51 protein-coding genes and 1 riboswitch (2 of these 52 cut by a window edge) are annotated in these 57,671 nt (G+C 43.0%); of the genes, 20 read left to right on the top strand and 31 right to left on the bottom strand.

Features of this window, described 5'->3' with window-relative positions:
- On the top strand, positions 1-1,009 hold the 3' portion of the coding sequence (gene nagA, locus AB5062_RS05510; RefSeq protein WP_005840408.1) for an N-acetylglucosamine-6-phosphate deacetylase. Its footprint begins 155 nt before the window's first position; 1,009 of the gene's 1,164 nt are visible here — the last part of the coding sequence; its start codon lies beyond the left edge, outside the window; its stop codon occupies positions 1,007-1,009.
- Between the two features lie 223 nt (positions 1,010-1,232).
- Here nagA and AB5062_RS05505 read toward each other — a convergent pair whose 3' ends face one another.
- From AB5062_RS05505 to AB5062_RS05485, 5 genes are all read right to left on the bottom strand, one after another.
- Positions 1,233-1,886, bottom strand: a complete 654-nt coding sequence (locus tag AB5062_RS05505) for an ATP-binding cassette domain-containing protein (protein ID WP_005840406.1) — start codon at positions 1,884-1,886, stop codon at positions 1,233-1,235.
- Positions 1,883-2,812, bottom strand: coding sequence for a hypothetical protein (locus AB5062_RS05500; protein WP_118292392.1), 930 nt, complete (start codon positions 2,810-2,812; stop codon positions 1,883-1,885). The genes AB5062_RS05505 and AB5062_RS05500 overlap by 4 nt, the downstream gene beginning before the upstream one ends.
- A gap of 76 nt (positions 2,813-2,888) precedes the next feature.
- The gene (locus AB5062_RS05495; protein WP_005839691.1) at positions 2,889-3,467 is read right to left on the bottom strand and encodes a hypothetical protein; all 579 of its coding nucleotides are present in this window, start codon (positions 3,465-3,467) and stop codon (positions 2,889-2,891) included.
- A gap of 12 nt (positions 3,468-3,479) precedes the next feature.
- Complete coding sequence (locus AB5062_RS05490) at positions 3,480-3,953, bottom strand: RNA polymerase sigma factor (RefSeq protein ID WP_005839693.1); 474 nt, start codon at positions 3,951-3,953, stop codon at positions 3,480-3,482.
- 152 nt (positions 3,954-4,105) lie between these two features.
- The gene (locus AB5062_RS05485; protein ID WP_005851301.1) at positions 4,106-4,777 is read right to left on the bottom strand and encodes a hypothetical protein; all 672 of its coding nucleotides are present in this window, start codon (positions 4,775-4,777) and stop codon (positions 4,106-4,108) included.
- Between the two features lie 482 nt (positions 4,778-5,259).
- On the opposite strand from AB5062_RS05485, the gene AB5062_RS05480 reads away from it, so the two are divergent.
- On the top strand, positions 5,260-5,886 hold the full coding sequence (locus AB5062_RS05480) for an HU family DNA-binding protein (RefSeq protein ID WP_005839697.1): 627 nt from the start codon (positions 5,260-5,262) through the stop codon (positions 5,884-5,886).
- A gap of 214 nt (positions 5,887-6,100) precedes the next feature.
- On the opposite strand, the gene AB5062_RS05475 is transcribed toward AB5062_RS05480, so the two are convergent.
- Genes AB5062_RS05475 through AB5062_RS05465 form a run of 3 tightly spaced genes read right to left on the bottom strand, consistent with a single transcriptional unit; the run spans position 6,101 to position 11,705 of the window.
- Entirely contained in the window at positions 6,101-7,480 is a 1,380-nt protein-coding gene (locus tag AB5062_RS05475; RefSeq protein ID WP_117596742.1) for a TolC family protein, read from the bottom strand.
- A gap of 32 nt (positions 7,481-7,512) precedes the next feature.
- Complete coding sequence (locus AB5062_RS05470) at positions 7,513-10,638, bottom strand: efflux RND transporter permease subunit (RefSeq protein ID WP_118292393.1); 3,126 nt, start codon at positions 10,636-10,638, stop codon at positions 7,513-7,515.
- A complete protein-coding gene (locus AB5062_RS05465) occupies positions 10,638-11,705 on the bottom strand; it encodes an efflux RND transporter periplasmic adaptor subunit (protein WP_368326848.1) in 1,068 nt (355 codons plus the stop codon). Before AB5062_RS05465 ends, AB5062_RS05470 begins: the two co-directional genes overlap by 1 nt.
- Before the next feature lie 176 nt (positions 11,706-11,881).
- On the opposite strand from AB5062_RS05465, the gene AB5062_RS05460 reads away from it, so the two are divergent.
- Complete coding sequence (locus AB5062_RS05460) at positions 11,882-12,760, top strand: helix-turn-helix domain-containing protein (protein WP_005851311.1); 879 nt, start codon at positions 11,882-11,884, stop codon at positions 12,758-12,760.
- A 65-nt stretch (positions 12,761-12,825) separates the two neighbouring features.
- Positions 12,826-13,590 (top strand): TIGR02757 family protein, encoded by a 765-nt coding sequence (locus AB5062_RS05455; protein ID WP_032952345.1) that lies wholly within the window; start codon positions 12,826-12,828, stop codon positions 13,588-13,590.
- Positions 13,591-13,765: 175 nt separating this feature from the next.
- Here AB5062_RS05455 and AB5062_RS05450 read toward each other — a convergent pair whose 3' ends face one another.
- The 5 genes from AB5062_RS05450 to AB5062_RS05430 are packed head-to-tail and all read right to left on the bottom strand — an operon-like array spanning position 13,766 to position 19,972.
- Entirely contained in the window at positions 13,766-15,754 is a 1,989-nt protein-coding gene (locus tag AB5062_RS05450) for a glucosamine-6-phosphate deaminase (RefSeq protein WP_005839709.1), read from the bottom strand.
- Between the two features lie 3 nt (positions 15,755-15,757).
- Complete coding sequence (gene nagB, locus AB5062_RS05445) at positions 15,758-16,549, bottom strand: glucosamine-6-phosphate deaminase (protein WP_005839711.1); 792 nt, start codon at positions 16,547-16,549, stop codon at positions 15,758-15,760.
- A 45-nt stretch (positions 16,550-16,594) separates the two neighbouring features.
- Entirely contained in the window at positions 16,595-17,830 is a 1,236-nt protein-coding gene (locus tag AB5062_RS05440) for an MFS transporter (protein ID WP_005839713.1), read from the bottom strand.
- A gap of 18 nt (positions 17,831-17,848) precedes the next feature.
- The gene (locus AB5062_RS05435) at positions 17,849-19,045 is read right to left on the bottom strand and encodes an AGE family epimerase/isomerase (RefSeq protein ID WP_008671464.1); all 1,197 of its coding nucleotides are present in this window, start codon (positions 19,043-19,045) and stop codon (positions 17,849-17,851) included.
- Between the two features lie 12 nt (positions 19,046-19,057).
- The gene (locus AB5062_RS05430) at positions 19,058-19,972 is read right to left on the bottom strand and encodes a dihydrodipicolinate synthase family protein (protein WP_005851319.1); all 915 of its coding nucleotides are present in this window, start codon (positions 19,970-19,972) and stop codon (positions 19,058-19,060) included.
- 305 nt (positions 19,973-20,277) lie between these two features.
- Between AB5062_RS05430 and AB5062_RS05425 the strand changes: the two genes are divergently transcribed.
- The 6 genes from AB5062_RS05425 to AB5062_RS05400 all read left to right on the top strand — a co-directional run bounded on the left by AB5062_RS05425 (position 20,278) and on the right by AB5062_RS05400 (position 30,275).
- Entirely contained in the window at positions 20,278-21,483 is a 1,206-nt protein-coding gene (locus tag AB5062_RS05425; protein ID WP_005851321.1) for an ROK family transcriptional regulator, read from the top strand.
- A gap of 114 nt (positions 21,484-21,597) precedes the next feature.
- The gene (locus tag AB5062_RS05420; protein ID WP_005839721.1) at positions 21,598-22,233 is read left to right on the top strand and encodes an RNA polymerase sigma factor; all 636 of its coding nucleotides are present in this window, start codon (positions 21,598-21,600) and stop codon (positions 22,231-22,233) included.
- Between the two features lie 212 nt (positions 22,234-22,445).
- The gene (locus AB5062_RS05415) at positions 22,446-23,528 is read left to right on the top strand and encodes a FecR family protein (RefSeq protein WP_032952346.1); all 1,083 of its coding nucleotides are present in this window, start codon (positions 22,446-22,448) and stop codon (positions 23,526-23,528) included.
- A 147-nt stretch (positions 23,529-23,675) separates the two neighbouring features.
- A complete protein-coding gene (locus AB5062_RS05410) occupies positions 23,676-27,413 on the top strand; it encodes a TonB-dependent receptor (RefSeq protein ID WP_032952347.1) in 3,738 nt (1,245 codons plus the stop codon).
- Positions 27,414-27,428: 15 nt separating this feature from the next.
- Positions 27,429-29,018: a RagB/SusD family nutrient uptake outer membrane protein gene (locus tag AB5062_RS05405; RefSeq protein WP_032952348.1), complete on the top strand. Its 1,590-nt coding sequence runs from the start codon at positions 27,429-27,431 to the stop codon at positions 29,016-29,018.
- A gap of 12 nt (positions 29,019-29,030) precedes the next feature.
- Positions 29,031-30,275 (top strand): alpha/beta hydrolase family protein, encoded by a 1,245-nt coding sequence (locus AB5062_RS05400; RefSeq protein WP_032952349.1) that lies wholly within the window; start codon positions 29,031-29,033, stop codon positions 30,273-30,275.
- A gap of 112 nt (positions 30,276-30,387) precedes the next feature.
- Here the strand turns inward: AB5062_RS05400 and AB5062_RS05395 are convergent, their stop codons facing one another.
- From AB5062_RS05395 to AB5062_RS05375, 5 genes are all read right to left on the bottom strand, one after another.
- Entirely contained in the window at positions 30,388-31,122 is a 735-nt protein-coding gene (locus AB5062_RS05395; RefSeq protein WP_032952350.1) for an HAD-IA family hydrolase, read from the bottom strand.
- A gap of 149 nt (positions 31,123-31,271) precedes the next feature.
- Complete coding sequence (locus AB5062_RS05390) at positions 31,272-32,615, bottom strand: glucose-6-phosphate isomerase (RefSeq protein ID WP_005839734.1); 1,344 nt, start codon at positions 32,613-32,615, stop codon at positions 31,272-31,274.
- Between the two features lie 13 nt (positions 32,616-32,628).
- Positions 32,629-33,624 (bottom strand): NAD(P)H-dependent glycerol-3-phosphate dehydrogenase, encoded by a 996-nt coding sequence (locus AB5062_RS05385; protein ID WP_005839736.1) that lies wholly within the window; start codon positions 33,622-33,624, stop codon positions 32,629-32,631.
- A gap of 56 nt (positions 33,625-33,680) precedes the next feature.
- Positions 33,681-35,411, bottom strand: coding sequence for a lysine--tRNA ligase (gene lysS / locus AB5062_RS05380; RefSeq protein WP_016270725.1), 1,731 nt, complete (start codon positions 35,409-35,411; stop codon positions 33,681-33,683).
- 74 nt (positions 35,412-35,485) lie between these two features.
- A complete protein-coding gene (locus AB5062_RS05375; protein ID WP_032952352.1) occupies positions 35,486-36,226 on the bottom strand; it encodes a DUF6064 family protein in 741 nt (246 codons plus the stop codon).
- A 99-nt stretch (positions 36,227-36,325) separates the two neighbouring features.
- Here AB5062_RS05375 and AB5062_RS05370 point away from each other — a divergent pair, with 99 nt between their 5' ends.
- Positions 36,326-36,868, top strand: coding sequence for a TlpA disulfide reductase family protein (locus AB5062_RS05370; protein ID WP_012056013.1), 543 nt, complete (start codon positions 36,326-36,328; stop codon positions 36,866-36,868).
- 6 nt (positions 36,869-36,874) lie between these two features.
- Entirely contained in the window at positions 36,875-37,681 is an 807-nt protein-coding gene (locus AB5062_RS05365; RefSeq protein ID WP_005839744.1) for an N-acetylmuramoyl-L-alanine amidase, read from the top strand.
- A gap of 172 nt (positions 37,682-37,853) precedes the next feature.
- Here AB5062_RS05365 and AB5062_RS05360 read toward each other — a convergent pair whose 3' ends face one another.
- Together AB5062_RS05360 and AB5062_RS05355 are read right to left on the bottom strand one after the other, a co-directional pair.
- A complete protein-coding gene (locus AB5062_RS05360; protein ID WP_032952378.1) occupies positions 37,854-39,428 on the bottom strand; it encodes an Rne/Rng family ribonuclease in 1,575 nt (524 codons plus the stop codon).
- A gap of 238 nt (positions 39,429-39,666) precedes the next feature.
- Positions 39,667-39,942: an HU family DNA-binding protein gene (locus AB5062_RS05355; protein WP_005839749.1), complete on the bottom strand. Its 276-nt coding sequence runs from the start codon at positions 39,940-39,942 to the stop codon at positions 39,667-39,669.
- A gap of 179 nt (positions 39,943-40,121) precedes the next feature.
- Between AB5062_RS05355 and mutY the strand changes: the two genes are divergently transcribed.
- From mutY to AB5062_RS05335, 4 genes are read left to right on the top strand one after another with little or no spacing between them, the layout of a single operon-like run.
- A complete protein-coding gene (mutY, locus tag AB5062_RS05350) occupies positions 40,122-41,180 on the top strand; it encodes an A/G-specific adenine glycosylase (protein ID WP_032952354.1) in 1,059 nt (352 codons plus the stop codon).
- 14 nt (positions 41,181-41,194) lie between these two features.
- The gene (locus AB5062_RS05345; RefSeq protein ID WP_032952356.1) at positions 41,195-41,662 is read left to right on the top strand and encodes a single-stranded DNA-binding protein; all 468 of its coding nucleotides are present in this window, start codon (positions 41,195-41,197) and stop codon (positions 41,660-41,662) included.
- 36 nt (positions 41,663-41,698) lie between these two features.
- Positions 41,699-43,051 carry a gliding motility-associated protein GldE gene (gene gldE / locus AB5062_RS05340; protein ID WP_032952357.1) on the top strand — a complete coding sequence of 451 codons (1,353 nt, stop codon included), beginning with the start codon at positions 41,699-41,701 and terminating at the stop codon, positions 43,049-43,051.
- 8 nt (positions 43,052-43,059) lie between these two features.
- Complete coding sequence (locus tag AB5062_RS05335) at positions 43,060-43,686, top strand: 4'-phosphopantetheinyl transferase superfamily protein (protein ID WP_032952358.1); 627 nt, start codon at positions 43,060-43,062, stop codon at positions 43,684-43,686.
- Positions 43,687-43,861: 175 nt separating this feature from the next.
- Positions 43,862-44,065: riboswitch (cobalamin riboswitch) on the bottom strand.
- A gap of 92 nt (positions 44,066-44,157) precedes the next feature.
- On the opposite strand, the gene AB5062_RS05330 is transcribed toward AB5062_RS05335, so the two are convergent.
- The 11 genes from AB5062_RS05330 to AB5062_RS05280 all read right to left on the bottom strand — a co-directional run bounded on the left by AB5062_RS05330 (position 44,158) and on the right by AB5062_RS05280 (position 55,186).
- Complete coding sequence (locus AB5062_RS05330; RefSeq protein ID WP_032952359.1) at positions 44,158-45,939, bottom strand: cell wall metabolism sensor histidine kinase WalK; 1,782 nt, start codon at positions 45,937-45,939, stop codon at positions 44,158-44,160.
- Between the two features lie 18 nt (positions 45,940-45,957).
- Positions 45,958-46,647, bottom strand: a complete 690-nt coding sequence (locus AB5062_RS05325; protein WP_032952360.1) for a response regulator transcription factor — start codon at positions 46,645-46,647, stop codon at positions 45,958-45,960.
- Between the two features lie 196 nt (positions 46,648-46,843).
- Positions 46,844-47,887 carry an asparaginase gene (locus AB5062_RS05320; RefSeq protein WP_032945282.1) on the bottom strand — a complete coding sequence of 348 codons (1,044 nt, stop codon included), beginning with the start codon at positions 47,885-47,887 and terminating at the stop codon, positions 46,844-46,846.
- Positions 47,888-48,164: 277 nt separating this feature from the next.
- Positions 48,165-48,941, bottom strand: coding sequence for a tryptophan synthase subunit alpha (trpA, locus tag AB5062_RS05315; RefSeq protein WP_012056009.1), 777 nt, complete (start codon positions 48,939-48,941; stop codon positions 48,165-48,167).
- Positions 48,938-49,555 (bottom strand): phosphoribosylanthranilate isomerase, encoded by a 618-nt coding sequence (locus AB5062_RS05310; protein ID WP_032945284.1) that lies wholly within the window; start codon positions 49,553-49,555, stop codon positions 48,938-48,940. The genes trpA and AB5062_RS05310 overlap by 4 nt, the downstream gene beginning before the upstream one ends.
- Positions 49,556-49,567: 12 nt before the next feature.
- On the bottom strand, positions 49,568-50,356 hold the full coding sequence (gene trpC, locus AB5062_RS05305) for an indole-3-glycerol phosphate synthase TrpC (RefSeq protein WP_005851346.1): 789 nt from the start codon (positions 50,354-50,356) through the stop codon (positions 49,568-49,570).
- Positions 50,357-50,394: 38 nt separating this feature from the next.
- Positions 50,395-51,390 (bottom strand): anthranilate phosphoribosyltransferase, encoded by a 996-nt coding sequence (gene trpD, locus AB5062_RS05300; protein WP_032952361.1) that lies wholly within the window; start codon positions 51,388-51,390, stop codon positions 50,395-50,397.
- Positions 51,391-51,411: 21 nt separating this feature from the next.
- Entirely contained in the window at positions 51,412-52,002 is a 591-nt protein-coding gene (locus AB5062_RS05295; protein ID WP_005839785.1) for an aminodeoxychorismate/anthranilate synthase component II, read from the bottom strand.
- Between the two features lie 12 nt (positions 52,003-52,014).
- Positions 52,015-53,415, bottom strand: coding sequence for an anthranilate synthase component I family protein (locus AB5062_RS05290; protein WP_032945288.1), 1,401 nt, complete (start codon positions 53,413-53,415; stop codon positions 52,015-52,017).
- A gap of 60 nt (positions 53,416-53,475) precedes the next feature.
- On the bottom strand, positions 53,476-54,675 hold the full coding sequence (gene trpB, locus AB5062_RS05285; protein ID WP_032945290.1) for a tryptophan synthase subunit beta: 1,200 nt from the start codon (positions 54,673-54,675) through the stop codon (positions 53,476-53,478).
- A 250-nt stretch (positions 54,676-54,925) separates the two neighbouring features.
- Complete coding sequence (locus AB5062_RS05280; RefSeq protein WP_005839794.1) at positions 54,926-55,186, bottom strand: YtxH domain-containing protein; 261 nt, start codon at positions 55,184-55,186, stop codon at positions 54,926-54,928.
- 93 nt (positions 55,187-55,279) lie between these two features.
- On the opposite strand from AB5062_RS05280, the gene AB5062_RS05275 reads away from it, so the two are divergent.
- From AB5062_RS05275 to AB5062_RS05260, 4 genes are all read left to right on the top strand, one after another.
- Positions 55,280-55,414 carry a hypothetical protein gene (locus AB5062_RS05275; RefSeq protein ID WP_255323745.1) on the top strand — a complete coding sequence of 45 codons (135 nt, stop codon included), beginning with the start codon at positions 55,280-55,282 and terminating at the stop codon, positions 55,412-55,414.
- A gap of 253 nt (positions 55,415-55,667) precedes the next feature.
- Positions 55,668-56,234, top strand: a complete 567-nt coding sequence (locus AB5062_RS05270) for an HdeD family acid-resistance protein (protein WP_005839797.1) — start codon at positions 55,668-55,670, stop codon at positions 56,232-56,234.
- A gap of 10 nt (positions 56,235-56,244) precedes the next feature.
- Positions 56,245-56,643 (top strand): DUF4891 domain-containing protein, encoded by a 399-nt coding sequence (locus tag AB5062_RS05265; protein WP_005851356.1) that lies wholly within the window; start codon positions 56,245-56,247, stop codon positions 56,641-56,643.
- Positions 56,644-56,731: 88 nt separating this feature from the next.
- Positions 56,732-57,671 carry the 5' end (the start) of a prolyl oligopeptidase family serine peptidase gene (locus AB5062_RS05260; protein ID WP_032952381.1) on the top strand. Its footprint extends 1,511 nt past the window's final position, so only the first 940 of its 2,451 coding nucleotides appear in the window; it begins with the start codon at positions 56,732-56,734; its stop codon lies beyond the right edge, outside the window.

Genomic DNA, 57,671 nt, shown 5'->3' with positions numbered 1-57,671 from the left:
TGTTCCCGGTGGTGTGGAAATCCATTGTCATGGTGGTGGTGGCGGTGATTTTATGGAAGGTACGGAAGAGGCTTTCCGTACAGCCATTAATGCTCACATGAAACATGGTACTACCAGTATTTTTCCAACGTTGTCTTCTTCTACCGTACCGATGATTGAGGCAGCTGCCGAAACTTGTACCAGGTTGATGGCGGAACCGGACAGTCCGGTACTTGGTCTTCATCTTGAAGGGCATTACCTTAATATGAAGATGGCAGGCGGTCAGATGCCTGAAAACATAAAAGACCCGGATCCAAAGGAATATATCCCTATTGTAGAGAAGTGGGGCTGTATCAAGCGTTGGGATGCTGCACCCGAATTGCCGGGTGCTATGCAGTTTGGTAAGTATATCACAGGAAAAGGCATCTTGGCTTCTGTGGCACATACACAGGCCGAATATGAAGATATCCGTGCAGCCTGGGAGTCCGGTTATTCTCATGCTACACATTTCTATAATGCGATGCCGGGCTTCCATAAGCGTCGGGAGTATAAATATGAAGGTACAGTAGAAAGTATCTATCTGATAGACGATATGACAGTGGAAGTGGTAGCCGATGGTATTCATGTTCCTCCTACTATCTTGCGCCTGATATATAAGATTAAGGGTGTGGAACGTGCTTGTGTTATTACCGATGCTTTGGCATGTGCCGCCAGTGAAAGCAATGTAGCTTTCGATCCTCGTGTCATTATCGAGGATGGTGTGTGCAAACTGGCCGACCGTTCTGCTTTGGCAGGCAGTGTGGCTACCATGGACCGTTTGATCCGTACCTTGGTGCAAAAGGCAGAAATCCCATTGGAAGATGCTGTCCGTATGGCTTCGGAAACTCCGTCCAGGATTATGGGAGTATATGACCGCAAGGGCTCACTTCAGAAAGGCAAAGATGCCGATATCTTGATTCTTGACCAGGACTTGAATATCCGTGCCGTATGGGCAATGGGCAAGCTGGTCGAAGGAACTTGTACTTTGTAAGAACCGGCTGAATAAGAACGGAAACAGGACTTTATAAAATCTCCTTTCACACCAAACGGATTATAATTCTATTGATTTACAATTTGTTATGGTGAAAGGAGATTTTCTTTAATTATAAAAACAATGCATTATGAACAAATATTTCTTTAGGTTTTCATTCTATTTTTTCATGGTAGTTCAGTGGTAAAACCACTGTTATATTTGTTTCATCATGATAGATGAATCAGCTTTTAGTATTGCATAATATATCCTCTTCTATCTCTTCTGTTGTTTCTTCATGGTATTCTTTGTAAATACCCCCTTCGTTCAGATAGTGGATAATATCACATATTTCCCTTAGCGAGGCAATGAGATGTGAGGAAATTATCACCGTCTTTTCTTTTGCTTTCAGTTGCCGGATGAGTCTTTTCATCAGGATACATCCCTTCAAGTCCACCCCATTGAACGGCTCGTCAAGAATAAATACGTCATTGTCTTGCAACAATAATGCCATAAATCCCAGTTTCTTTTTCATTCCGGTAGAATATTCGGCAGCATACCTGTCAAGGGGCAGTTGGAAAATTTCATTTAAATGTTGAATGGTGGGTGTATTGACCGGCAGACCTTTGGCCTTCATACAGAATTCCAAGTGTTCAAGACCCGTGATTTGGGAATAAAAGAAGTTGGATGCAGACAGATAACCTGTTTTTAAAGTTTTGCTTTTGGTTATGCTTCCGGTATAATCATAGATTCCCATTATACAATTGAATAAAGTAGTCTTTCCGGCTCCATTCTCGCCCACCAAGCCATATATTTTTCCAGGGTGATACTCCAAATGAATGCCGTTTAATACTTTGACCTTACCGAAACTTTTATGTAAATCATTCACTTCTATCATAATAATCTTTTTAAGCGTTTGTGCGCATGGCAGGTCAGCAATGCTGTAAGTGCTATGCCGGGTATTAAAATAATTGGAACAAAAAGAGAGCCTAAATAAAAAGGCATTAATATACTTAATTGCACAATAAACAACAATAGGGGGGATGGGATGATATGGCGCAACATACCGATACCAATGGCATAAATTAAGGTGGCAGTATAATAAGATAAGAAAAAGAGGATTTCATCTTGGTCATAGGTAGACGCTATAAGCGCTAAGCTGAAAGGAATGGAGGTGATGAAAACATTCCATGCTATGCTTTTTAGTTGGAAAAGGCATAAAGTCTTGAAATTTTTGAAATGAAGAAGATATCTGTTGTCCATTGTTTGCAGATAGCCTGATGCCTGTACCAATCCCCATAGTATGAGACATACTTTGTTTATTTTTATATTTCCGTGTACGGTTCCTGCGGTTGCAAAAAGAAAGAGTAGGATATAGACCCAGAAAGATTGGCGGAATATTCGTATATATTCATAACTTCCTTTGTAAAGAAAAGGAAGACGGACAGGCTTGTGTTCCAGTTTTATTTCTTTCAGGAAAGGTAATAAGGCGGCGAACAGCCATAAGCCGATAGCGTCGGTAAATTGTCCTTTTATTATTTCTATTCCGGCAAAAGGTAATGCGATCAAGGTGTATTCTTTTATCAGGAACACAGAAAGATGAGGCGTTAAAGTGCGTAAAAACTCTTTGTCTTCCCGGACATTATGATAACCGGCTAATAAGAGAACGCATACCACAGGAATAGCGAAACGGTTTTCTGCTAAGAATAATATCATGATGGCAGCCACCGTTAAGATGGTAAGGAAGACTATTCTGAAGATACCCAATTCTATAACTATTCTTCCAAAATTTTTCAGACGAAGCAGCAGATACAGTTGAAACATAAAGTGCTTTTTATTCTGATTGAGGGTACAAAGGAATAAAATATCCGGCTAAGTACCCTCACTGTAGAGTGAAAATTTATTCTTTATGCTTCTTTTTCAGTTCCATCAACTCTTTATTGACGTGTGTCAATTCTTTAATTCTGTCCGATACATGATGGAAGAGGAAGTAGTCTGTCAGTACACCTGCTAAGATTAAACCAAACATTGTTATCATGAGCCACCACAGGTGGCGGTAGGTGTAAAGGAATATGCATATAAAAGGAGTTACCAGCAAATATCCGATGATATAACTCCAATTGATAAGCATTTTATATCGGAGTATATTCTTTATTTGCATTTCAAGGTTTGTTTCTTTTTTTATTTTAGTCAATAAAATAACTCCTGCAAAGTTGACTGTAAGAGCATATAGCAGAAGTCCGAATATTGCCGGCCAAAACACTAATTTACCGTTCAAATGAATAAAATCAACGAACATTAGAATCGTTACTCCTAACATAAATATAGAAGCTATTTTGTCCATCCTCAGCATTCTTTGCAGGCAACTTTCTTTTTGTCGTGACAACATTTCTATAATCTGTTGCTGATGAACCAGTTCATTCTGGCTGACCCGTTCATTCAACTCTTTCCATGCTTTTTGCAATTCTTCAAGTTCCATATAATTGTATGATTACAAGTTCGACATATTTTTTAATTTCTCTTTTATACGGTGCAGTTTTATCGCGACATTATTGCGGTTCGTTCCGGTGATTTCGGCTATCTCATCGTATGATTTCTCGTCCAGCCAGAGCAGGATAAACATACGGTCCACCTTGTTCAGTCGTTTGATGAGTGAATACATTTCTTTCAGCAGTTCGTTGTGTTCACAATCTTCCAGAATATCTACCTGCTGTTCCAAAGGTACATAGTCATACTTCTTTTTCTTTCGGAAGTCCGAGATACACGTGTTCAGGGATATGCGGTAAACCCATGTGACAAACGAACTTTCCCCCCGGAAGTTTTTGTATGACTTCCATATATTGAATACAGACTCTTGAAAAAGGTCGTTCACATCGTCCTTGTTGTCTGCATACATGAAGCATACCTTGTAAATGATGTGCTTGTATTGCACTAGCTTGTCGGCAAATTCCTGTTCTATACTCATCAGCTTTCAAAGGTGTTTTTATTAGGTTAGTCGGTGAAAAGAAGAGAAAGTTACACCTTTATGCTATAAAAGTCTTTGTATTGAAAGTAGGTATTACAGGTCTGTTCTTTCAAATGCAATGATTTGTAATTTTCTTGATGTAGCAGGCTGGATTACTTTTTGCGGACATTAAAGCATTTGTCGAAAAAGTCTTTTTTATTTTTCCCGTAAAAACTACTGTCCAGTCCTTTCCATGTCTTGGGAAATATTTTTTTAGTGAGTTCCACCTCTTCTTCAAGAATCGCAATATTATCAGTCATCAATGCCATGTTCAGTGCGCGGTTGATGCGGGAACCGGCATACCTGAGACTGTCTGTAGCATATTCTTTTATGAGGATGGCATAGGCGGAATCGGCAGACCGATAATTTTTTTGGGCGGTAAGGCTGTCTCCGAAATAATCTTCAAACATCGCTTTCATTGACCATAAGTCGGCATTGAGGGTGGATTGTTTTTCAGCTTGCCGGAGTACAGACAGAATCTCATGGTACTTTTTGCAGGCTGATAAATAACTGATTCTTCCCACATATACTTTTATATTGGTAGGGTCAATGGCTAATGCGCTGTCAAGTTTGGCCCATATTTCCTTGTCGTTTATAGATATATGTTCACTGTCATTAAAGAAGAAAGTGCTGTCTAAAGGAGGCAACCATAGGTTCCTCGCTTCTGCTACCAGACGGTTGGCTTCTTGGGTGTGGAAGTTTTCTTCGGTAGTTACGGGGTTGGAATGGTGTTTGCATGAAACCGTAAGGGTCAATAATAAGCCAAGTAAAATAGTGGTTTTCATCAGTCTGTGTATTATGGTATTAGTTTGTTGCCAACACAAAAATAGGATAAAAAAATGATATTCTTTCTTTTGCATCAAATATATTTCCTTTGATGTTTGGTTATAAACCGTTCTGTCTGTCCGCAGAATACAATGAAACCGTTGTTCTCCGCAGATACCCAATCTTTTTATCAGGGTATCTTCCTGTATATCGCGTATCCTTTTGTTTATTCATTTAGTTTTTTAAGAATGAGTCGACTACCTGATTATTTTTCTCCTTAATCCATCTTTTCCTTTATATTAAGCCTTTTTCCCCTAAAGATTAAGTATCTTTGTCCAGATGTGTTCTATCTCCATAGGTTGCGGAGTTGACTCCATAACCTTTGGAGATAACTCCATAGCCTTTGGAGTCAAGTCCAAAGCTTATGGAGATAGAATACAAAAGGAAGAGAACCCTTAACCATAGAGCAGAAAGGGCTTGCGGATACAGATCAAATCTTTTAATGATGGATATAAAATATGATTTCAAGGCCAACCCTTTCAAGGAAAAGGACGGCAAACCGGTGCTTTATCCGGCGGTAGTGGTGAAGGAAACGATTACTACCGATCACATAGTGAAGGAGTTGTCCAAGCATAGCGCATATTCGGCGGGCTGTGTGGTGGGAGTGCTACAGGAGGTGGCCGATATGGTTGTATCCCATTTGCGGCAAGGAAAAAATGTGAGGCTGGACGGCCTGGGTACGTTTTCTCTTGCCTTGTCCTCGCGTGAGGTGACAGACCGGAAGGAGATACGTGCGGCATCCGTGAGGATAAAGAAGGTGAACTTCCGTCCGGTGCCGGAACTGGTGAAGCGGGTGCGGCAGGAAACAGACATCCTCCGTGCCGAGTTCGGCTTCTTGCCTACGGTGAAAAAGCGTAGCAAGGAGGAGCGTTGGACGTTGCTGGAGGCTTATCTGAAAGAACACGGTTCCATTACACGTCTGGCCTATTCGGAATGGCTGGGGGTGGCGCGCACTACGGCGGCCTACGAACTGAAGGCTTGGTATGAGGAGAAGAGATTGGACAAAGAAGGAAAGCATTCTCATGCGGTGTATGTGCTGCGCAAGCAGGAAGGTATAGCCGAAGTATAGCCCCTTTTTTATCCGTTTGGGAATAAAAAGAGAGGGAAAGTGGTGGTGGCAGCACTTTTTACCCATAAAAAAATGTGCTGCCACCACCCGTTGAAACGCCTTGTTCATGGTGGTTCCAGTAGAGTGGGTGGTAGCAGTGGCAGCACATTTATAAAACTCCGGAGAAGGAGGGATTGCTTGTATTTGTACTCAATCTGAACTCGGAACAAGAGACTTACAGCTTGTCATGCAAGACCCCCGCCGCTTTCAGATAGGCCACGTAGTTCAGATAAAGTTGGAAACGGGCGTCAACTTTCGTTTCGTAAGCCTGTTGCCATAACGCTTGGGCTTCCAAATGGTCGGAGAGTGTTTCCAGACCTACTTCGTACTGGCTTTTGCTGACACGCCTGTTCTCTTCCGCCTGTTGCAGGGAACGGTCGGCAAGTTCGCTTTCCAGCTTTGCTTCGTCCAGATTGTTGGCGGCTTGGGTCAGTTCCAGTAACATTTGCTCGTTCAGGTTTTGCTGTTGAAGGCGGGTCTGTTCCAGTTTGGCTTTGGCTGCACGTACTTTGTTGCTGCGTTCTCCGAAATGGAACAAGGGGATGCTTACATTCAGAAGGACAGAGAAACTGGCGTCGTCCAGGAAATTCTTGTTGTTCAGTTCCAAACCATGTACATAGTCATATGAGCCTTTGATCCCTACTTTGGGAAGCAGTTCACTGCGGTTCAGTTTCACCTGCTGGCGGGCTATCGCCACTTGTTTGTCCAGTATTCCGTATTCCGGACGGCGGGTGATATCCAGTACCTGTACTTCCAGGTCTTTCTCTATCTCCGGGAAATCTCCGGAAACATGAACTTGTGTGGTCAGTGGTTTCCCTATCAGGTGGCAGAGGTTCATGGTAGCCAGGCGGAGAGCATTCTCGGCTTTTCGGATACCTAGCTCGCTTTCATTCAGCTTTACTTGTACTTTCAATACATCATTCTGAGGTTTAAGCCCATGTTTGTAAGCACTCTCTACGTTATTTTTTAGTTCCGTCAATACAGCGTGGTATGCATCGGCTACTGTTTTCATCTCCTTTGCTTTTACTACCAGAGCGTATGCCTGATCTGTTTTCTGAATGACTTCTGTTGCGGTCAGATTTTCATTCATTTGTGCCATTTCTTTGCCCAGCAAGGACATTTTGTAGGCGGCACGGATTTTACCGCCCATGTAGAGGGGCTGTTCCATTTGCACACCGCCCATATAGACCCATCCTATTTTATAGTCCAGGTTAATGCCGGGGAAGTAGGCAAAGCCTGCGGGTTGTCCCGGATTGAACTGTCCTGTTCCATCGGGCAGAAAGACGGGCAGGTTGCCTCCGGCTATGCCGTAACTACCGTCGGCATTACTGTAAAGTCCTGTTCCGCTGACGGTGAAGTTGGGGAAGAAGTTCCCTTTGTAACTCTTGGCTGTATAACGGGCACTTTCCGTCTGTTTCACGGAAGCCGCCATTTCCTTGTTGTATTTTAATGCCATTTCGCGGCACTCTTTCAGACTCAGTGTTTCCTGTGCCCATGCGGGGGTGGCAAGATGCCACAGCAGACAGCAGAGGGGGAGTATCATTGTCTTTTTCATTTATTCTCGGTTTTGTATGTCAGTGAAATGAATCAATCGTTTTTTATCTTGAAGAACAAGGCATATAATATAGGGATAAAGAGCAGCGTGATCAGTGTGCTGCATAGCAATCCGCCCATGATAGCTGCCGCCAAGGAACCGAACATGGCATCGGACAGCAAGGGAATCATACCCAGAATCGTTGTCAGCGAGGCCATCATGACCGGGCGGAGACGGCTTTGGGAACTGTCTATCAGTGCGGTGATTGGTTCTACTCCTTCATTGATCTGAAGGGTGATTTCATCCATCAGCACAATACCGTTTTTAATCAGCATGCCGATCAATCCCAATGTGCCTACAATAGCCACGAAATTGAAGACTTTTCCTGTGAGCAGCATGACCGCTACCACCCCTACAAATATCATCGGAATACAGCAGAAGATGATGATGGGTTTGCGATAATCTTTGAACAGCATGATGAGGATGGCAATCATCAGAATGATGGCTAACGGGAAATTTTGGAACAGGTACTTCATGGACTGGTCGCTGGCTATCTTTTCTCCTTGCCATACCAGTGAATAACCTTCGGGTAATGGTATGTTTTCTATCTGTTCCGCGATGGCAAGACGTGCTTTTTCCGTTTCAATGCCGGGTGCGGGCGAACATTGTGCCCGCTGGCTTCTCTGCCCGTTGTAACGGGGAACTACCGGATCTTCCCACCGGATATCAATCTCTTTGCTGATTTGTTTCAGCGGTGTACTTCCCATGATGCTTTCCACCAAATCTTCTTTCGAAAGTGTGCCGGCTTTCAGCTTCACCATGGTTTCCTCGTTCAACAGTCCGTTCAGGGAAGGCAGAGACGAGAAGACTTGTGCGTTGCCCAGGTCCTCTATCGGTTCTCCTTTCTCGTCGAGGCATTTCAGGTAGATGTTGTTTTTGTGGATACCTTCGTAGAAAGAGCCGATAGGAATGCCTCCGGTGGCTGTGAGCAGGGAAAGGCTGACATCATTACGGCTCAGGCCGAGGGCACGGGCGGACGGCTGGTCGTATTCGATGGTCAGTACGGGTACTTGAGGTTCCCAGTCGGTGGTGATGAGGCAGACTTCCGGAGTCCTTTCCATGATGGCGCGGGCGCTGTCGGCCAGTTGGTGCAGGATGGCAGGATCGGGACCCAGAAATTGCGCCTCTATGGGATATTTCTTGAACATCAGATTATATCTTTTCAATTTGATGTATGCGTCCGGATAGGCTTGGGAGAGGTAAGCTTGGATTTCGTCTATATGTTCTACCAAGGTTTCCGGTGAGGTGAAGTCGATAATCAGTTCGCCGTACGAAAGTGAGGGGTTGGCAATGCTCCGTACCAGATTATAGCGTCCGGGCGTACCGCCTATGGAGGTGGTGACGTGGGTTATTTCCTCCCGTCCTTTCAGATAGGTTTCTATTTCTTCCAAATCTCGAACCACACGTGTATAGTTATTCCCTTCCGGAAGTTTGTATTCCATATAAAGCTGGTCGTAAACCATGTCGGGGAAAAAGCCCTGACGCATATATTGGTAGCCGAAAACGGAAAGCAGCAACAGACCGGTCATGGCAAATACAAAACTCCACCGGTGGGCCAGACCGAACCGCAGTGCCGAACGGAGGGTGGCATAGATTTTACCTTTGTATACTCGCTTTCCGGTACTGTCAGTATCTATGGCAGGATGCAGCCGGCGGTCGGCCATCAGTGGTACATGGATCAGTGCCAATATCCAGCTCAGTAACAGGGAAACGGCAAGTACGATGAAAAGGTCGCGCGTGTAGACGCCTGCGGTGTCGGGGGACATGTAGATGGGTAGAAAGGCGATGATGGCTATCAGTGTCGCGCCCAGAAGAGGCATGGCTGTCTGTCTTCCGATGGCGGTCATGGCTTCCATCCGGTTTTTGCCGGCCTTCAAGTCTACCAGTATGCCGTCTATGATGACGATGGCGTTGTCTACCAACATGCCCATTGCCAGTACAAAAGCAGCCAATGATACGCGCTGCATGGTTCCGCCTGCCGAATAAAGGAACAGAAAAGAACCGAATACGGTGATGACCAGGCTGATACCTATGATAAGGCCGCTCTTGAACCCCATTGCTATCATCAGTATCAGTACTACGATGATGACGGATTCTATCAGGTTGATGACAAAGGTTCCCAAAGAGCTGCCTACCCGTTCGGGCTGATAGAAGATTTTGTGGCATTCCACTCCTGCGGGCAGACGTTCGGCTTTGAGTTCTTCCAACTTGCTTTCTACGGCATGGCCTACTTTTATAATGTCCGAACCACTGGAGGCAGCGATGAGTATACCGAGAGCGCGTTCATGGTCATAGAACATTTCATTGCGTGTGGGGTCCTCGTAGGCTTTCTCTATACGGGCGATATCACTCAGGCGAAGCTGGTCGTCATCGTGTCCTTGAATCAGCATTTTTCCGATATCTTCTACGGTTTTGAATTTGTCGTTTACTGTGACGCGGATACGGTTTTCACCATTTTCATAATATCCTGTATAGGTGGTTTTGTTCTGGCCGTTCAAGGTTGCCAGTACTTCTGCAGGTTTAACACCGAGGTTTGCCATACGGTCTTGCAACAGGGAGATATTGATGCATTCGGAACGTTTGCCGTAGAGTTCCACACGGTCTACCCCTTCCAGTTCGTTCACTTCCCGTTTTACCAGTTCGGCATAGTCGGACAGTTTACGGTCGGACAGTCCGTCACCTGTCAGGGCATAGAACATGCCATATACATTTCCGAAGTCATCTTTGACTATCGGGGTGGTGGCTCCTTCGGGCAACAGGGCGCGGGCGTCGCTTACTTTGCGGCGCAGCATGTCCCAGCATTGTTCCACGTCATCGTCCGGCACGGTGCTCAGCAGTTCTATCTGTATCAGGGACAGGTCGTTGTATGAATAACTTTCTATATTGTCAATGTTGCCCATGGTGCGGATGTTCTTTTCAAGCACATCCGTTACTTCCAGTTCTACCTGGTGCGCGGAAGCACCCGGATAGGTGGTGACCACCATGGCAAGTTTCACTTTTATTTCGGGGTCTTCCAATTTGCTCATCTGATAGCAGGAGTAGGCTCCGCCGAGCAGCAGAACCGCTATCAGGAAATAAATCAGATTCCTGTTCCGGAATGCCCATTTACTGATGTCCATTATAATAATCCTCCTATATTTGTGTTAGTGACCGGTGACAAAGGTTTTACAATTTCTCCATCCTCAATGTGGTGTACGCCCGAGGATACAATCTGCTCTCCCGGGTGCAGTTGTCTGGAAGTGATGAGACTGTGTCCGTTGTTCAACAAACGCAGTATGGATACTTCCTGTCTGTGTACGGTATTGCTGGATGGATGAAAGACGAACACATACGCTTTGCCTTCTTTTTGCAGGATGGCGCCGGTAGGGACAGAAAGAGTATTCTCCTGCTCTGTACGGCAAAGGATGGTTACCATGGTGTTCATGCCGGGAGAAGGGATAGCCCGTGTGCCGGGTACTACTTGCAGGCGCATGGTGTATAGTTGGTTTGCGTTGGCTTTCGGGGTGACACTGATTAGTTTCAGCGGGTAGGTTTCGCCCGGATAGATATCAAATGTGCAGTGATAATTGTCGAACTGCTCCCGGCGGATATATTCGGCCGCAGGCAGATTTATTTCCACTTCGGGGGTTCGGCCGCTGATCATGGCAATGACGGGCATTCCGGCTCCGATGGTTTCGTGAGCTTCGAACAGGCGTTTCTGGACATACCCGTTGAAAGGAGCATAGAGCCGGGTGTAAGCCAACTGATCTTTATGGTGTTTGTACTTGGCGGTGATTTGCTTGAGCCCGTATACGGCTTTGTCATTGGCGTTGGGGGTGGTTCCGTTGTCTTTGTAAAGAGCCATGACCCTTTCTGCTTCCGCTTTTATTTGCTGGTATTCTGCTTCAGTAGCATCCAGTTGTACTTGATAGTCGGTGGGGTCCAGTTCGGCCAGTAATTGTCCCTCTTGTACACGGGCGCCGTCTTTTACATGTATTTTGCTGATGGTTCCGCTTACCCGGAAGGCAAGGCTGATATCTTGTGCGGCTTTTACCTTTCCCGGAAATTGCAGGAACGTTTGTTTGTCGGCAGAAACAACTGTGTCTATTTTTACTGTCTGATGACCTTTGGCTTCCCGGGCACGTTGTGCGCAGGAACTTAGTAAGATCAAGGAAATACCTGTTAGAATAAGATAAATTCGTTTCATACTACTATGATTTTCGTGCAATTAGTTTTCTGATACAAAGTTATTCCGAAGCAAGAGGATAGAAAAGGTTGATATGAATGATAAATTGTCCGATTTGTATATTTTTGGGTTGTTATGTAGCTGGAAAGTTTACGATTTGTATTTATTTTGCAGTAAATTAAAGAATGTATAGATTGATGGACAGACAACAGATGCCTTTTCTCTTTAGATTTCTTTCGGATAGTGAACTGTATGCCTTTAAAGACGGACAGATTATTTCGACATTTAATAAATGTGGCCTTTTCTTTTGCCGGAAAGGGAATGTGGAGGTTTCACTGGAAGATAAGCATTTTCAGATAAATCCCGGTGATGTGTATATTTACATGGCTTCTACCTTGGTGCATCTGCTTCATAAGAGTGAGGATGCGGAAGGGGTTATGGTTGAAGTGGATTTAGATTATATCATTCCTATCGTCAATAGGGTAATCAATGTGGAAAACCAGCTTTTTATGCGGAAGCATCCTTGTATATCACTTTCGGATAAGCAACGTGCTCATTTGGAGTATCTGTTGGATAATTTGCGGGAGAGGATAGAGGCGGAGGATGTGCAAGAGGTGAATTTGCAGCAACAACGCCTGACTTTGGAACTGATCAAGTCAATGGGGCAGACTTTCTGCTATGAGATATTGAATATGTATTTTGCCAACCAACCCATGCAGCCCTTGCCGCAGAACAAGAAGGATGTGATTTTTCAGAATTTCATGCTGGCTCTTTTCCGTTTGTATAGAAAGGAGCGTGATGTTGCTTATTATGCGAGGATGCAGCATATTACTCCACGTTATTTTTCCACCATCATTAAAGAGAAGTCGGGAAATAGTGCTTTGCAATGGATTGTGCAAATGGTGATTACCGAGGCAAAACAGTTGCTTGAAGGATCGGATCTGAGTATCAAGGAGATTGCAGACCAATTGAATTTCCCTACGCAGTCTTTCTTTGGAAAGTATTTTAAGCAATATGTGGGGATTTCACCTAAAGAATATAGAAAAGGCAAGTTGAGGATTAAGGATGGAATTTGATTTCTGAAAATGCAATCTATTTTATTTTAATATACCTTTGTGTACAAATCATAAACGTTTTATTTATGACCCGAAAGAACGAACAAGAGCGATTCATGTCTTATATTACAGAACGGCAAACTCATGAGAGCCGGATGGCGGTGGCTGATTTTTTGCGGAAATATGCTGACCGGTATCATAACTCTGATTTTATTTCTTCTGATCCGGTACAGTTCCCGCATCGCTATCATTTCAAAGCGGATATTGAAATCAGTGCTTTTCTGACTGCTTTTCTTAGTTTCGGAGCCCGCCCTCAAATACTGAAGGCGGCAGAACGGCTGGATTCCATAATGGACCGGCAGCCTTTGCAGTATGTGTTGTCCGGGAACTGGAAAACTGATTTCTGTGGTGAGGAGTCGTTCTATCGGACGGTTTCAAAAAATAGAATGGCACAATTGTTTCATTGGCTGTATACTATATATGATAGGTATGAGAGTATGGAGGATGCTCTTCTTTGCGAAACGGATGGAACTCCGATGCAACGTCTTTGCCGTTTGTTTGGAGTGTCGGATAAGGCGCCGCAAAAGAAATTGAATATGTTTCTGCGCTGGATGATCCGTCGCGATTCGGAAGTGGATTTTGGAATCTGGAGGAATTTCTCTCCATGTGAGTTGATTATCCCTTTGGATACACATGTCAGTGAGATGGCTTTCAGATTGGGGCTGACCCGAAGTAAATCTTATACGCTGAATAACGCAAGAACTATTACTGCGGCTTTGGCTGAGGTTTTTCCCGAAGATCCTTGTCTGGGGGATTTTGCTTTGTTTGGCTATGGGATTAATGAATTATGAGATGTAGTTTGGGGTGTGTTGCTCGAAGCAGGTAGCTGTGGTGAGGATGACTATGGGATATCATTTGCAATAAATGGAAATCTAAAAATAATCCCCGAGGGATATCACATCCGTCGGGGATTTTCGGTTTTTTGGTTAAAGGTTAGTATAAAATTAGGTTAGGTTGTTTCTTAAATTATAGGGGTACGTATTCCACGAAGGCCTCCATTGCTTCATAACATGCCAAACCAAGTTGGTCATACAAAGCAGCGGTACCCCGGTTGCGGTCTTCACTTCTTTGCCAGAACAGACGTTCGTCGTTGCCCAGGAACGGTGCGCTTTCCATCTGAGACTGATGCTTTAAGATGGAGTTACGTTTAGCACGCAATTCTTCCGGACTGAACGGTACGGCCATTTCAATGTTTTCAATTTCCCATTCCGCCCATGCGCCACGATACATCCAGATGCGGCAATCTTTCAACCATTCGGCACCGGCTTCTTTTTCGATGTCGATAGCGGCAAGCACTGCGTCTGTGCAGACACGATGGGTTCCGTGCGGGTCGGCAAGGTCACCGGCCACATAAATTTGGTGGGGTTTTACGTCACGTAGTAACTGTAAAACGATTTCCACATCGGCTTCACTGATAGGGTTCTTCTCGATTTTTCCTGTTTCATAGAACGGCAAGTCGAGGAAGTGGACACGGTTCAATGGAATTTGATTGTAAGTACTTGCAGTACGGGCTTCGCCACGACGGATCAGTCCTTTAATGGTCAGGATATCGCGGCTGTCCATATCGCCTTCTTTCTTGGCGGCAAGGAATTTCTTGATTTCAGCGTATTTGTTTTTGATGGTTTCGTTGGAGTTTTCATCAAAAAGTTGGTTGAAACCGTTGATGAAGTGCATGAAACGTACTACTTCTTCATCGCCTACGGCAATGTTTCCGGAAGTTTCGTATGCTACGTGTACTTCGTGACCTTGCTGAACCAAACGCCGTAAAGTTCCACCCATTGAGATTACGTCATCATCCGGGTGCGGAGAGAAGACTACCACGCGTTTCGGGAATGGTTTTGCCCGTTCGGGGCGATAGGTGTCATCTGCATTGGGCTTGCCGCCGGGCCATCCGGTGATGGTGTGCTGCAAGTCATTGAATATTTTGATATTTACGTTGTAAGCAGAACCGTAGAGTGCCAGCAGTTCGCTCAGTCCGTTTTCATTGTAATCTTTGTTGGTCAGTTTCAGAATCGGTTTTTTGACACGCATACACAACCATACAATAGCGCTGCGAATCAATTTGTCGTTCCATTCGCAATTGGTTACCAGCCACGGACGTTGGATACGGGTAAGGTGAGAAGCCGCTGCCAGATCTATGCAGACATTTGCATTGTTATGCATTTGCAGATAAGAAGCGGGCAGAGTGTCGCTCACTTTGTCTTCCACCGCTTTCTTGATGATATCGGCTTTGTCATCTCCCCATGCCAGCAAATAGATTTTGCGGGCAGCCATAATAGTTGCCACACCCATCGTGATAGAACAGGGAGGGAGATTGTCCACTCCCAAGTTGTGTGCAGCTTCAGCACGCGAGGTTGAGTCAATCAAAATCAGTCGGGTAGGGGAGCTCAAGCTTGATCCCGGCTCGTTCATGGCAATATTGCCTTCACGACCAATGCCCATTAATACGATGTCTATACCGCCAAAAGTCTGGATACGTTGTTCGTACAGGCGGCAGTATTCGATGACAGCTTCCTGCGGAATCGTTCCGTCGATGGTGAATACATTTTGTTTATCGATGTCGATTTGGCTTAGGAATAAGTCGTTCAGCTGTGAGAAACTGCTTCCAGCCCCTTCGGAAGCCAAAGGGTAATATTCATATAAATTGAAAATTACTACGTTACGGAAACTTAGTCCTTCATCTTTATGTTTACGGACCAGTTCGGCATAAAGCGGCCGTAATGAAGCACCGGTTCCAGCCCCAATCACGCAGAACTTTCCTTCGCGCTGACGTTCCTGAATTTTTGCCGTAATTTCGTTGGCAATGTGCTGCACGCCTTCCTCCATCGTTTCATAGATGTCGGTAGGCACTTTTTCGCAGCGGGTCAAGACAGAACGTTCCACCGCATTTTCGGGTTTATAATATTTCGGAGATACTCTGTTCAGAGAAATCTGCGAACTTAAGTTTGTTCTCATAAATTACAAATTAGCTTTTTCGATGTCTTTGAAATATTTGTAGGTACCGACTTTCAGTTCGTCTGTAGCGGCTTCGTCACAAACAATAATGCCATGCTGGTGCATTTGTAATGCACTGATAGTCCACATTTGTGTAATACCACCTTCAACGGCATGTTGCAAAGCACGTGCTTTGTTGTGCCCGTTGCAGATAATCAGAACTTCTTTGGCTGAAAGGACAGTCCCTACACCTACTGTTAACGCAGTTTTAGGTACTTTGTTCACGTCATTGTCAAAGAAACGTGAGTTTGCAATGATTGTGTCTGTAGTCAGTGTTTTGATACGTGTGCGTGAAGACAAAGATGAGCCCGGCTCGTTGAATGCGATATGTCCGTCGGGACCGATACCTCCCATAAACAGGTCGATGCCTCCGATTTCGGCTATTTGTTTTTCGTAGTTGGCGCATTCTGCTTCCAGGTCTTCGGCATTTCCGTTCAGGATATGTACATTTTCTTTCTTTATATCAATATGGTTAAAAAAGTTTTTCCACATAAATGTATGGTAGCTTTCTGGATGATCTTCAGGCAAGCCTACATATTCGTCCATATTGAAAGTAACGACATTCTGGAAAGATACTTTTCCCTGCTTGTTCAGTTCTATCAGCGCTTTGTACATGCCTAGCGGTGAAGATCCTGTGGGACAACCTAAAACAAAAGGTTTTTCAGGAGTCGGATTTGCCGCATTGATTTTACTAGCTACATAGTTTGCCGCCCATTGTGACAGCGCTTGGTAATCAGATTCAATAATTACTCTCATGGTTCTTTCTTTTTTAAGTTTTAAGTGTTAAGTTAACTATACGGGTTATTCCATATTATCCGTTTTGGGACGGAGGAATGTCAATTGTACTACCAGTGCGATAAGCACAATAATAGCCAACATGGCAAATCCCAGTCCCAACTTACCTCCGTCTGTCCACTTTCCCAAGACTTCGGTAATGGCTGCTCCCGCAAACACGCCTGTCATATTCATGATACCATAGGCGGTAGCACGGTGTTTGGATGATACGAACTGGCATAGAATCGGCATATTGTTGGCATCGAAGATACCATAACCGATTCCGAATAATAATCCAGCTCCCACAACAGCTACGAAACTGTGTCCGAACCCTAGTAAAAGCAGGGATGGAATAGTAAGTCCCAAGCCGATGGCACCCGTGTACACACGTCCTTTTATATTTCTTTGCACCCACTTATCGGATAAGGTTCCACCAATAATTACGCCAATGAACGAGGATAGCGCGATGGTGATAGTCGACATGGGGCCGGCTTGTGACATCGGTATATTCAGGTTCTCGGCGAACAAGGTAGGTAACCAGTTTTTGGTTGCCCATCCCGGTAAACTGGGGGCTGCGAAATATAGCAGAATCACCCAGAATGCAATATTACTGAAAAGTAATGATAATCCCTTCAATAAATTGCTTTTTTCTTTACCGGAAGGTGAATTTATTTGTTCAATTTGTATTCTATCCTTCTTTTCATGTAGAAAAAGCATCAAAATTACGGCGTATGCGATGCCGGCGATGCCGAACCAATGAAAGGTTGTATGCCAGGAAAAAGCAGCGGCTACTGTAGCGCCGAAACCTCCGATGGCCTGCCCGGTGTAGAGCCCGGTCATGTGAATACCGATGGCTAATGAACGTGACTTATCGGAGTGATAGTCGGCGATCAGTGACAATCCGGCAGGAATATAGAGCGCTTCGCTGATTCCCATCAAGGCGCGAAGGAAAAAAACTTCATTATAGGTGTCGGCGATTCCCATCAGATAAGTGACGGCCGACCATACAAACAAACTGCCAACAATAAGCCATTTGCGGTTCATGCGGTCGCCCACCATTCCGGCTATAGGGCTCATACAGCCATATATCCAAAGAAAGACTCCCATCAGTCGCCCAAAATTGGCAGCTGACTGAAGCTCGGTGATATCCACCGCCATGGCATCTCTCATTGTGGACAACATTTGCCGGTCCATGTAATTCAACAGGGCGACACCCCATAATAATCCTACTACAACCCAAGGATAAATTTTACTGTTTTTCATGCTAATAGATAAAGGGCTTTATAAATGTGATTTTTTGCTGTCGAGTATTTCCTCGCATAATGTATAGCCCTTGATCATCATTCTTGGAATGTGGAACGGGCCTTTGAACAGGTTACCCTTGGCCATTTGTGCAGGCGTGCCGTCACGATGGAGATATCCAAACCATTCTCCACACTCTTTATCAGGGAAATGGGTGTATGTCCAATCGCTGATTTGCTTGTGCATGTCAAGGTATTTTTCATTTCCGGTTGCTAAATATGCATACAAAGTAGCGATGATAGCCTCTGTCTGAGGCCACCAGAATTTCATGTCTTGGGAATAATCCTGTGGCGGAAGGTTCTTGCAGTCTTTGAAGTTGATGATACCTCCGAATTCTTTGTCCCATCCCCACTCCCAAGACCAATCAAGGATAGTGAGGGCCAACTCCGTAATATCTTTGTCCCAATTACGGTATTTGGCTTCTTCCAGCAGAAACCAGGCTGTCTCGATACAATGTCCCGGATTGATGGTGCGGCCCATGTTGCTGTCGATGAATTCTCCATGGGGACCTACCGTTTCAAGCAACGCCTTGAATTCGGGATGCATGAAATCTTTGCGCAGTTGGGCGATGGAAGCGTCAATCTGTCCGTTGAAGCTTTCATCTTGAATGGCCTGGCGGATACGTGATGCTACATTAATCAGGATCATTGTGATGGAATGTCCTTTCATAGGAAGAGTATCCAGATATTTAGGAGGGAGTATGCCCGGTGTTTCCATAAAATACTGCATCCGTTTGAACAAGTCTAATGCTTTTACGGCATACGTCTGGTCACCGGATGCGATGGCATATTCCGACATGGCGATGGCTGCGAATGACTCCGAGAAAATATAACGGCGTTTGCGCAAGGGAGTGCCTTCGGCAGTCACCTCGAAATACATACGTCCGTCAGAGTCAAAACAATGCGCTTCTATAAAGTCTATTGTACTTTTAGCTGCTGCCAGCCATGCTTCGTTCTTTTCTATATTATTATACGCATAGGAACAGATAAAAGCAAATCTTCCTTGGAACCACACCGATTTGGTGGTGTCCATCAAGCTGCCGTCCCGGTCAACACAGGTATAAATACCTCCATTGACCTTGTCCAGCCCGTATTTCAGCCAAAACGGCATGATATTAGTGGTCAGATCTGTTTTGTATGATTCTGACCATTCTTTTATATAATCTATTGAAAACATCGTGGTTCTGGTTTATTTGTTACATCTTTCGAAGAAATTGATTGCTTCCAGTTCGGCTTTCATGGCAGCTTCTTCCTCATCTGTCATATTTTGGAATGGAGTCCGGTTCTTTCCTAAATCCAGCCCTATCAGTTTCATGATGCGTTTGCCGCCAACGATGTTTCCACGATAGTGACAGATGACATTGATAACTTCCTGCGCGAAATTCTGGCGTTCGCGTGCCAATTCCAGATCACCGGCTTTCCATGCTTCGATGATGCCTGTGAGTTCTTTGCCGTTATAGTTGGTTGTTCCACCGATACCGCCCTGTGCACCGCCCATAGCCAGACATGGAAGGATCGTTTCATCCTGGCCGTGCAACATGTCGAATTTGCCATTTTTATATAAACGGCATTGGTTGTATTCATACAGGCTTTCGAAAGTATATTTGATGCCGGCGAAATTAGGAATGCGACCGTCTACGGCTTCCAAGAATGCTACCATTGAGAGGTATGCTCCGTTGAAAGCTGGGATATGATAAAAATAGAAAGGAAGTGCAGGAGCGCCGCATGCTATTTCTTCGCAGTATTTCACCAATTCCTCAATGCGTCCTACCTTCGGGAAAGGAGGTGCCATTGCTCCGATACCCCATGCTCCGATTTTCTGAGCGTGTTCCGCCAGACGTTTGCTTGATTTTACACAAGTGCTTCCTACATGGACAATGACTTTGAATCCTTCGGGTGCTACTTCCATCCAACGTTCAGCCAGTTTCATGCGTTCGTCTTCTGTCAGCATATAGCCCTCTCCGGAAGAACCATTGATAAATACGCCTTGAAGTCCGTTTCTAACCAATAGTTGGCAATAGGCTTCAATCGGTTCATAATTTACTTCTCCGTTCTCATAAAAGGGAGTAAAAGGTGCGTCAATTAATCCGTGAATCTTTTCCATAGCCTTTAATTTATTTGAAATGAATATTTTATATTACTTAATCATGTTGCGTGCAAATATATAAATGATTTATGAAAACAACAAGTGAAAACTAAATTTATTTATTAATAATCACTCTTTTAATAAATAGAAAGATAAATAAGCGACTTAGAAACGTTCTTTAAATGTATATGGAAAATGGAATTGTTACAAAAAATGATAATTAGCTTACATCTTCTAAAATAATTTTTGAAAATTCTCTTTAAATGTGATTTGATTTCATAAAAAAATAACTATATTTGTGGACATTAACGGAATATTTTATTATGGGTGAGAATTTGTTGAAAGAAATTGAAAAGGGCTCAAAGATGGCTGTGATGAAGAAGAAAATCATTACCCATTATATTTATAATGGAAGCTCTACGATTACTGATTTAGCAAGAGAGATGGATTTAAGTGTGCCTACAGTTACAAAATTCATTGATGAAATGTGTGAGGAAGGTTACATTAACGACTATGGAAAGCTGGAAACCAGTGGGGGAAGACATCCCAGTTTGTATGGTTTGAATGCAGATTCCGGATATTTTGTAGGTGTTGAAGTGCGTCAGTTTTCCATTAACTTAGGGTTGATAAATTTTAAAGGAGATGTAGTTCAGCTAAAAATGAATGTTCCTTTTAAAGCGAAGAATACCCCTGAGAGTTTAGACGAATTGTGTAAGTTGATTAAACATTTTCTTCAAAAAGTCAGTGTTGAGAAAGATAAGATATTAAATATTAATGTAAATCTTTCCGGGCGTGTGAATCCGGATTTGGGATATAGTTACAGTATATTCAATTTTGATGAGCGCCCGTTGACGGATGTCATATCAGAAAAGGTGGGTGGTTATCGTGTTTCTATTGATAACGACACTCGTGCTATGATTTACGGTGAGTATATGCAAGGTGTTGTGAAAGGTGAGAAGAATATCATCTTTATCAATGTCAGTTGGGGATTGGGTATGGGAATTATCATTGATGGAAAGATTTATAAAGGAAAATCTGGTTTCTCTGGCGAATTCGGGCATAATTTTGGATATGAGAATGAGATTATCTGCCATTGTGGGAAAAAAGGATGCATAGAAACGGAAGTTTCGGGGGCTGCTTTGCATCGTATTCTGTTGGAACATATTAATAATGGTGAAAACTCTATTATCTCCAATACCAAGAAAAATTTGGAAGATTTGACCTTGGATGATATCATTGATGCGGTAAATAAGGAAGATTTGCTGTGTATTGAACTGGTGGAAGAAATCGGAGTGAAATTAGGTCGCCATGTAGCGGGACTTATTAATATATTTAATCCGGAGCTAGTCATTATTGGTGGTGCATTGTCACGTACAGGTGATTATTTGACACAACCCATCACTACAGCTATTCGAAAATATACACTGAACTTGATGAACCGTGATTCTGTTATTGTAGAATCTAAATTGAAAGAAAGAGCCGGGATCATCGGTGCTTGTATGTTGTCGCGCAGTAAACTGTTTGAATAATATGTAGGTATTATAAAGTAAGAGATGAATTCATTACATGATTCATCTCTTATATTGCCTTCTTGTTAAGTTTAACTCTGAGCAAGCTCAATAAGTTTTTAAGGAGCTAGTATTATGGTTGATAGAACACATGGTGAAACTAAACTTTGGGAATCTTTTATTAAAGGAGAAACGGCGGCATTTGAAGAAGTTTATCGACGCTATTATTCGTTATTGTATTCCTATGGAATTCGTATGGTAGGTGACAGAGAGCTGGTTGCCGATACCATACAGAATCTGTTCGTCAAGTTGATTTTAAATTGTAGGAATTTGCATTATACTGATAATGTAAAAGCGTATTTGCTTTGTTCTTTTAGAAATAAACTGCTGGATGCGTTTCAGTCTTTACGTCCTATGGAAGTGATTGAAGAATGCCATGAGTTTTTTCCGATGGGCGAAGAAATAATAAATTCTTTATTTAAGAAAGATGATGTGGATGTGAAGAATGAAAGAAGGCTGGCTAAGGCAATTTCACGTCTTTCCGGTCGTCAGCGTGAAATTCTGTATTTATATTATGTAAAAGAATTGAGCCATCAGGAAATATCCGCTATCTTAGGTATGAATCCTCAATCAAGCAAGAATCTTTTGTCGCGTACATTGGCACGTTTGCGTGAATTCTTTTTCTCTGTTTCAACCATATGGATTTTCAGTATCTTGGTGCATTGTGTTCATGTGCCTGTGCGTAGTGTTTGGGCTTTTCACTTCTCTTGATTTAGCGAGTAGTCAATCATTGTTGTTTTATCATTTGGGCATGTTTTCATGGAATGAAGTGATATTTGTGTGATGAATAAGTTCTTTTATTTGTCATATAAGGTTTGTCTATTGGTTTTGCGAAGGCTCATGCAAAGAAAAGTGTGATTTCTTTTCTTTTTTATGAGTACCTTTTTTATCGGGCACCGTTTTCTTAATAAAAAGGTTTTTCGATGAAAAATAAAAAAACAATATATAATTCAGATGAATTTCGTAAAACAGTTCAATGCCTGACTGAGAAGATTCGGGAAGCAGATGAACTGGAATCTGTTGATGTAGACAAATCTTTTCAGGACGTGATGAAACGAGTAGGAAGGGAAAAAAAGGTTCCCCACAGACGTCATATTTATAGGTGGTCTTTGTCGATAGCGGCAGCGATTGCTTTGGCTTTAGTTATGAACTGGTGGAGTACCAATGTTGATGAGGGTACGGAGTTTGATATAGCATTGCTGAATGACACGACTTCCATTTGCGGTGATGAGGTGATTCTGATAACAGATAACCAAGCTATGAATCTGAAAAATGATGCTTCTTTAAAATATGATACTTTAGGAAGTTCGAATATTCAGCAGTATGCATTAAATACTAAAATATCCCAGGCTTCATCTGTAAAGAATGAAATGCATCAAATAATGGTTCCTAATGGGAAAAGAGCTGATATTACTTTTTCTGATGGTACTAGAATTTATATAAATTCAGGTAGTAAAGTGATATATCCGGATATTTTTGAAGAACGGAAACGTGAAATCTTGGTAGAGGGGGAGGTTTATCTGGATGTAGCCAAAAGGAAGGATTGCCCATTTGTTGTCAAAACAAGAGAGTTTGATATACGCGTGCTGGGTACTTCGTTTAATGTCTGTGCCTATAGGGAGGATGAGGCTGCATCTGTTGTTTTAGTACGTGGAAGCGTGGAAGTAACTACTGAGAATAAGAGCAAAGTAAGATTAGCACCTAATCAATTGGTGGATATTAAAGGCAATAAAACGCAGGTACGTAAGGTTGATGTGTCCGAATACATCAGTTGGAAGGATAATTTATTGCTGCTTCATCAAAGACCCGTAGGAGATGTTTTAAAGAAGCTTGAGCGGTATTATGGGTGTAAAATACGGTATGATGCAGAGATTACGACCTTGTCATTGTCAGGAAAACTGGATCTTCAAACAGATATTACCAATGTTATGGATAACTTATGTCTTTCATTATCATTGCATTATACAATAAATGATAAAGATGAAATCTATGTGAGCCTTAAATGAGAATTGTTGAACCTTAAAATACTTTAGCCTATGGAATAAAAGAAGGATGTAAAAAAAGAAAACCAGACAGTATTTGCCGTACTATCTGGTCACTGAATCGTTGTTTAATTATTTACCTTGAAATAAATAGAAAAAACAATCAAATATATGAAAAAATACACGAATAGAATAAAACTCATGCCTAAATTCACAAAATGTATGAGTTTAGCCATGATTTTAACATTTACAGGTTATGAAGAGGCTTTTGCGGAAATGAGTTATGCGGAACAAACCAGCTTTACCGTTTCCATGGAGAACCAGACTTTGAAGAGTGTGATTAATTGGGTAGAAAAGAATAGTCAATTTATTTTTATATATCGTACAGATATTGATTTGTCTCGTCGTGTCAATGTGGATGTACGAAATAAAACAATAGAGGAGGTACTGAAACAAATGTTTGCCGGTACTGATTTGGAATATCATATCCGTGACAGACAAGTAATAATTCGCAAGGCCATTTCTAGAGAAGAAACGCGTCCCATTGTTATGCAACAAGATAAAGTGACTGTCAAAGGTATAGTGACCGATGCCAAAGGAGAAGCAATTATTGGGGCTAATATAATAGAGAAAGGTACTACCAATGGTACTATAACTGATATAGACGGCCGGTTTACGTTAGTGGTAAGTGAAAAATCGTCTTTGGTCTTTTCTTATATCGGTTATCTGACCCAAGAAATGTTGGTAGGGAAAAAAACGTTTCTGAATGTTCAGCTGCAGGAAGACAATAAGACTTTGGATGAAGTGGTGATAACAGGTTATGGGGGCACACAACTTCGTTCCAAGATGACTAATTCCATTGCTAAAGTTGACAATTCTACTTTAAGTACGGGGGCCCATACTAATCCGGCGCAAGCACTCTCTGGTGCAGTGGCAGGATTAAGGGTACAGCAAACTAGCGGTAATCCGAATTCCACTCCTACTTTGGTGCTTCGTGGTGGTACCAATCTGGATGGTAGCGGTTCACCTTTGGTTATTATCGATGGTGCTGTACGCGAGTCGTTGAGTGATGTGAATCCGGAGGATATCGAGTCTTTGGAGGTCATGAAAGATGCTGGTGCTACGGCTATTTATGGTGCGCGTGCTTCCAATGGTGTAATTCTTGTTACTACTAAAAGAGGTTCGGAAGGACATACGGAAATAAATTTGAGTGCGAAAGTCGGTTTCAATTTTTTTCATAGCCAGTATGAATTTTTGAATGCTCATGATTATTTGTATTATATGCGTTCGGCATTTTATCGGTCTTCGCATATATGGCAGGATAAATCGGGTGCTTGGCATGGATTTGCCAGTGATGCGACTTTATCCGGAACACAGCCTTACGGAACGGGAAACAGATATTTTGATGAAAAAGGGAATGTACTTAATGGTAATAAGGATAATACAGCTGTATGGGGTGTTATGAATTATACAGATGACCTGGCTTTCCTGTTAAAACAAGGTTGGCAGACAATGGATGACCCAGTGAATCCGGGACAAAAATTGATTTATTGTGATAATCAACTGAAAGATTATAATATCAAATCTCCGGCTATTACTCAGGATTATAACTTGAGTGTATCCGGTGGCAATGATAAAGGACATTATTATGCAAGCCTAGGCTATAATCGCAGCGAAGGAAATGCGATGAACAACTGGTATCACCGTTTGAACTTCACGATCAATGCAGATTATAAAATTAAGCCTTGGCTTACTTCTAATTCTTCTTTGACATTTACCGATGCCAAATGGGACGATGGTGGTGCAGGATATGCCGGTGAAGGTAATTTTTTCAGTACTACCTTGTCCGTTCCTCCTACATTCCGTGTGAAAAGTCCGGACGGTGATTGGTTGGCAGGCCCTGCCGTGGCTTCTTATGCTCGTGGCTGGACTACAGTGAAAGTGTATGAGGATGCATTGAATTATGATAATAATACGGACAAGTTTAATCTGAGCCAGTCTTTTACCTTTAATATAATGAAAGGATTGACATTCAAGACCACAGGAACTTGGTTCTATTTTGATGATAGCAGAGAGTTCTTCAAAGGGGACTATATTGTAGCTACAGGACCGGTGTATGATACTAATCATAGTACTTCCAACAAACATGAACGGCTTTTAGACCAGACTTACAATGGAATCTTGAATTATCAGACTACATTCCGGCAAGACCATTCTATGGATGCGATGGTAGGTGTAGAATATTATGACTCATACAAGAAAGGTTTTTCGGCATCTGGTTATGGATCTCCATTATCTGATTTTCAGGATTTGAATTATACTTCGACTGCTGCCGGAGTGCGGCAAATAGATTCTTGGCATTACAGACAGCGTATTCTTTCATTCTTTGGCAGAGTGAATTATGATTATAAGTCCAAATATTTGCTGAGCCTTGTTTTACGTCGCGACGGATACTCCAAACTGCCAAAAGATAACCGTTGGGGAACCTTTCCCGGTATATCAGCCGGTTGGGTATTGAGTAGAGAGAATTTTATGGAGTCTTGTAGCAATGTACTTTCTTATGCTAAAATTCGTGCTAGTTACGGAGCCAATGGAAATGTGTCTGGTGTACTGGATGCTAATGGTAATGTAGTGACAGGACTTGATTATTATACGGTTCAAGGTTCTTATGGTATTATGAAAGATAAAGATGGTAAAATAGTACCCAACTATAATGGCAAAGTTCCTTTGATGATAAACGATTTGCCTAATCCCACCATGAGATGGGAAAAATCGTACACATTCGAGACAGGTTTCGATATTGGTTTTCTGAATAACAAATATATCTTGAACTTCACCTATTATAATAGACATACACAGGATAAATTTGCAGAAATCACCCTGTCTTCTCATAGCGGAGTTTCTTCTTTCCTTTCTAACAATGGAGAAGTACAAAACCAAGGTATGGAGTTGGAATTGACTGCCAATGTTTTGCGTACCAAAGATTGGAAATTTACAGTTAGTATGAATACCGCTTATAATAAGAATAAGATTATCTCATTACCGTACAATGGATTGCCGAATAATATGCAGGATGCCTATCAGGTTTATACGGGACGCAAGCTGGCAGATGGTACCTATGAAAGACAATGGGTAGGTGGTTATCAGGAAGGACAGGAATATGGTGTGATTTACGCCTTTAAATCTCTTGGTATTTATAAGAGTGAGAGTGAGATTCCAGGCAATCTGATAGACAGATCCACTTATACGGAAAATGGAGCAGATGCCAAAGTGCTTTATGGCCCTGAAGCTTGGGCTAAATTGTCGGATGCCGAAAAGGAGAAAGGACTGCCTATACAGGCTGGTGATGTGAAATGGCAGGATGTGAATGGGGATGGTGTGATTGATGATTATGACCGGGTGAAATTGGGTAATACGATACCTCATTGGACCGGAGGCTTTAACATTAATACTTCATGGAAAGGGTTAACTTTGAACTGCCGTCTGGATTATGCTTTAGGCTATTGGGTACATGATTGGAAAACTCCTTGGATTATGGGTAATATGCAGGGAACATTTAATACCATTTCTTTAGTTAAAGATTCCTGGTCGGAAAGTAATCCGAATGGAAAATATCCGGTGTATGGATGGGCTGACTTTTTGGGCAAACGTAATTATGACAGAATATCGGACATTAATTGTTATCGTGGCGATTATTTGGCTTTTCGTGAAATAAGCCTGTCGTATTCCTTGCCTCAGAGTTGGATTCATAAATCCGGTTTGAGCAAGGTGGATGTTTCTGTAACAGCACAGAATTTGGGATATATTACAGCAGCCAAAAATATGGCGACCCCCGAATATGGTGTCAGTCAGAATGGAGGATATCCCCTCCCTAGAACAGTTGTTTTGGGTTTAAATGTTACATTCTAATAAATAGGAAGGATTATGAAGAAAATATTTTATAGCATATTGTTGAGTGGGATGATGGTATTGTCTGCTTGTGATGCGTTGGACCTGTCTCCTGAAGATTATTATGGCTCTAATGATTTTTGGAATCAGAAGTCTCAGGTAGAAATGTTTATGACTGGTATTCATGCCGATTTAAGAGATAAATATCAGATGCCTGTCACATTGGGAGAGTTCAGAAGTGAGATTCTGATAAGTGATGTTACTTCTATGGGTGAGGGGGTATATGGTCCGCCTATGACTAATAATCTGCTTACGAAAGATAATACCGGTGTCGATGATTGGTATGAGGTGTACCCAAATATCATGCATATAAATTTGTTTATCAGAAATGTAGATAAAGAAATTGATTATCTGACTGGAACGGAGAAATCATTTTATTTGGGACAGGCTTATGGCTTGCGTGCATATTACTATTTCTATCTTTATCGAACATTTGGTGGTGTGCCGTTAGAGACGGAACCGAAAGTTACCGAGGGTAGCATTGATATTACGCAATTATATAAGGCTCGTTCTACTCCGGAGGAAACGTTGGAGTTTATCAAAGAAGATATTAATAAATCCGAAGCTTTCTTCAATGAGTCGGATAAGAAGATGTCCAACCAATATGAATGGTCTTATCATGCAACGGAACTTTTGAAGGCCAAGATATATATGTGGTCTGCCAAAGTCACTACAGGATTACCAGATGATGATATTGCAGGGGATCATATAGCTACTCTGACTGCCGTAGATCCTAATAACAGTGACTTGTTGACAGCAAAGAAGGCTTTATTGAATTTGGTGAACCAACAATTCGAACTGCTTCCAAACTTTGCGGATTTATGGACTCCGGAAGGGAAGAAGAATAAAGAGATCATTTTCGCTCTGTGTTTTAATAAGAATGAATTGACCAATTGGGGGGCGAACTGGTTCTATAATGTAGCCTTGTTTACCAATGCTACGGACTTGGATGGAAATAAATATGGTCCGGATCCGTTGAAGCTATTGACAGCCGGACCATTACGTTATGAGTATAAAGTGCCGTTTATTGAGATTTATGATAAGGAAGATACTCGTTTGGATGCTACTTTCTTTCAATATATGTTCGAAGGAAAGACTCGTGGCGCTTGTTGGAAAAAACTGATGGGACATACGGATGGAGGAACTCATTATTATGATTCAGATGTACCGGTATATAGATATGCTGATGTTTTGTTGATGCTGGCCGAGTGTGAAAACGGGTTGGGAGCTCCGGATAAATGTGCTGCATATATAAATGAGGTACGTAAGCGTGCTTATGGTGATAAATTTGAACAACATAAATATATTGCAGGAGATTATGCGGATAATGAGTGGGCTATTTTGCAGGAACGTGATAAAGAGTTTGTAGGTGAGGGAAGCCGCTGGTTTGATTTATTGCGTTTACGTGATTCCAACGGAAAACCTTTTGTCTTTTCTGTTAAAGCGCATTATGGAAGTTCATTGCCTATATTAACAGAGGATAAGGCGTATATGATGTTGTGGCCTGTTAATGTGGAAGTTTTGAATGGAGATCCGGAAATCAAGCAGACTCCGGGGTATGAATAATAGTGAGATAATATGATGATAATGAAAAGATTGCTCTTTTTAGTATCTGTATGCAGCTTATGTATGGTTGGTAATTCTCAGAATTACCAACCTGAGAAGCATGCAGTTGTGAAATCAGATCGTGGGGATGGACGGTTACTAAGTACTTATGCCATTGTTCATGAGATGTTGAAAGATACACATCCCCAATATGCTTACCGTTCCGGTATGTCCGCACAGGAATTTACGCAATGGCAGGATGGAGTGCGTGCTGCGATGGTGGAGATCATGAAGTTTCCCGAGATAAAGAGACAACCGTCTCCTGTCTGTGTGAAAACGGAAAAAAAAGAGGGATATATTTTAGAGAAATGGGAGTTCTATCCTTTTCCAAAGTCAGTTTCCACTTTTCTGGTTTTGAAACCGGAACATTTGAAGGGTGCAGTACCCGGAGTTTTGTGCATTCCGGGGTCCGGAAGGACCAAAGAAGGATTGGCCGGTGAGCCCGGCATCTGTGATAAGTTAACTGAGGATTATAATAATCCCAAAGTAAGTATGGCTTTGAATATGGTTAAAGAAGGTTATGTGGCGGTAGCGGTGGATAATGCCGCTGCCGGAGAAGCCTCCGATTTGGAATGTTATGATAAAGGATGGAATTATGACTATGATGTTGTTTCCCGTTTTTTGCTTGAACTGGGATGGAGTTGGCTAGGGTATACTTCTTATCTGGATATGCAGGTACTGAATTGGATGAAAGCCCAGTCTTATATCCGAAAGGACAGGATTGTGATTAGCGGATTCTCATTAGGTACAGAACCGATGATGGTCTTGGGGGTGTTGGATAAGGATATTTATGCTTTTGTGTACAATGATTTTCTATGCCAGACTCAGGAACGTGCCGTTGTAATGACTAAACCTGACAAGGAAAACAGACGTCCTTTTCCAAATTCTATCCGTCATCTGATACCTGGTTATTGGAGGTATTTTAATTTTCCAGATGTTGTTGCGTCATTAGCTCCTCGTCCTATCATTTTTACAGAGGGAGGGTTGGACCGTGATTTCCGTTTGGTACAATCTGCTTATGCTGCTAGTGGAAAACCGGAAAATGCGGAGTTTCATCATTATCCGAAGTTTGCTGATAAGGCAGTTAGAAAAGATGTGGAGCACCTTGATGAAGGACTGGATTCAAAGACCTATTTCGAAACGGTCAATGTAGATCCTCCTTCTCATTATTTTAAAAACGAACTGGTTATTCCTTGGTTACGCAAAGTTTTAAAGTAGGTTCAGGTATTTTGATAGGCTGTGATTTTTTATATAATATGAGCTCCTTGTTTTTCATCTAGGTGAAAGCAAGGAGCTCTTTTTTATTGATTGTGAAGAATTCTTGCAAAATTTAATCTTGTTTTAATGCAGATTGTAGTGTTTCCCAATTTTCATTGAAATCAGGCATGGAATGAAAAAGTAAATTCGCTCCTTCATTCAGTAACACATTGTCGTGCAATGGTCCTGTATTCACGGCGATGGTAAAAATACCGGCTGCAACTCCCGCCTGTACACCTAGTGGTGCATTTTCTATTACTAACGCTTCATTGGGTTTAAAGCCGCCTTTCTTTAGGGCCATCAGATATGGCTCCGGATTTGGTTTCCCATATTTCACATCAAAGGCGGTAACCATTAAGTTGGCTTGGAATATGCCCGGAAAATTATGATTCAATCGGTCCAATAACGAAGTTTGTCCCGAACCGGTCACTACCATCGGAGTCAGTCCTTCACTCTTTATTTTAGTCAATACTTCCAGTGCGCCGGGCATCCGTTCTGCTTTGGGGCATTTGTTGAATTCTTCAGTTTTGGCTTGGTAGATAGCTTTTATTTCTTCTTCAGTAGCATCATGCCCACGCTCCCGACGACTTACTATATTGATCGTAGATGCACCGGTACGCCCTTCGTGCATATAAGCTTCTTCTCGGCTGAGGCCGAAACCGAAGCGTTTCATTATTTTATGCCATGACTCAGCATGGTTGGACATGGAGTCGAACAGCACGCCGTCCATATCGAATAATACGGCTTTCAAGTCGATGGATTCGTATCCATGAGTATGAAGATAGTTATTTATCGCTTCTTTAAACATAGAATAAATGTATAGTTATTACTTCCAAAGGTGTGACCGTTGGATTGGAACAAAGTGAAGAATCTGCAAGCATTTGGTGGATGCTTTCAGATTCTTCACTGTTATTCGGAATGACATTGATAAATGGCATTCTGAATAGGTTCTTGATATTATAATCTAGCTTGGATAGCTTTAGACTCTTCTTCGTATCCCGGTTTATTCAACAAAGCAAACATATTTTTCTTGTATGCTTCCACGCCCGGTTGGTTGAACGGATTTACTCCCAGCAAATAACCGCTGATACCACAAGCTTTTTCAAAGAAATAGATGATTTCTCCCAGGTAGTATTCATTCAGTTCGGGTACAATCAGTCGCATATTGGGTACACCACCGTCAACGTGTGCCAGCTGAGTACCTAGTTCTGCCATCTTGTTCACTTCGTCTACACGCTTTCCTGCCAAGAAATTCAAGCCATCCAAATTTTCGCTGTCCGAAGGAACTTGAAGCGTATGTTCCGGGTTTTCGATAGAGATAACTGTTTCGAAGATAGTACGTTCACCTTCCTGAATCCACTGTCCCATAGAATGGAGATCAGTAGAGAAGTCGACGGCAGACGGATAAATACCTTTACCATCCTTGCCTTCGGATTCACCGTACAATTGTTTCCACCATTCGTTCATATAGTGCAGTTTGGGATTGAAGTTTACCAAAATCTCAATCTTCTTTCCGTCTTTATACAATTCATTGCGGGTAGCAGCATAAACAGCGGCAGGATTTTCGGCAAACGGAGTAGCCGGACCACATATTGTTTCCATCGTACGTGCGCCTTCCACTAGTTTCTCAATGTCAAATCCTGCCACTGCGATAGGCAGCAAACCTACCGGAGTAAGGACAGAGAAACGACCGCCTACATTATCGGGGATAATAAAAGTCTGATATCCTTCCTTGTCGGCTGTAACACGTGCGGCACCCTTTTTGGCATCTGTAACGGCAACAATCACTTTTTTCGCCATTTCCTTGCCAAGCTGGTCTTCACACTGTTTTTTCAGTAAACGAAAAGCTAAGGCGGTTTCTGTAGTAGTACCAGACTTGGAAATATTAATTACACCGAACTTTTTGTCCTTCAAGTATTCAGTCAACTCGAACAAGTAATCTTCGCCGATATTGTGGCCTGCAAAAACGATGACGGGTCCGTCTTGTTTTGCTTTCAACCATTGGAAACTATTGGATAAAGCTTCTATTACGGCACGTGCTCCCAGATAGCTTCCACCGATACCTGCTACAACTACTACTTCACAGTTGTCGCGCAGAACCTGGGCAGTAGCTTTCAAGTCAGCCAAATGTTCGGCTGTTATAGACGATGGCAAATGCAACCAACCCAAGAAGTCATTACCTTTACCTGTACCGTTTTCCAATGTTTCCATGCAGGCTTTCACCTGAGGTTCGTAAGCAGCGATTGTTTCCTTAGAAACAAAACCGGCTACTTTGTCGATGTTTAAACTAATATTCTTCATTGTATCTGATATTTTATCTGAATGAATCAGTTAATAATTTAATCTCAATCATGGGCGAGATGCGCTCATATAAAATATTATAAACGGCATCTACGATAGGCATGTTCACGTGCAAGTGCTTGTTTAGCTCCTTGATACATTTCGTTCCGTAGTATCCTTCGGCAATCATTTCCATTTCTATCTGTGCGCTTTTTACGGAATAACCTTTACCAATCATGGTTCCGAATACGCGGTTCCGGCTGAAATTGGAGTAGGAGGTAACCAACAAGTCACCCAGATAAGCGGAATCATCAATAGAACGCTCTACGGGATGTACGGTATTCAGGAAGCGGTTCATCTCTTGAATGGCATTTGAAATCAATACAGCCTGAAAATTGTCGCCATATTTCAGACCGCTGCAAATTCCAGCGGCGATAGCATAAATATTCTTCAATACCGAAGCGTATTCTATACCTGCCACATCCGGGCTTACAGAAGTTTTTATGTAATGTCCGGCCAGCTGCCGGGCGAATATCTTCGCCTTGTCAATGTCTTTACATCCGATAGTCAGATAGGAAAGACGCTCCAAGGCTACTTCTTCTGCGTGGCACGGACCTGCAATGACGGCTATATTCTCTTCGGGAACACCGTATACCTGATGAAAATAATCGGAAACAATCAGGTTCTCGTCAGGGACGATACCCTTGATAGCAGTGACAATGAACTTGTCCTTTATTTTGGTTTTCAGCTTTTTCAGGTGGCTTTTCAGATAGGGAGAGGGGGTAACGAATATCAGGGTATCCGATTCCTTTACTATCTTGTTGATATCTGAAGAGAAGTTGATGTTCTTTATTTCAAAGCGCACACTTGTCAGATAAGCCGGATTATGTCCCAAACGTTTGAATTCTTCAATTCGGTCGTCGCGGCGCATATACCAGTTGATTGATTCAGCCTGAGCCAAGACTATTTTTGCAATAGCCGTGGCCCAGCTGCCACCACCCATTATCGCTATTTTACCGGGCAATTTCATGCTTATTATTTATGATGGATAATTGACAATTGGAATAATTCTCAATCTTTAAATTCTCAATTCTCAATTTTCGCAATCCATCCGGCAACTTCGTCCACCGTAGGATTGGTTAGTTCCAATTTATATTTTTTGTTGATTCCGCAAATGTCCATATGCAGCTTCTGCGGATTCACTTCTTTCATATCGCTCACCAGGTTATAGCCTGCTTTCTGAATGACAGGAACCCAGTCTTCTGAAATTCCCAGTTCCATAAATTTAGCAGGAGTGTCTTTCGGAGTAATCTTTTCGGGACGCATCTGGGGGAAGAACAACACTTCCTGAATGGTAGACTGTCCGGTCATCAGCATCGTCAGACGGTCCATACCGATTCCCATACCCGAAGTGGGGGGCATACCGTATTCCAACGCACGGACGAAGTCTTTGTCAATAATCATAGCTTCATCATCTCCTTTTTCGCTCAGTCTCATTTGTTCTTCGAAACGTTCCAACTGGTCAATCGGGTCGTTCAATTCGGAGTATGCATTACACAGTTCCTTACCGTTCACCATCAGCTCGAAACGCTCGGTCAAATCCGGATTGCTGCGGTGTATCTTTGTCAGCGGAGACATTTCTTTCGGATAGTCGGTGATGAAAGTTGGCTGGATGTAAGTACCTTCGCAGAATTCTCCGAAGATTTCATCGATCAGTTTGCCTTTGCCCATTGTGTCGTCAATCTCCATATTGAGTTTCTGGCAAACTTCTCGTATCTGTTCTTCGTTCATGCCTGTCAGATCATAGCCGGTGTGTTCCTTGATAGAGTCCAGCATGGTGACACGTTTGTACGGGGCTTTGAAGTCAATGATGTTGTCGCCTACTTTTACTTGAGTGGTGCCGTTTACATCCAGACAGATTTTTTCAATCATTTTTTCTGTAAATTCCATCATCCAGTTATAGTCCTTGTAGGCAACATATATTTCCATGCAGGTAAATTCAGGATTGTGTGTGCGGTCCATTCCTTCGTTACGGAAGTTCTTACCTATTTCATACACTCCTTCGAAACCACCTACAATTAGTCTTTTCAGGTACAACTCACTGGCAATACGCATATACAGCGGCATATCCAGTGCGTTGTGGTGAGTTATGAATGGACGTGCGGCTGCTCCGCCGGCAATGGATTGCAGAATCGGGGTTTCCACTTCCATATAACCTTTTGAGTTGAAATATTCGCGCATAGAGCTATATACTTTACTGCGCTTGATGAAGATATCTTTTATCTCTTCATTCACAGCAAGGTCAACATAACGTTGGCGATAACGCAGTTCAGGGTCTTCAAACTTGTCGTAAGCGACTCCGTCTTTGTATTTTACAATAGGAAGCGGTTTGATAGACTTGGACAGTACGGTCAGTTTTTTAGCGTGGATACTGATTTCACCCATTTGGGTTCTGAATACGAATCCTTCTATACCGATAAAGTCACCAAGGTCCAGCAGACGTTTGAACACAGTGTTGTACATTTCTTTGTTTTCATCCGGGCAGATGTCATCACGGGTGATATACACCTGGATACGGCCTTTTGAATCCTGTAATTCGATAAATGAAGCTTTACCCATCACACGGCGGCTCATCATACGTCCGGCTACCGATACTTTGCGAGGTTCCTCATCATCCTTGAACTCAGCTTTTATATCTGTAGAAAATGCATTGGTTACATACTCAGCTGCGGGGTATGGCTCGATGCCCATAGCGCGCAATTCATTCAGACTGTTTCGTCTGATAATCTCCTGTTCACTTAGTTCTAATACGTTCATCCTGTTAAAACATTAACTCAATTTGTTGGCAAAAATACGAAAGATTTTGCAAAGTACCTCATTAAGACGTGTTTTTATTTCGATAAAGCCTGTTCTTGAGCCAGTTCGCACACCATAGATATCATGAACAGCACTCCGATTGCACCGCAGGCAATAATCAGGGCGAGATTAATCATACGGGCACGGAAAAGGGTGGAAGTATGCAGATGGGAAGCTGTGTATTCTTTAAAGAACAGATAAAGGCCCGGTACAGCCGAACTTGCCAGCAGAAAATCTTCGGGAATATGGAAAAAGTAAGTTTTGGTGAAACCGATCAGTGCCCAGTGGCAAAGAAACATGACGAGAAAGATATTGACTCGTTTGGAAAATGCCAGCAGCAGTCCGATGGTGAAAACCGCTACCGAACAAGGCATTACAGGTGAGGTCATCATGGGAAAGCTCATCCCCCTTATAATGGAGAAGAGTGGATAGGCCAATGGCAACATACAAAGCAGGACGGCTAGTGCGGTATGTTTGTGAGTCCGGTCAAAAGGGGTGTAGTTTACTTTCAGGTCATAAATCCAGAAGATGGCCATGATTCCCCAAAATCCTGCCAAAACACTGTTGTAACTTCTTGGTTCACAATAAATCATGTAATACACGGAAGCTATCCATACATTCAAGAATATAAGATATAACTTCATCGCTACTTTTATTTTTTTTGTGGGGCTTTTGAATAGAGAATAGGTTAAAATAATGCCGATAAGGGTGATAATAACTTGATAAATCCAGGTACCCGCATTGTAATGAGTGATTGTATCCCAAAAAATATTCATCTTCTTGATAAGTTGGTAGTTATTTTGGGTGCCAAAATTACGAAAAAATGATGGAATAGCCTATCTTTGTAGCGAATATATAAAAATAAGAGAAGAACGATGAAGAAGTTTATGAGTCTGATGTTGCTGGTTTGCGCATGTTTGCTGAGCCAGCCGGTGAAGGCACAACAGGTTACTCCTGATAATGCCGGTTATATAGTAAAGGTAGGGGATATGGCTCCCGATTTTGAAATGGAACTGACAGACGGACAGAAAGTGAAACTCTCTGATTTGCGTGGCAAGGTGGTGATGCTTCAGTTCACTGCCAGTTGGTGTGGAGTTTGCCGAAAGGAGATGCCTTTTATTGAAAAAGATATCTGGTTGAAACATAAGGATAATAAAGCGTTTGCTCTCTTTGGAGTGGATCGGGACGAACCTTTGGAAACCGTAGTGGCTTTTGCCAAACGTACCGGCGTGACCTATCCGTTGGCTCTTGATCCGGGAGCTGATATTTTTGCCAGATATGCAGACCGTAAAGCGGGCATCACCCGTAATGTATTGATTGACAAAACGGGCAAGATTGTAATGCTGACCCGTTTGTACAATGAAGAAGAATTCTCTTCTTTGTGCAAGAAGATAGATGAAATGTTGGGAGAAAAATAACAGGTAATGAGAGGATCGGTACTATTTGTCACGTTTTTATTTTTTGTTCTATCACCGCTTCTGGCGAAGAAAAAGCCTCGTACCGGCAAAGAGGCATTATTTGGAAAGGAGTATGCTACCTATCAGATTACATCCAATGAATTAAGCGGAGCTTGTTTTTATTTGGTGAGTGGTCACGGAGGTCCCGATCCTGGGGCCATCGGTATCTATCAGGGGCGTCAGTTGCATGAGGATGAGTATGCATACGATATTATTCTGCGGTTGGCACGTGAGTTGTTGTCACGCGGTGCGAAGGTGCATATTATCATTCAAGATAAGAAAGATGGTATTCGTGACGGTCATGTCCTGGCAAATAGTAAACGTGAAACTTGCATGGGAGATCCTATTCCCTTGAATCAGGTAGCTCGTTTGAAGCAACGCTGTGACTGGGTGAATAAACTGTATCGGAAGGATAAAAGCAGTTACAAACGAGCTGTATTTATTCATGTGGACAGTCGCAGTAAGGGACAGCAGACAGATGTGTTTTTTTATAACGCTCCTAAAAGTACGAAGGGTAGGCGGTTGGCCAATAACTTGCACCGTACCTTTGATAGGAAATATGACAAGCATCAGCCAAACCGTGGCTTTCGCGGAACGGTGAGTGAACGTAATTTGTATGTATTGCGTAATACGACTCCCGTAGCGGTGTTTTTGGAATTGGGAAATATTCGGAACAAGCGTGACCAACAACGGCTGGTTCTGAAGAATAACCGTCAGGCATTGGCAAATTGGATTGCGGAGGGAATAGTGAAAGACTATAAGCAAGGCAAATAAAATAGGGGCAACGGATGTGCTTTTGTTTTGCCAGCTTTGTGATAGTTGGGTGAGTTGTAATCGGCAGAATGTGACTGGTATTTGAGCTTGTGAAACGTCGAAATCAAGCCTTGCATATTAGAGTCGTGAAATAAAGAAAGGGAGTGATAAAAAATGTCCACTCCCTTTTCTTTTACTTGATTTCGATTTCCTCTTTCATGTCTATCTCCTCACCGTGAATATCGGTGAACCGATATTGCAGGAAGGCCAGACTTTGGTCTGGGATAATCTTTATTCCGAATCCGTATTTCATTTGCCATTTGCGCTTCAGGGAAACCAGACCCTGATTCACATATGCTGCGATGTACGGATGGATGTACAGCGTAAATCTCTTTATCTTCAATTTGTTGACCAGGTAATCAATCTTACTCTCCAAAGTATCCGTGAAAAGGATGGATGGCTTTATGCTACCTTTCCCGAAGCAGGTGGGACAGGTTTCATTCGTGTTGACATCCATGGCAGGACGCACGCGTTGGCGGGTAATTTGCATCAATCCAAATTTACTGAGGGGCAGAATGTTATGTTTTGCTCTGTCTTTCTGCATGTTTTGGCACATACGTTCGTACAGTTTCTGCCGGTTCTCTGCTAGATTCATATCAATGAAGTCAACCACGATAATACCACCCATATCACGCAATCTTAACTGGCGTGCCAGTTCGTCGGCGGCACCCAGGTTTACATCCAGTGCGTTAGCCTCCTGCCCGTTGGCAGATTTGGAGCGGTTTCCACTATTGACATCCACTACATGAAGTGCTTCTGTGTGTTCAATAATCAGGTAAGCTCCACTTTTATACGAAATGGTTTTCCCGAAAGAGGATTTGATTTGTTTGGTAATACCGAAATTGTCGAATATGGGAAGCTGACCCTTGTACAGTTTTACGATTTCGGCTCGTTCAGGGGCGATAAGTGATACATAATCCTTAATCTCATGGAACACTGTTTCATCGTTCACATAGATGTTCTCATAAGACGGATTGAAAAGATCGCGCAACATGGCCACTGTACGGCTGGTCTCTTCGTATACCAATGCCGGCAGTTTGGGAGCCTTCTGTACTTTAGTGATTGTTTCTTCCCAATGTTTCAGCAAGACTTTAAGCTCTGCATCAAGCTCGGCCACCCTTTTGCCTTCCGCTACGGTGCGTACAATCACTCCGAAGTTTTTCGGTTTGATGCTTTGCAATAACTGTTTCAGACGGGCGCGTTCTTCGCTCGATTTAATTTTTTGTGATACCGAAACCTTATCGTTGAAAGGGATTAATACCAAATAACGTCCGGCGAATGACAATTCGCAGGTTAGTCTGGGGCCCTTGGTCGAGATAGGTTCCTTTACAATCTGCACAATAACTTCCTGACCTTGTTGGAGGGTGGTTGAAACCGTCCCTTCCTTTTCAATATCAGGCAGCATAGTAGCTTTTGTGATGGGAAAAAGTTTTTTACGGTCGCTTAAAACTTGCTTCAGATACTTCTGATAAGAATGAAATTGAGGACCTAGGTCTAGATAATGAAGAAAAGCATCTTTTTCAAAGCCGACATCCACGAAACAGGCATTAAGGCCGGGCATTAGTTTCTTTACCCGTCCCAAATACATATTTCCCACATTGAAGGAAGCACTTCTCCCTTCTTTCTGAAATTCCACCAACGCTTTATCTTCAAGGAGTGCGATGGAAATCTCTTTGGGTTGTACGTCTACTACTAGTTCGCTTGTCACTTTTGTATTTTTAAATTGTTCACTTTTCTCATTAAACAAAGAACAAACCTGAAAGACTTTTGTTGCTTTGCAAGGTTTGTTCTTTATTTGTCGTCACAGACAGACTACAAATTATTTTTTGCTTTTATGTCTGTTCTTTCTTAGTCTTTTTTTACGCTTGTGAGTAGACATTTTGTGTCTTTTTTTCTTCTTTCCGCTTGGCATAGCTTCAAATTTTATGGGTTAATACTCTTGTTTATTATTTCTTTACTGATAATGTAAATGTCTTAGCTGGTTTAAATGCCGGAATATTGTGCTCCGGAATAATGATTGTAGTGTTCTTTGAAATGTTGCGAGCAGTCTTCTGAGCTCTTTTCTTCACTACAAAACTTCCAAAACCACGCAGGTACACATTTTCTTCTTTAGATAATGAATCCTTTACTGTATCCATGAAAGCCTCAAGTGTGGTTAACACTGTCACCTTGTCAATACCGGTATTTTTCGTAATTTCGTTTACGATATCTGCTTTAGTCATTTCGCTAAATAATTATTGTTATACTTATATCTTAATTTTTTGGACTGCAAATATATAGCTTTTCTCCCTCTTTAAGAAATATATTCAGAATAAATTTCCTAAAAAAAGCATCTTCTTCCATTTTCTTGGTTTACTTTTGCGGAAATATTGCATAGAATGCACTTTTATATAATACTGATATGGAGAATTTTAGCAGAAAATTGATAGATTGGTATAGGGAAAACGGGCGTGATTTGCCGTGGAGAAGGACAAAAAATCCTTATTTGATATGGATCTCGGAGATTATTCTACAACAAACTCGTGTGGTTCAGGGATATGATTACTATCAACGTTTTGTGGCCCGTTTTCCTGATGTGTTCGCACTGGCGGCAGCCGATGAGGATGAGGTGATGAAATATTGGCAGGGGCTGGGGTATTATTCTCGTGCGAGAAATTTGCATGCTGCGGCCAGAAGGATGGCAGAGGCAGGAGGATTTCCTGTAACATACACTGGGGTGCGTGCTTTGAAAGGAGTGGGAGAATATACAGCAGCGGCTATTTGTTCATTTGCTTACGGTATGCCATACGCAGTGGTGGACGGTAATGTGTATCGGGTGCTGTCTCGCTGGTTGGGCATTGATACCCCCATTGATTCGGCGGAAGGAAAGAAACTGTTTGTCCGGGTTGCCGATGAGTTGCTGGACCGTGAGCGCCCTGGTCTCTACAACCAGGCTATCATGGATTTTGGAGCTTTGCAGTGTACTCCGGTAGCGCCCGACTGCCTGTTTTGTCCGCTAAACGATTCTTGTGTGGCGCGTCTGAAGGGGATTGCCGGCTCTTTGCCTGTGAAGCAACATAAAACCAAGGTGACCAATCGTTATTTTAATTATATATATGTACGTATGGGCGCGTATACCTTTATACATAAGCGCAGCGGAAATGATATATGGAAAAATTTGTATGAACCGCCTTTGATAGAAACGGATCGTGAGTGGACGGAAGAGGAACTGTATGCATCGCCACAGTTTCGCGGGATGCTGGCCGGGGGAGAGGAGCCCATAGTGCGGCTGGTGCGGAAAGGGGTGAAGCACGTGTTATCCCACCGGGTGATTTACGCAAATTTTTATGAAGTGATTCTCCCTGAGAATTCGGCTTCTTTTGCGAAGTATCAGAGAATAAGCGTGGAAGATTTGCATAAATTTGCCGTATCGCGTTTGGTGAATCAGTTTTTTTCGCTAATTTTGGAGCCTAATAATTAAAAAGGAATAATAGAATGTCAGTAAATAAAGTCATTTTGATTGGAAATGTAGGAAAGGACCCTGATGTGAGATATTTGGATACCGGCATTGCCGTTGCCACTTTCTCGTTAGCCACCACCGATCGTGCCTATACGTTGCAGAATGGAACACAGGTTCCCGAACGTACGGAATGGCATAATATCGTGTTATGGAGAGGACTGGCCCAAACTGCGGAAAAATATGTCCGTAAGGGCGACAAACTCTACATAGAAGGGAAAATCCGCAGCCGTTCATACGATGACCAGAATGGCATAAAACGTACCATTGTCGAGATTTTTGCTGATAATATGGAGATGCTGACCCCGCGTAACACCTCGCAGCAACCGGGTACAGGATATGTACCGCAGGCACAAGCGGTATCCCGGCAGCAGGTGTCTGCACAAGCGGCTCCGCAACAACAGCAAGCCTCGGATAATAGTCTGACAGACGATTTACCTTTTTAATTAAGAGAACTTGATGTTTAACTAAAACCAGATTCCTTGGACCCTGACTCGTATTTATGCCGCTTGGCGGATTTATTTGACGGTGTAACCGTAACAGCTCCTACCATAGGAGCTATCATAGCTATCTTGTTAGCTGTTTTATTGTTGTATGCCTCAGGCTTTGTGTCTGCTTCGGAAATAGCTTTCTTTTCTCTTTCACCTGTTGATTTAAGTGAGATAGAGGAAGGAAAACATACTTCGGACAGGCGTATCAGCGCCCTGCTGAATGATTCCGAACGCTTGTTAGCGACTATTCTTATCTCTAATAATTTTGTCAATGTAACCATTATCATGCTGTGCAATTACTTTTTTGCCAGCACCATACACTTTGGAAATTCCGTGATTCTGGAATTCTTGCTAATAACGGTTGTCCTTACTTTTCTGCTGTTGCTTTTCGGTGAAATCATGCCTAAAATTTATTCGGCACAGAACACGTTGAAGTTTTGCCGTAAGGCAGCTCCTGCCATTTCTTTTTTAAAGAAATTCTTTTCACCTTTGTCGGCATTGCTGGTCCGTTCTTCCTTTTTGGTGAACAGATGTGTGGCAAAAAGGAATTATAATATTTCTGTCGACGAGCTTTCACAGGCTTTGGAACTGACGGACAAGAGTGAGATTTCAGAGGAAAGCAATATTCTGGAAGGTATTATCCGTTTTGGTGAGGAAACGGCTAAGGAAGTGATGACTTCCCGGCTGGATATGGTGGACTTGGAAATCAATACTCCTTATTCCGAAGTGTTGAAATGTATTGTGGAAAATGCCTATTCCCGTATTCCGGTATATGCCGAATCGCGGGATAATATAAAGGGAATTCTTTATATAAAGGATTTGCTTCCTCATTTGGGCAAAGGCGACAACTTTCGTTGGCAGACATTGGTCCGTCCTGCTTACTTTGTGCCTGAAACGAAGATGATTGATGACCTTTTGCGTGATTTTCAGGCGAACAAGATCCATATTGCCATCGTTGTCGATGAGTTTGGAGGTACTTCGGGCATTGTTACAATGGAGGATATCATCGAGGAGATTGTAGGAGAGATTAATGATGAATACGATGATGAAGAGCGTACGTATGTGAAACTGAATGACCGTACCTATATATTCGAGGCAAAAACCTTGCTGTCCGATTTTTATAAGATTATGAAAGCTGATCCCGCTCTTTTCGAGAAAGTGGAAGGAGATGCGGACACTTTGGCTGGTTTGTTGCTGGAAATAAAAGGGGAGTTTCCTGTATTGCACGAGCGGTTAGATTATGGGAATTATCATTTTGAGGTACTTGAAATGAATACGCGCCGCATTTTGAAAGTAAAAGTTATCGTTGACTCTTCCAGCTCCGTGGAAGAAGAAAAGAAATAGATTTTATTATGCCTTTATACCGTACTTATAGCGAAGGGGAGTTTCTGCTTGGAATATGGAAGTCTGATGAAACAACGGAACAACTGCTGGCATCATTGGAGCATAAAGACTGGTATAGGGAGAAACTGGCTGTTCTTTCCGAAAAACGGAAGCATGAATGGTTGTCGGTACGTGTGCTGCTGAAGGCTTTGTGTGGAGAAGAAAAGGAGATAGCTTATTACTCTTCGGGAAGGCCTTATCTAAAGGATGGAAGCCGGTATATCAGCATCTCGCATACTCGCGGTTATGTGGCGGTGGCGCTTCATTCTTCCTGTGAGGTGGGAGTGGATATAGAGCAGTATGGAACCAGAGTGCGGAAAGTAGCTTCCCGTTTTATTCGTTCCGATGAAGAGCCCGCAATGATGGAAGGAGATGACGTTTATGCTTTATTGCTCCATTGGTCGGCCAAGGAGGCACTGTTCAAACTGATGGGAGTAGAGGAGGTGGATTTTATTCGTCATCTTCGTATTTTTCCTTTCAGCCTGTCGGAAGAGGGGGAGTTCGAGGCACGCGAATATCGTACAGGCCGGCAGGAACGTTATCGGGTCCGTTATGTCACTCATCCCGATTTTGTATTGACTTGGATTATAAAATAATGCTCAGGCGAATCACTTCGGCTGAGCATTCCAAATAAACTTGGCAGAGTTTACTTTAAAATAAATGTTCTTTTTACCTGATACTCTTTTCCGGACAGTGAAACGGAGAAAATAGCGGATGTGATTAAAGGCATCCCTTACGTTCAGTGTTCCAAGCTCTTTCCTCGAAAGCTTCAGATTTGATAAATGCACAGGCAGGTCTTCTGACTCGTTTCCGCTATAAGCACCTTCCCGGAAATTATCCCAGTGGTTATTGGCATTTTGCTTATGCGTTTAGTGAAACATACAGCAGCGGGACTGTTCAGGATTTTCACCTTGATTCCCTTTTAATCATTCACCTCGGAGGGGAGATAAATGAACCGATGCACCGCAAAGATACAGTTTATATTTAAGAAAACAATTATCTTTCTTTATTTTTTAGAGCCTGTTTAAATTTTGAAGAAAATTTAGAAACAGGCTCTTGGTATCCTCTCATTCTTTACTCAATGTAAATATGAATTCCAGACCTCCACCGGGGGTATTTTTAGCGAAGATTGTTCCGCCATGCAGAATGACTGCGTTTTTTACAATGGCCAGTCCCAGTCCGGTACCACCCAGTTTGCGTGAACGTCCTTTGTCCACCCGATAGAAACGCTCGAACAAACGGCTTAGATGTTCGGGTCCTACTCCTACGCCTGTGTCCGAGAAACTGAAATAATAAAAACGTTCGTCTTCACGGAAACAGCGGATGGTTATGGAAATATGAGTTCCTGCGTATGCAATGGCGTTGTCTGTCAGATTCCGGAAGATGGAGTATAGCAGGGAAGAATTGCCTTGTACGGTCAGTCCTTCAGGCAGCATGTTGTGGGCTGTGATCTGCTTTTCTTCCAGTTCCAAAGTTACTTCGTTCAGGATATTCCGCATCATGGTGGTGAGGTTTACCGGTTCTGTTTCGATCATGTTCGGAGCTTCTTCCATGCGGGTAAGTACGGAGATATCCCGTAACAGATGTGCCAGCCGGTTACTTTGTGCATAGCTTCTCTCCAGGAAAGCATTGATTTTCTCACGGGGCAGGGTAGGATTGTTTACTATGGTTTCCAGATATCCCTGTATGCTGCTTACAGGGGTTTTCAATTCGTGGGCGATATTCTGTGTCAGCTGTTTTTTCAGAAGTGCCTGTTCCTTTTCCTGAGTGATGTCATTGATGGAGATTTCAAAGCTGTCATCTTGAAAGATAATGCATTCCACGGCAAAGATACGTCCGTTTTTGTCTATGTTCAATGACATCCGTTTCTCTTCTTTGCCGATACTGCGTTCCTTGTTTTTTGTAATGAAACGGGTGATGGGCTGCAATTCGGGGATGGAGAAGATCTCTTCCGTAGAACTCAGATTTTTGTCCGAGATAAGGTTGGCGTATTGTGTGAACAGATTATTTACCAGAATCTCTTCTTTGCGGTGGTTGAATACGCCTAAGCCTTCGTGCGAGATTTGGAGATGGGTGATCAGTTTCTCGCGTTCGATATATAAATCTTCTTTTGCCTGATGCAGACGTTTGTAAATCTGGATGATATGTTGGGATATCTCGCCCAGTTCGTTTTTGGGAAAGGTATCCTGCATATCAGTGTCTATCGGTTCATTGCGGTCGGCTTTCATGGCAAATTGTTGCAATTTGGTGATAGACATTCCCAATTTATGTGTGAACCGGTAGAACACAATTATTAATATCAGGCTGATTATCAGTGTGAACCATACATAATGAGAGTCTGCTTTCAGGTGTCTCATCAGACTGACATTATAGGGAAGGGCCGAACGAATGATATAGTCCAGGTTAGGATAATACTTTGCTGAATAGAAAAATTCACCGCCCAAGCTTTCCGATTGTCTGTTAATGGAGTAGCCGCTGCCATAAATGATGGCTTTTTTTATTTCCTGACGGTTATGGTGGTTCTCGAAGTGGCTGGGATCTTTTTCCAGATTGTCATAAATTACAGTACCATTCTTATTGATCAGTGTCACGCGTAGATCTTCAAAGGTGTGTTCGCAAACATAGTCGTTCAATTGTTGAATATTCAGTGTATCCCTGCCACGGAGAAAATCATTCAGGCGGTCGTTGTAATTCTGGAGTTGTGTGTTCAGCAATTCTATTTTGTATTCCTTCTCCCTGCGATATTGGAATGCCATGAAACAGATGGCGAATGCTATGAATAAGGAAATTACCGACAAGAATAGTTTCTTGTTGAATGACAGGACGTGGCTGGATAATTTAATAGTCATGGAAAGGTACAGGTTAGGTTATTCGCATTCAAAACAGTATCCGTATCCCAGGCGGGTGACGATGCATTTTCCATATTCGCCTATTTTTTTACGCAGGCGGGTAATGTTGACGTCAATGGTACGGTCCAGCACATAGACTTCCTCCTGCCATACTTTAGCCAGAATATCTTCGCGTGAGAATACGCGGCCTTTGTTTTGTAACAACAGCAACAGGATTTCGAATTCTTTTTTTGTCAGGGAAATTTCTATACTGTCTATGCTGACTTTCTTCTTGGTGATGTCGACTAAAAGCCCTTTGTACTGCAATTGTTCTTGCGCTTCTTTTCCCTGTGTGGGGCTGGTGCGTCGAAGGACAGCCTTAACGCGTGCTATAACTTCGCGCAGTGAAAATGGCTTCGAGATATAGTCGTCGGCTCCCAGGTTGAACCCTGTTACGGTATCGTTTTCAGTATCTTTAGCAGTAATGAATATAATGGGAATAGAAGCAGTAGCTTTATTCTTTTTCAGCATGTTCGCCATTTTGAATCCTGATATTTCTCCCATCATCACATCCAGCAACAGCAAGTTGTATTGGGTCAGTTCCATCTTCAGGGCTTCTTCGGCGGAGTTTGCCGTATCCACAAAATACCCTTCGTTTTCTAAATTGAATTTAAGAATCTCGCATAGATCTTCTTCATCGTCAACTACTAAAATGCGGTAATCATTCATATATCCATCTTTTTAATACTACAAAACTAATCTTTTCTGATCAGCATTGCAAAGATGGAGCATTTTTATTACTATTTGATGAAACAAATATTACAAAAAGATTACATGTTATAAAATCGTTAAGTTTTCATCGCAGATTACACCATTTTAATGATTCTGCAATCATCCCGTCAGATGATAATTGGAACGCAATAAATTATGATTTCGTAAACTCTCCGGCTACCGGAATACTCATTTGGTAACGTATTTCTTTTTCACTTTTTCCGTGTCCCAAAAGGAACATCAGTTTGGTTAGAACGGATTCCACCGTACTGTCATAGCCGCTGATGACCCCTGCGTCCAGCAGATGGAGTCCGGTTTCATACCTTCCCATTTCCACTGTTCCGGTAGAGCATTGGGAGATGTTGACAATGATGATTCCCCGTGAGGTGGCATCCCTTAGAAGTTCGATGAACCACGGCTTTTGCGGAGCGTTGCCCGAACCGTAGGTCTTTAATACCACTGCGCGTAATCCCGGTGTATGCAGGATATTGCTGATCATGTTTTCCTGGATGCCCGGAAAAAGGGTCAGTATAATTACATTGGTATCATAAAGATAGTGTGGTTTTAATGGCAGATTGGGATCGGCTTTGTGAATACGGTCATATTCATATTTTATGTGGATGCCTGCTGTTGCCAGCGAAGGGAAATTGTATGAACGGAACGCATTGAAATTCTCCGCATTGATTTTTGTGGTACGGTTTCCGCGCAACAGATGGTTTTCGAAGAAGATGCATACTTCGGGTACAATAGCAGTGCCGTCCGGATGTTTGGCAGCGGCTATTTCTATGGAAGTGATCAGATTTTCCTTTCCATCGGTGCGCAACATGCCGATGGGCAGCTGGCTACCCGTCAGAATAACCGGCTTGCTCAGGTTTTCCAGCATGAAGCTGAGCGCTGAAGCGGTGTATGCCATGGTGTCTGTACCGTGCAGAATGACGAACCCGTCAAAATTGTCATAATTGTATTTGATGATCTTGACTAACTTGGCCCACAAGGCAGGTTCCATATCCGAAGAGTCAATGGGGGGATTGAACTGGTAAGAGGAGATGCGATAGTTGAACCGCTTCAATTCGGGAACATTGTCTTGTAACTGGTCGAAATTGAAGGCTTCTAGTGCACCTGTCTCAGGATTTTCAATCATGCCGATCGTACCGCCTGTGTATATTAGCAAAACGGAAGGATATTCACTCTGTGTCATGCGCTTTTCTTGTTTAATTTTGGCACAAAGATAGTAATTATGTGTAACTATGACAAAAATAAGAGAGGGAAATAACAAAATGTTTTTCTTTATAGGTGATAACTGCTTCTGCCAGATGCTGTGGATGGAAGAAGTAGAAAGATCAGGTATAAGATTATAGATCTTACTGCTGCAAGATATATAATCTTATACCTGTAAGGTATTATATTTTTCACTTGTATCGCCATGATCTTTCAGGTGAATTTTTGAAGAAGAGGATGTTACGAGTTGTGAAAGGTTAGTTTTTCAAGGCTTCCAGCAGCTTGTCCGCTGCTTTTTCCGTATCTCCGTCTTCTTCATCCAGCAAGGTCACGAATTTACTGCCGATGATGGCTCCTGCGGCATGAGCGGATGCGGTTTCGAAGGTTTGCTTATTGGAAATTCCGAAACCTATCATGCGGGGATTGCGTAAATTCATGTCGGCGATGCGTTGGAAATAGGCTTGTTTCTGTGCGTTGAAATCTTTTTGAGCACCGGTGATAGCGGCGGAAGATACCATATAGATAAAACCGTCGGTGTGTTCATCAATCAGGCGGATACGTTCTTCACTGGTTTCCGGAGTGATGAGCATGATGATTCTCACATCTTGTTCCTCGGCTATGGAACGATATTCCTCCATATAATCTTTGAAAGGCAAGTCGGGGATAATCACTCCGTCGATTCCCGTCTCCCGGCAGGTGCGGCAGAAATCCTTGAATCCATATTGCATGATGGGATTGAGATATCCCATCAGCACCAGCGGAATCTGTACTTCTTTACGGATATCTTTCAGTTGGTCGAAAAGGAGCTTCAGTGTCATGCCGTTTTTCAAGGCGCGGGTGGCAGCGTGCTGGATAACGGGACCGTCAGCCATCGGGTCACTGAAAGGAATGCCGATTTCAATCATGTTAATCCCTTTTTTTTCCAGGACTTTGATGGTGCTTGCCGTACCTTCTAAGGTAGGAAAGCCTGCACAAAAATAAATAGATAGGATGTCTTTTTGCTTGGTACTGAATAACTGGTTGATTCTGTTCATTGTATTTTTTGTTTTAATTGGTTTATAAATGTGTGGACGGCGGCGGCGTCTTTCAGAGCCGGAGCGGTCTCGAATCCGCTGTTCAGGTCGATGCCTGCCCATTGTTCATGCTTGAATTGCAACAAAAGGGAAAGACTGCCGGGACGGAGACCGCCACTCAGTAGGAAAGGCGTCTTTCCCCGATAGGCTTGCAGGATATTCCAGTTGAAGGGTTTGCCGGAACCGCCATATCCGGAGCAGGCAGTATCGAAAAGAAAGTAATCGCAAACGCCCTCATAACAACCGGCGGATTGCAGGTCACTTTCCTGTGCTATGGAAAAAACTTTAATGACTCCCAGTCCGGTTGCTTTTAATTTGCGACATTGTTCCGGTGTTTCCCTGCCATGCAACTGGATATGGTGCAGACCGAATTCCTGTGCTTTCAGCAGGATGTTTTCGCTGCTTTCGTTGACGAAGACCCCGATCCGGTGGCATTGTTCCGGTAGGTATTCCGGACGATGTGATACGTAGCGGGCAGATTGGGGGAAGAAGATGAAGCCCATCCAGTCTGCTCCGGCTTGCTCTATGGCGCGTATGTTTTCGGGCTCGCGCATACCGCATACCTTGATAATCATTGTTGTTTCATCCTAACATTTCTCTAGTTGGGTTATAAATTCTTTTAAGGCTTCTCCCGGTGCGGGTGTTTTCATGAAGTTTTCCCCTATCAGGAAGCCTCGGAAGCCGGCAGCCCGGAGTTGTTTGACTGTTTCGGGGCTAGAGATGCCGCTTTCAGAGATCCGGAGCATTTCTTCGGGTAGTTTTTCCGCCAGACGGAAAGAGTTTTCCACCTCTGTGTGGAAGCTTCCCAGATTACGGTTGTTGACTCCCACCATGTCAATGTTCTCGTCTATATATTCCAGTTCTTGCTCGTTGTGGATTTCCAGTAGGACTTCCAGTTCCAGTTCATGGGCTTTGAGGGCTAGGGCTTTGCATTGCTCTTTCTTCAAAGCGGCGGCTATCAGAAGGATAGCGTCCGCTCCTACGATGCGTGCCTGATAAAGTTGGTATTCATCTATAATGAAATCTTTCCTTAGAATGGGAAGTTGCACGTGGGGGCGTGCCGAACGGATATCTTTCAGGCTGCCGCCGAAGTATTTTTCATCGGTGAGGATGGAAAGTGCGGAGGCTCCGGCCGCTTCGTAAGCGGGAGGAATGGTATCTGCCTGTGCGTCTTCTTTTATCCATCCTTTGGAGGGAGAGCGACGCTTGAACTCGGAGATGATGCCGTAAGGAGAAGAGGCAAGACTGGCACGCATACTGATACGTGGCATGGGTTCGTTACAATTGTTTATCAGCATTTCTTTGCTGATGGCAGCCTTTTGCAGTTCGATCTCGATCTGCTTGCAGGCGATGATTTCTGTTAATATATCTGTCATTGTATGAGGCGTTTGGTAGTGGAATACCGGGTGTGTAGTCAACTGTTCAGTTCCACAAATTTTTTCAATGTATTCAATGCTTTTCCGCTTTCCAATGATTCACGGGCGATGGCCACGCATTCTTCTATCGGTTTGGCCGGTTCCATGGCTTGTATGGCAAAAGAAGCGTTAATCAGTACACAGTCTGTCTGGGCTTTGGTGGCTTTGTTCTCCAGTACGTTATGGAAGATTTTCGACGCTTCTTCGGGAGTGTTCCCACCATAAAGTTCTTCTTGTCTGGCGAGAGAGAAGCCTAGTTCGGATGGCTTGTAGATGGTTTCGTAGTGATTGGTCATCACTTTGAATTCATCGGTCAGTGAGATTTCGTCGTAACCGTCCAAATTGTTTACTACGGCAAAGCCAATGCCCAGTTTTTGGAACACGTTGGTATAAAGGCGCATTTGCGGCAGATCGGCGACTCCTAGAAGTTGGTAAGCCGGAAGACATGGATTAACCAGCGGACCTAGCAGGTTGAATATGGTACGTACTTGCAGTGCTTTGCGGACAGGGCCTACACTTTTCATGGCAGGATTGAACAACTGGGCATGCATATAGACCATTCCACATTCTTCCATAGAACGGGTCAGCTTATCCGGATTGTTCGTGAATTTTACGCCGTGTTGTTCGATGACATTGCTGGCTCCGCTGACGGAAGTCGCGCCATAGTTGCCGTGTTTGGCAACGTGATATCCGGCTCCCGCTACAATGAAGCAGGCGCAAGTAGAGATGTTGAAGGTGTTTTTTCCATCACCGCCTGTACCCACAATGTCAATAGGGCTGTAAGCGGAAAAATCTATAGGTATGCGGGTGGTGAGCAATGCTTCACGGAAACCTATCAATTCTTCTACTTTGATGCCGCGCATTTGGAAAACGGTCAGCAGGGCGGCTATCTGTGCGTCGTTATACATTCCCCGGGTTATGTTGAGCAGCAAATTCTTTGCTTCTTTTCGGTTCAGTTCCTCGTGATTGAAGAGGCGGGATAATATAGCTTTCATATTTATTATGTACGGTTGGGGTTATGCGTTTAGAAAGTTGGCTATCATGGCTTTACCATCGGGGGTCAGTACGGATTCGGGATGAAACTGGATGCCGTGGATATCGTATTCTTTATGTTTCAATGCCATGACGAGACCTTCCTGGCTTACTGCGGTTATTTCAAGGCACTCAGGGAAACCGTCCGTATCTACCACCCATGAGTGATAACGTCCTACCGGCACTTCATCCGGCAGTCCGTTGAAAATGTAATCGGTTTTCTTTCCTTTGTCTTTTGATTGGTTCTTTTTAATTGAGATGGGGGTCTGTACGCCATGAAATACTTCGCTCAGATTGGTCAGTTTGCCGCCAAAAGCTTCTCCTATGGCCTGTTCTCCCAAGCATACACCCAGAATCGGTTTCTTGCCGGCATATCTTTTAATTACTTCGAGCAGCAGGCCTGCTTCTGATGGAATACCGGGACCGGGTGAAAGAATGATTTTATCGAATTTTTCCAATTCTTCCAGTTGGAAAGCATCGTTACGTAATACGGTAACTTCGGCTCCCAGTTCTTTTACCAAATGACTCAAGTTGTAGGTAAATGAGTCATAGTTGTCTATAATTACTGTTTTCATGATGATTCGTTTTTACATTTGTTCTGCCAGGATGATTGCTTTTTTAAGTGCTCCCAGTTTGTTGTTTACTTCTTGTAATTCGTACTCTTCATTGCTCTTAGCTACGATGCCGCCACCGGCTTGAAACCATAGTTCGTTGTTGCGGCTGACGAATGTACGAATGGTGATAGCTTGGTTCAATGTGCCGTTCAGCCCGATAAATCCGATACAGCCGCCATAGGCTCCACGGCTGTGAGGTTCGTATTCGCTGATCAGCTGCATGGCTTTTACTTTCGGAGCGCCACTCAGGGTTCCGGCCGGGAAAGTATCAATAAATGCTTTGATGGGATTGGCTTTGGGGTTCAGTTCGCCGCTGACCCGGCTTACCAGATGAATGACGTGGCTGTAATATTGAGCTTCTTTGTAAAATTCTACTTGTACATCGTGACAGTTGCGGCTCAAGTCATTGCGTGCCAGATCTACCAGCATTACATGTTCCGCATTTTCTTTGGGATCAGCCAATAGGTTGGCGGTGAGTTCAGCATCTATTTTCTTGTCTCCGTTGCGGCGGGTGGTTCCGGCGATAGGGTCGATGGTGGCACGCCCGTTTTCTATTTTACAATGGGTTTCGGGAGAGGAACCGAAAATACGGAAGCCTCCGAAATCGAAGTAAAATAAGTAGGGGGACGGGTTGATGCTGCGTAAAGCACGGTAAAGTTTGAAATCATCTCCTTCGTAACGTTGGATAAAACGGCGTGAAAGGACGATTTGGAAAACATCGCCGCGCATACAGTGGGCAATGCCTTTGCGGATGTTCGCCTTATGCTCTTCATCGGTCAGGGTACTGGTGGTTTCGCCTACGGCACGGAAGTCGTAAGTGGTATAGTTACGGTTGTGGATCGCTTTTTCCACATAATCCAGATGGCTGTCCTCACCGTCCTGCAACATTTCCAGTAATAACATTTCGTTGCGGAAGTCATTGAAGACAATCAGGTATTTATATAAGATATACAACATATCCGGAGCATCGTTCTTAGGATCACGGCTGTCTTTTACATTGATATGTTCGAAATAGCGTACGGCATTGAAAGTGGTATAACCATACAGTCCGCAGTAGTTGTTGTATTCTCCGCTTACCTTGAAACGATTCAGAAAATCGGAGATCGCATGGTCTGCCCGGAAATGTTCGCTGATGGGATGTTCTTCCATGCTGCCGTCAGGGTAGGTGGCAGTGGCTGTGCCATGGTTGATTCCGATGCTGGCTACAGGATTCAGTCCGATGAAAGAACGGTTGTTCTCACTTCCATGATAGTCGGAACTTTCCATCAGTGCACTCTGTGGGAAAATGTCGCGCACTTTCAGATAGGTACTGACCGGTGTATGCAGGTCACCCAGTATGGTTTTGCATCGGGTGGTATAGGTAAAAGTTTTCATTGTTTCTTTTCTGTTTATAGTTGTCCGTATAGGATTTTTGTTCTCATGGGTTTCTATGTGTTATTGCAAGGAGGCCCTTGTGCCGGATTCTTTCAAGTAGGTTTCAATATCCTTATCTCCGCGTCCTGATACGGTGAGAACCACTATATCCGTTGGCTTGAATCTCATTTTGTCCAATGCTCCCAATGCATGAGCCGATTCCAATGCAGGAATGATACCTTCCAGCCGGGTCAGTTCAAATGCGGCACGGATGGCTTCATCATCGTTTATGGCGAGTACCAAAGCGCGTTGCTGTTTGGCCAGATTGGCATGCATGGGTCCTATGCCCGGATAATCCAGACCGGCAGAGATGGAGTAAGGTTCCTCTATTTGTCCGTCCTCGTTTTGGATAACCAAGGTCTTTGCTCCGTGGATAATTCCCATTTTCCCCAGTTGGATGGTAGCGGCCGAGAAACCGGTGTCTATACCTTTGCCTCCTGCCTCGGCCAGGACAATCTGCACACGTTCATCATCTATATAGTGATAAATGGTTCCTGCCGCATTGCTTCCTCCTCCTACACAAGCCATCAAGTAATCGGGATATTCCCTTCCTTCCTGTTCTTTCAGCTGCTTTTTGATTTCTTCGCTGATAACGGATTGCAGACGTGCCACCATATCAGGGTAGGGATGAGGGCCTACGGTAGAGCCGATGACATAGTAAGTATCGGCAGGGTGGCAACACCAGTCGCGGATGGCTTCGTTTGTAGCATCTTTCAGTGTCATGTTGCCGGAAGTGACCGGGCGGACTTCGGCTCCCAGCATTTTCATTTTTTCTACATTGATATGCTGGCGTTCTACATCGGTCTTGCCCATGTAAACAATGCATTGCATGTTCATCAAAGCGCATACCGTAGCGGTGGCCACCCCATGCTGTCCAGCTCCGGTTTCTGCAATGATACGTTTTTTCCCCATACGTTTTGCCAGTAACACCTGTCCGATGGCATTATTGATTTTATGTGCTCCGGTGTGGTTTAAATCTTCACGTTTCAGGTAGATCTTACAGCCATATTTCTTGCTTAGCCGGTTTGCCAGGTAAAGAGGTGAAGGGCGTCCTACATAGTCGCGTAGTAACTGGTGGAATTCTTGTTTGAATCCTTCACTTTCCAATACTTTGGAATAGGCATTCTGCAATTCTTCCACACAGCGGTGAAGGATTTCGGGAATATACGCCCCTCCAAATTCGCCATAATAACCTTCTTTGTTTACCTGATAAGTTTTCATTGTCGTTCTATATTTTAATGTTAATTGCACTAACGAAAAAAGGCCTGTCGTAAGTACGACAGGCCTTCAGTTTGAATATCCTTTTAGAATGTCAGGTATATATACATGGTCTGGTTCCCTTACGACTTGTTTAGTTGTAAGAAACGCCACCAATATGTATTTACCATGATTCTATTCATAAAATCTGTTTTTATTTTGGGGCAAATGTAAGCGTTTTGTTTTAAACTCCAAAGAAAAACTTACTTTTTTTTTATTTATTTGCAGCTTCGTGTATTTTCCCTTTCACTTCTTCCACTTTCTCACCTACTTTTCCGGCTACTTCACTGCTTACTTCTTCTGCTTTATGTTTTGCATGATGAGCCAGGTCTTTTGCATCTTCTTGTAAGTCCTGAATGGCATCATACACGTCTCTTCTCAATTTGCGACCTCTGTTGCTGTGCGCAAAACAACTTAATGCACTGCCGACCAGCGCTCCTAGTGCCAGTCCGGCAAAGAATTTTCCATTATTCATAATCTTATTACTTTAAATTGGTTTTATAAATGAACATTTCGGGTGGCGGAATGGTTTTAATACATCAGTTAATAAATCATTAAAATGAAGTGTATGAAACGTAAACTTTGGATAAGAATAGGTGCCGTGTTGTTGGCAGGATTGCTGTTATGGTGGCTCTTTTGGGCTATTTTGATCGATGAGGACGAGAATGAACAAAGTCTGCCTGAAACAGAACAGATAGAGTGATTTGTCATAAGACAAAAGGATGATCTTCAGGCATGGGTACGAAAGAATAGATTGGAATAGTCGGTATAACATTCTGTTTGCTAAAGTCTATAGAACAATAGAATTAGTTCTAAGTTTATGGCAGGAAAATTTGTTTTGGCTTTCTTTTTTTGTTCTTTTGTTCTTCTGTCTGAAAATTAATATCCATTTTGCATCTGTCTTCTCAGAAATAATCAGTATATTCGCTTCATTAACCAATTAGACATGATTGAATATGAAAACAATGAATTATTCTATAATCAGATGTATCTGTGCATTGGTCATCGGTGTGTTGCTGGTGGCATGGCCTGAGGCTGCCATTCTTTATCTGGTTATTACAATCGGTGTGTTGTTTCTAGTACCGGGACTCTTTTCTTTATCCGGGTATTTGATTCGTGGCAAGCAGGATGGCAGTCGTTTTCCTATTGCCGGGCTTGGCAGCCTTTTGTTCGGATTATGGCTGATGATTATGCCGGCATTTTTTGTCGGTATCCTGATGTATGTGCTGGGTGCTGTTTTGGTACTGGCGGGAATCAGTCAGATTGTGAATTTATCTGCTGCGCGTAGTTGGACGGTGGTACCGGGAGGTTTCTTTGTGATACCTGTGTTGGTGCTGATTGCAGGTATTGTGGTATTATTTAATCCATTTACGGCTGCTGCTGTTCCATTCATCATTCTGGGAGTGAGCAGCATTGTATACGGACTGTCCGATTTGATAAACATCATCCGCTTCCGTCAGAAGAAAGAACCGGGGATGCCTGAAATAGAGGATATTACTCCTATAGAAGAGATAAAAGACTAATCCGATTGATATGAAAACACGAGGAAGCTATATTTTATATCTTTTGATTTTATGTGTGGTTGTAGGTTGTAAGGGAACTTCTTCACCTTCCACCGCGTCCGAAACGGATGAGTATGCCGGAACATGTGAGGGGGAAAAAGCGAAAGCTATTTTGTGGGTGGATTATAAAAGAGGACGTAAGATAACGGACGGGACTCCGATAAGAACGGTAAAGGTTTATGCGGATGTTCATGCCGATGGAAGTCTGAAAGTGCTTTCCTGGTGTAAAAAGCAGCCGATGAAGGTAGAAAATTACTTATTGAAAAGAGTGGAAGTTTACCGGATCAGGAAAGAAATATTCGAAGGGGGATATCTGAAACCGGGGGAACAGTATTTGCAGTTACGCTATCTGCCGGGAGAGGTGAAATAATATGTTGTAGGAAGCATTGAAATTCGTAGGAAAAGGTTTTTGTTTCTTTTATATTCCTTATCTTTGTGTAACACAAATTGTTAGAAATATGAAGAAACAAATCTTATTGTCTTGTGCACTTGCCTGGGCTGTGATGGCAGGTGCTGAAACGATTGACATTACTACTTTCCGTTATGCCGGACCCTACGTTGTACAGGCTCCTTTTCAGGTGGACAGCGTGGATGTGAATTCAAAGACTTTTGTATCCGGACGTCTGTTGGATACTCATCTTTCTGTGGACGTATTGCAACAGGGAACTTTATTTACAGGCGGGGTTTTGCCGGGAAGTGACTCGGGATATGCCTTGCACATGATGGGTTTTGTGTTGGAGAATACTCGTTATGCCACAGCCAAGCTGAAGATTGACGGGCTGAAAAGATACCAGCTTTATGTAGATGGAAAGAAGCAGGAAGGAACTGAACTCGCTTTGGAGCCGGCCACCCATTCTGTAGTTATTAAATATCTTTCTGAAGCAGGGAAAACAGATTCCTTGAAAGTGAGTGTGGATACGGATCAAGAGGGAAGCATTTCACTTAAGCAAGATAACAAAAAGCTATATACTTTGGCGGATGTGTTGCATGGAACTCGTTTTGCCGGAGTAGGGCTTTCCCCTGATGGCAGATATTTGATTGCCAATTATCGTACGACTTATGTAGGTGGTCGGTCGGCCGGTAGTACGCGCATTACTGAACTTGCCAGCGGTAAGGTTTTGGCGGAGCGTACTGAGAATATGCAATGGATGCCTCGTTCTAACCGCTATTATTATACCCGTACAGGGGTGGATGGCAGACAGCTGATAGTTGTGGATCCGCTTACCGGAATGGAAACTGTGTTGGTGAATAAATTACCTGACGGGTATTTCCAGTTCGCACCTATGGAAGACTACCTGCTTTTCACCATGACCCAGGAAGGTCCGAAAGAACGTAAAGAAATTTATGAGGTTCTGGAACCGGATGACCGCCAGCCGGGATGGCGTAACCGTTCTTATC

The sequence above is a fragment of the Phocaeicola sp. RTP21359st1_B8_RTP21360_211022 genome (genome assembly GCF_040911965.1).
GTDB lineage: Bacteria > Bacteroidota > Bacteroidia > Bacteroidales > Bacteroidaceae > Phocaeicola > Phocaeicola vulgatus.
Note: the sequence above shows the minus strand (reverse complement) of the source record. Positions and strands in the feature narration are given on the sequence as shown.

Excerpts from the sequence above, each read along its gene's own strand:
- AB5062_RS05505 (WP_005840406.1), bottom strand. The coding sequence starts at position 1,886 with ATGATAGAAGTGAATGATTTACATAAAAGTTTCGGTAAGGTCAAAGTA.
- AB5062_RS05500 (WP_118292392.1), bottom strand. The coding sequence starts at position 2,812 with ATGTTTCAACTGTATCTGCTGCTTCGTCTGAAAAATTTTGGAAGAATA.
- AB5062_RS05495 (WP_005839691.1), bottom strand. The coding sequence starts at position 3,467 with ATGGAACTTGAAGAATTGCAAAAAGCATGGAAAGAGTTGAATGAACGG.
- AB5062_RS05490 (WP_005839693.1), bottom strand. The coding sequence starts at position 3,953 with ATGAGTATAGAACAGGAATTTGCCGACAAGCTAGTGCAATACAAGCAC.
- AB5062_RS05485 (WP_005851301.1), bottom strand. The coding sequence starts at position 4,777 with ATGAAAACCACTATTTTACTTGGCTTATTATTGACCCTTACGGTTTCA.
- AB5062_RS05480 (WP_005839697.1), top strand. The coding sequence starts at position 5,260 with ATGATGGATATAAAATATGATTTCAAGGCCAACCCTTTCAAGGAAAAG.
- AB5062_RS05475 (WP_117596742.1), bottom strand. The coding sequence starts at position 7,480 with ATGAAAAAGACAATGATACTCCCCCTCTGCTGTCTGCTGTGGCATCTT.
- AB5062_RS05470 (WP_118292393.1), bottom strand. The coding sequence starts at position 10,638 with ATGGACATCAGTAAATGGGCATTCCGGAACAGGAATCTGATTTATTTC.
- AB5062_RS05465 (WP_368326848.1), bottom strand. The coding sequence starts at position 11,705 with ATGAAACGAATTTATCTTATTCTAACAGGTATTTCCTTGATCTTACTA.
- AB5062_RS05460 (WP_005851311.1), top strand. The coding sequence starts at position 11,882 with ATGGACAGACAACAGATGCCTTTTCTCTTTAGATTTCTTTCGGATAGT.
- AB5062_RS05455 (WP_032952345.1), top strand. The coding sequence starts at position 12,826 with ATGACCCGAAAGAACGAACAAGAGCGATTCATGTCTTATATTACAGAA.
- AB5062_RS05450 (WP_005839709.1), bottom strand. The coding sequence starts at position 15,754 with ATGAGAACAAACTTAAGTTCGCAGATTTCTCTGAACAGAGTATCTCCG.
- nagB (WP_005839711.1), bottom strand. The coding sequence starts at position 16,549 with ATGAGAGTAATTATTGAATCTGATTACCAAGCGCTGTCACAATGGGCG.
- AB5062_RS05440 (WP_005839713.1), bottom strand. The coding sequence starts at position 17,830 with ATGAAAAACAGTAAAATTTATCCTTGGGTTGTAGTAGGATTATTATGG.
- AB5062_RS05435 (WP_008671464.1), bottom strand. The coding sequence starts at position 19,045 with ATGTTTTCAATAGATTATATAAAAGAATGGTCAGAATCATACAAAACA.
- AB5062_RS05430 (WP_005851319.1), bottom strand. The coding sequence starts at position 19,972 with ATGGAAAAGATTCACGGATTAATTGACGCACCTTTTACTCCCTTTTAT.
- AB5062_RS05425 (WP_005851321.1), top strand. The coding sequence starts at position 20,278 with ATGGGTGAGAATTTGTTGAAAGAAATTGAAAAGGGCTCAAAGATGGCT.
- AB5062_RS05420 (WP_005839721.1), top strand. The coding sequence starts at position 21,598 with ATGGTTGATAGAACACATGGTGAAACTAAACTTTGGGAATCTTTTATT.
- AB5062_RS05415 (WP_032952346.1), top strand. The coding sequence starts at position 22,446 with ATGAAAAATAAAAAAACAATATATAATTCAGATGAATTTCGTAAAACA.
- AB5062_RS05410 (WP_032952347.1), top strand. The coding sequence starts at position 23,676 with ATGAAAAAATACACGAATAGAATAAAACTCATGCCTAAATTCACAAAA.
- AB5062_RS05405 (WP_032952348.1), top strand. The coding sequence starts at position 27,429 with ATGAAGAAAATATTTTATAGCATATTGTTGAGTGGGATGATGGTATTG.
- AB5062_RS05400 (WP_032952349.1), top strand. The coding sequence starts at position 29,031 with ATGATGATAATGAAAAGATTGCTCTTTTTAGTATCTGTATGCAGCTTA.
- AB5062_RS05395 (WP_032952350.1), bottom strand. The coding sequence starts at position 31,122 with ATGTTTAAAGAAGCGATAAATAACTATCTTCATACTCATGGATACGAA.
- AB5062_RS05390 (WP_005839734.1), bottom strand. The coding sequence starts at position 32,615 with ATGAAGAATATTAGTTTAAACATCGACAAAGTAGCCGGTTTTGTTTCT.
- AB5062_RS05385 (WP_005839736.1), bottom strand. The coding sequence starts at position 33,624 with ATGAAATTGCCCGGTAAAATAGCGATAATGGGTGGTGGCAGCTGGGCC.
- lysS (WP_016270725.1), bottom strand. The coding sequence starts at position 35,411 with ATGAACGTATTAGAACTAAGTGAACAGGAGATTATCAGACGAAACAGT.
- AB5062_RS05375 (WP_032952352.1), bottom strand. The coding sequence starts at position 36,226 with ATGAATATTTTTTGGGATACAATCACTCATTACAATGCGGGTACCTGG.
- AB5062_RS05370 (WP_012056013.1), top strand. The coding sequence starts at position 36,326 with ATGAAGAAGTTTATGAGTCTGATGTTGCTGGTTTGCGCATGTTTGCTG.
- AB5062_RS05365 (WP_005839744.1), top strand. The coding sequence starts at position 36,875 with ATGAGAGGATCGGTACTATTTGTCACGTTTTTATTTTTTGTTCTATCA.
- AB5062_RS05355 (WP_005839749.1), bottom strand. The coding sequence starts at position 39,942 with ATGACTAAAGCAGATATCGTAAACGAAATTACGAAAAATACCGGTATT.
- mutY (WP_032952354.1), top strand. The coding sequence starts at position 40,122 with ATGGAGAATTTTAGCAGAAAATTGATAGATTGGTATAGGGAAAACGGG.
- AB5062_RS05345 (WP_032952356.1), top strand. The coding sequence starts at position 41,195 with ATGTCAGTAAATAAAGTCATTTTGATTGGAAATGTAGGAAAGGACCCT.
- AB5062_RS05335 (WP_032952358.1), top strand. The coding sequence starts at position 43,060 with ATGCCTTTATACCGTACTTATAGCGAAGGGGAGTTTCTGCTTGGAATA.
- AB5062_RS05330 (WP_032952359.1), bottom strand. The coding sequence starts at position 45,939 with ATGACTATTAAATTATCCAGCCACGTCCTGTCATTCAACAAGAAACTA.
- AB5062_RS05325 (WP_032952360.1), bottom strand. The coding sequence starts at position 46,647 with ATGAATGATTACCGCATTTTAGTAGTTGACGATGAAGAAGATCTATGC.
- AB5062_RS05320 (WP_032945282.1), bottom strand. The coding sequence starts at position 47,887 with ATGACACAGAGTGAATATCCTTCCGTTTTGCTAATATACACAGGCGGT.
- trpA (WP_012056009.1), bottom strand. The coding sequence starts at position 48,941 with ATGAACAGAATCAACCAGTTATTCAGTACCAAGCAAAAAGACATCCTA.
- AB5062_RS05310 (WP_032945284.1), bottom strand. The coding sequence starts at position 49,555 with ATGATTATCAAGGTATGCGGTATGCGCGAGCCCGAAAACATACGCGCC.
- trpC (WP_005851346.1), bottom strand. The coding sequence starts at position 50,356 with ATGACAGATATATTAACAGAAATCATCGCCTGCAAGCAGATCGAGATC.
- trpD (WP_032952361.1), bottom strand. The coding sequence starts at position 51,390 with ATGAAAGCTATATTATCCCGCCTCTTCAATCACGAGGAACTGAACCGA.
- AB5062_RS05295 (WP_005839785.1), bottom strand. The coding sequence starts at position 52,002 with ATGAAAACAGTAATTATAGACAACTATGACTCATTTACCTACAACTTG.
- AB5062_RS05290 (WP_032945288.1), bottom strand. The coding sequence starts at position 53,415 with ATGAAAACTTTTACCTATACCACCCGATGCAAAACCATACTGGGTGAC.
- trpB (WP_032945290.1), bottom strand. The coding sequence starts at position 54,675 with ATGAAAACTTATCAGGTAAACAAAGAAGGTTATTATGGCGAATTTGGA.
- AB5062_RS05280 (WP_005839794.1), bottom strand. The coding sequence starts at position 55,186 with ATGAATAATGGAAAATTCTTTGCCGGACTGGCACTAGGAGCGCTGGTC.
- AB5062_RS05275 (WP_255323745.1), top strand. The coding sequence starts at position 55,280 with ATGAAACGTAAACTTTGGATAAGAATAGGTGCCGTGTTGTTGGCAGGA.
- AB5062_RS05270 (WP_005839797.1), top strand. The coding sequence starts at position 55,668 with ATGAAAACAATGAATTATTCTATAATCAGATGTATCTGTGCATTGGTC.
- AB5062_RS05265 (WP_005851356.1), top strand. The coding sequence starts at position 56,245 with ATGAAAACACGAGGAAGCTATATTTTATATCTTTTGATTTTATGTGTG.